Here is a 55,487-nt window from a genome sequence, read left to right on the forward strand (position 1 = left end):
AGACCCCGCTGGCCGGCGCAGTGTTCAAGGGCTACCCGGACGTCGTCCGGGCGCTGGTTGACGCGGGAGCAGATCCCGACGCCGGTTCGCCCTCCGCGCGTGACGCTGCCCGGATGTTCGCCCGGGACGACATCCTGGAAATGCTGGGCTAAGCCTTTGGAGAACGTCAGCAGGCCCTGGCCCGCACTTTGGTCCCTCGTCATCGGGTTCTTCATGATCCTGATCGACACGACGATCGTTTCGGTGGCCAACCCGCGGATCATGGAGGGGCTGGACACGGACATCAACGCCGTCATCTGGGTCACCAGCGCCTATCTGCTGGCCTACGCGGTGCCGCTGCTGATCACCGGCAGGCTGGGCGACAGGTTCGGCCCGAAGCGGCTGTACCTCTCCGGCCTGGTGGTGTTTACCCTGGCATCCCTGGGCTGCGGACTCTCCGGCACTGTGGGAATGCTCATCGCCGCCCGCGTCCTGCAGGGGCTCGGGGCAGCACTGATGGCGCCGCAGACCATGGCCGTGATCACCCGGATCTTCCCGCCGGACGGGCGCGGCGCCGCCATGGGACTGTGGGGCGCCACAGCCGGAGTGGCCACGCTCGTGGGACCCATCCTGGGCGGCGTGCTCGTGGACGGCCTGGGCTGGGAATGGATCTTCTTCATCAACGTACCTGTCGGGATCGTGGGCTTCATCCTTGCCTGGCGCTTCGTTCCGTCCCTGACCACCCACCCGCACAGGTTCGACATCCCTGGCGTGGTGCTCAGCGCCGTCGGGCTTTTCCTTCTGGTGTTTGGCATCCAGGAAGGCGAGACGTACAACTGGGGAACCATCACCGGGCCGGTCACCGTGTGGGGCCTGATCATCAGCGGCGTCGTGGTGCTGGCGCTTTTTGTCGGCTGGCAGGCGGCCAACAAGGGCGAGCCTCTGCTGCCGCTGGATCTCTTCAGGGACCGCAACTTCTCGCTGGCGAACGTCGGGATCACCACCGTGGGATTCACCGTCACCGCCTTTGGCCTGCCGCTCATTTTCTATTACCAGATCGTGCGCGACATGACCCCGACGCAGTCTGCGCTGATGATGGCGCCGATGGCACTGATCTCCGGCGGGCTGGCACCCCTGGTGGGCAAGATCATCGACCGGGTGAATCCGAAATACATCACGTCCACCGGCCTGCTGCTCATGGCGGTGGCGCTGTTCTGGAATTCCGCGCTCATGCACCCGGACACCCCGGTGTGGCTTTTCCTGCTGCCCAGCGCAGTGCTCGGTTTCGCGAACGCCGGCATCTGGGCGCCGCTGAGCTCCACCGCCACCCGCAACCTGCCGATGCGGCAGGCGGGAGCCGGCGCGGGCGTCTACAACACCACCCGGCAGATCGGCGCCGTCCTCGGCAGCGCCGCCATCGCCGTCCTCATGCAGGCCCGGCTCGCCGCGGAGCTTCCGGCGGCGCCCTCCGGAACGCCCGGCGGCGCCGGCGAGGCAGGCGGCTTCGGCGGCCAGTTGCCCCCGGCCCTCCATGACGGCTTTTCGACGGCGATGGGCCAGTCGATCCTGCTGCCTGCGGCGGTGATTGTGCTCGGCGCCGCGGTGGCGGTGTTCTTCGCCAAGCCCAAGCCGGTCCAGGGGTGGGGCGGCCAGCAGCCTGCTGCCGGCCAGGACGCGGAGGCGACGACGCGCTGACGCGTCCGGCTCTGTGCTGCTCGGCGCCTAGCCGAGCAGCACGCTGGTGTGGATGCCGCCGGTGGAAAAGCCCAGGCTGCGGGCCGTGGCCAGGGAGCCCTTGTTGCTGACATCGGTGCGCCACTGCAGCGTCAGCCCCGAAGCCAGTGCCTCGTGGGCCGCCACTGAGGCCGCGAGCGATCCCAGCCCGCGGCGCCGCCACTCCGGGGCGACAAGAACGCCCATGTGGGCCAGGATGCCCTCCCACTCGGAGTAGGCGCCGCAGGCCACCGGCACCCGCTGGCCCTCGTCGTCGTGAATGATGGTGTAGCGGTTTTCGAGGTCGGACAGGCCAACCTCGTTCACGTCGTCGGGTGGGCACAGCCCCTCAAGCTCGATGGCCTCCGGGTTGCCGTGTGACACCGTCAGTTCCTCCGCCGGCTGCAGCAGCGGCAGGTCGTCCGCGAAGAACAGCGCGGCGGAGCCCTGCCCGTGTCCGCCGTGCCGGCGGGTGATGGTCAGCAGCGTAACGTGCTGGGCCATCTCCTCATCGGAAATGCCGGCCGCGGCGTCCAGAGCCCACTGCGGACCCACCAGGGCGGAGCTGCCGAACAGGCGCACGAACTCCACCGAGTGCGCGGCGTCCTCAACCCTGGTGATCCGTTCGCCGGTTTCCAGCGCGCGGGCGAAAGCGCCGTCGTCGAGCCCCAGGCGGCGCGCCCAGGCGAGCTGGATGATGGCGGCGGATCCGGGGTCAAGACTCATGATCCCAGCCTACCGATCCCGGCCGTCCGCGAGCCGCGCTCCATACCCGTTCAGCGCGAACGTACAGTTGTGGCCCCAAATCCGGGCGGAAATGGGGCCACAACTGTACGCTCGCGCTTTGCGGAGGCGGGAGCGGGGTTAGCCGAAGAGGACCGCGGCCTCGTCGTAGCGGTGCTGCGGGACGGTCTTCAGCTTGCCCAGGGCGGCTTCGAAGGCAACGTGGTCAATGTCGGTGCCGTTCAACGACACCATGGTGCCCCAGCGGCCCTCCACCACGGAGTCGATGGCGGCCATGCCGAGGCGGGTGGCCAGAACGCGGTCGAAGGCGGACGGGACGCCGCCGCGCTGGATGTGGCCCAGGATAGTGGCGCGGGTTTCGATGCCGGTGCGGGCCTCAATTTCCGGGGCCAGCTGGTCGGCGATGCCGCCGAGGCGGGGCCGGCCGAAGGTGTCGAGGCCGCGCTCGGAGTGCGGGGTCTCCATGTGCTCCGGGACGAAGCCTTCGGCTACCACCACCAGCGGTGCGCGGCCACGGTCATGGGCCTCGGTCACCCATTTGGTGATCTGCTCGATGCTGACCTTCTGCTCCGGGATGAGGATGGCGTGGGCGCCTGCAGCCATGCCGGCGTGCAGCGCGATCCAGCCGACGTGCCGGCCCATCACTTCGGCGATCATGCAGCGGTGGTGGGACTCGCCGGTGGTGCGCAGCCGGTCGATGGCTTCGGTGGCGATCTGCACGGCGGTGTCGAAGCCGAAGGTGTAGTCGGTGGCGTCGAGGTCGTTGTCAACGGTCTTGGGAACGCCGACGATCTTCAGGCCGGCGTCGGTGAGGCGCTTGGCGGCCGCGAGCGTTCCTTCGCCGCCGATGGCGATGATCGCGTCGATGCCGAGCCGGTCCATGTGGGCCTTGATGACGTCCGGGCCGCCGCCGTTCTCGAACGGGTTGGTGCGTGAGGTGCCCAGGATGGTGCCGCCCTGCTTGGCAATACCGCGGACCAGCGTACGCGGGATGGGGATGATGTCACCCTCAACCACTCCGCGCCAACCGTCGAGGAACCCCACGAATTCGTGGCCGTGGATGGCAATGCCTTTGAGGACAGCGCCGCGGATAACGGCGTTCAGTCCGGGGCAGTCGCCGCCGCTGGTGAGGATTCCGATTTTCATTTTCTTGGCTCAAATCCTGGTTCGAAGGGTTTACGGGCAGAGCGCCACGCTGAGCTCAATTAGAGATTCTAGTGGGGAATGTGGGGTAGGACACAAACGGTTACAGCCCTGGGGCAACTCCGGACACCGGGCCGGGCAGCAGCCGGGACAGCAGAATGCCCCCGTTCCGGCGGGAACGGGGGCACCCTTTCAATGGCCGCCGGCGGTTGGCCGCCGAGGACGGTTGCTACCGGCCGATGCCGCGCTTTCCGAGGAAGGATTCGAGGGGGATCGAGTTGTTCTGGTCCGGCAGGATCAGCCACGCCGCGAGGTAGAGCACGATGGCCGGGCCCGGAAGCAGGCAGAAGATGAGGAAACCGATCCGGACGAATGCCACGTCCACGTTCAGCTTCTCGGCGATTCCGCCGCACACGCCGCCCAGCCAGCGCTGCGGTCCGCGCTTCAGGCCAAAGCCCCTGACAATGCTGAAAAACTTTTCCATGGTTCAAGACTTCCCGTTTGTTGTGCTGTTGTCACGTTTTCGTGCCGAGAGGAGTCCGCCGATCACCAGCGCGGCCCCGGCGCCGATCATCAGGCCGATCAGCACATACGTCCCGTTCAGGACCACGATCCCCAGTTGGGAGATGACGATCAGGACGGCCAGGGCGAGGACTACCAGGCCCCACACGATGGTGCCTACCCGGGCCGGCGCTTCGGCGGGTCCCTCCTTGCCTTCGGTGGACGGTTTGGGTGCGGGGCTTTTGGGTGCAGGGTTTCGTTCCGGTGACTGATCAAAACTGCTCATGTCAGTTTCCTTCCTGGATGGTGACGTTGCTCACGGTGCCGTCGATCTGCAGGATCAGCCGGGCTCCTGGCCTGTCCGAGTTGTAGCTGCTCTGCCGGGAGGTGATGCCGCCGCGGCTGTCCGTGCCCTCGTTCAGGTTGCCCAGGGTCATGTCGGCCCGGACATCCACCGGCACGGTGCGCGGAATGATGACTGTCACGTTGCTGGCGGTGGCGTCGAGCGGGATCACGACGTCGGTGCCCAGGGGCGGGTTCAGGTTCAGGCCGGTCAGGTCAACGGTTCCGCGGCCTCCGGTGATCTGGAAGCCCTGCCGGGCCTGTTCGATGCTGACGGGGTTCCAGTCCGCGTTCTGGAAGCGGAACCGGTCGCCGTTGGGTACCGCGCTGAAGATGCCGCCGACGATGAGCGCCACCACGGCGAAGAACCCGAGGACACCCGAGCGCCTGCCGCGCAGGCCGGCCAGCAGGATGCCCAGGCCAAGCACTGCCGCGCCGGCTGCCCAGACCACAGCGTTGGCCGACTCGCCCAGATCAATCAGGTTGCCGGCGTCGAGCGCCTTCAGTGCGCCGCCGGTCAGCAGCGCCAGTCCGGCGGTGATGGCTACGGCCGGTGCACCGGGGCCGCCCGGCCTCAACTTGGACGTCGGAACCGGGGCCGGAACGGGGGCGGGCCGGCGCGGAGGGAGACCGCCGCCATACGGGGCCGTGGGGGCTGCGGAGCCGTACCGTCCTTTGGAACCGTACGGTTCACTGGCGCCGTAGGACGGGATGGCGTCCGGCGTCGGCGGTACCGTGTAGGGCTGGGTTGGCGTGGGGCTGCCGGCAGCAAAGGAGGACGCGGGGAAAGGTGCGGCGGAGGACCCGGCTGCTGCCGCCGTCGGGCCGCCGGGGGATGCGTGGCCGTAGGCCGCCCGTCCCATGGTGGCGCTGTCCATCGGTGTGCCGCCACGGTTCTTGTTGCGCTGGGTCAGGAAGTAAATGAGGTAGATCACCCCGCCGATCCAGAACAGCGCCCAGAAGAAGCCGAAGCCGTCGTGGCCCCATCCCCAGAAGCCGCCGCCCAAGCCGGTGAGGCCGACGATCGAGGTGATGAGGGCGCCGGTCATGCCGGTGGTCCAGCGGCCGGCGACTGCCTCCTGGGTGTGGATCCGGCCGTCGGGCTCAGGCAGCAGGGCCCAGCCGAGGCCGTACAGGAGGACGCCGATGCCTGCGAACAGCGTCAGCACGATGAAGATGCCGCGCACGATCAGCGGATCGATGCCCATCCGTTCCGCGACGCCGCTTGAGACGCCGCCGATCCAGCGGTCCCGGCCCCGGTGGATGCCGTGGCTGCGGATCCAGTCAAAGAAGTTCAGGGGCTGGGCGGTCCCGCCGTGACCGGAAGCAGCGTACGGGGGAGCGCCGTAGGCGGGGGCGCCGTTCGCGGGCCCGGCGTGGGTTCCGGAGGGCGGCGGGAACAGCGGTTCTGTAGGGTTTTCCTGTTCCCCGGAACTTTGGGGCGTGGAATCTTCCGCGGCTGCTGCCTGGTTTTCCGGCTCAGTGGGGTTTTCGGTCTCTGGATTCTCCGGCTGCGCCGGACGCTCCGGTTCCTGGCCGGCGTTGCCTTCGGACGGGCTCGCTGGCTGGGGGCCTTCATTGGGGTTGGGGTTCTGCGAGTTCATGCCTCGATACTGCCGTTTGCGCTGGTCAGTCCTCTATTGGGGAAGACCCTGAGCCGTCCCTGACTTACCCCGGGTTCACCCTCACATCGGGCCGCGGAAAGCCTGAAACGTGCTTGGATTGATGCATGACCACAGCCCCTGTCCGCCCTCCACTGGTCCGCAGCAGCGACCGCGTGATCGCCGGTGTCTGCTCCGGCCTGGCGGTCCATCTCGGCTGGCCGGTGCGGATGGTCCGGATCGGTATGGTGGTGGCCGCCTTCGCCGGCGGCGCGGGGCTCGCGTTCTACGCGTGGCTGTGGATCATGGTTCCCACCGCGGACGAGAATGCCAAGCGCAACGCCCGCCGCCCGGCGTCGCCCATTGCCCCCGCGGTGAGCCAGGCGCCCGTGGGCTTACAGCCCGGCCCGGCACCCGCCGTCGTTCCTTCCCCGGCCTCCCTCCCGCCGTCGGTATCAGTTCCGCTGCCTGCATCAGTTCCGCTGTCAGCGGGGGAGTACGACGCCGGCGCCGCCTCCCAGCCCACGGCAACGCCCGCCGTTGCCGGCACATGGTTCCGGATCCGGAGCATGCGTTACGGCAAGGAGATCCTCTTGGGCGCCGGGCTCCTGCTCGTCGCCGCCATCCTGATCGCCAGGCTGCTGGGCGTGGAGGTGCCGCTTGGAACACTCATCCCGGCAGCAGCGATACTCGGTGGCGCGGCGATCGCCTGGATGCAGCTGGATGAAACCCGCCGGGCCGGGCTGGTGGACAAAACCAAAGCGGACCAGGCCGGCGGATGGGCGCGCCTTGCTGCCGGTCTCGCGCTCGTGGTGGCCGGGGTGCTGGTGATGGTGTCTGGCTCGGGTTCCTGGCAGCAGACGTGGCTCGCCCTGCTCGCATCCGTGGCAGTGCTGGGCGGCGTGGCGCTGGTGCTGCTGCCCTGGGGCCTGAAATTCTGGCGCGACCTGGAAACCGAGCGGGCAGGCCGGGTACGCGAGACCGAGCGGGCCGAGATCGCCGCCCACCTCCACGACTCCGTACTCCAGACGCTTGCCCTGATCCAGCGCCGGGCCGGGAACGAGCACGACGTCGTCCGCCTGGCCAGGGCGCAGGAGCGCGAGCTGCGGGGCTGGCTCTTCAGGGACCCCGCGCGCGATGCAGGCCAGCTCTCGGACAGGATCAAAGCCGCGGCCGCGGAGGTTGAAGACGGCCTCGGCCACGCGGTCGACGTCGTGAACGTAGGCGACACCGAGATGAGCGAACGCCACGAGGCGCTGGTCCAGGCCAGCCGCGAGGCCATGCTGAACGCTGCCCGCCACGGCGGCGGTCCCGTCTCTGTCTACCTGGAGGTGTCCGACGGCGGCGCGGAGGTTTTCGTCAAGGACCGCGGCCCGGGTTTCGAGCTGCACAGTGTCCCGCACGACAGGCTGGGCGTGCGCGAATCGATTATTGGCCGGATGAAACGGCACGGCGGAAACGCCACAATCAGCAGCGGACCCGAGGGCACGGAGGTGCGGCTCAGGCTGCCTGCTGACGTCGCGGGGAACGGGGAAGGGAAGTCATGAGTACACCGGCAGGAGCAGGTTCGGCAGGCAGAACCGTACGGGTGGTGATCGTGGATGACCATGCGATTTTCCGGTCCGGCCTCAAGGCTGACCTGGACCCGAGCGTGGTGGTGGTCGGGGAGGCCGGCACCGTGGAACAGGCCATCGACGTCATCGCCGCAGCACGGCCCGACGTCGTCCTGCTGGACGTTCACCTGCCGGGAGGCCGCGGCGGGGGAGGGCGGGAAGTGATCACCGGTTCCGCTGCGCTCCTGGCAAATACGCGGTTCCTCGCCCTGAGCGTGTCCGATGCCGCCGAAGACGTGGTGGCGGTCATCCGCGCCGGGGCCCGCGGGTATGTCACCAAGACCATCTCCGGGGCGGAGATCACCGACGCCGTGTTCAGGGTTGCCGGCGGGGACGCGGTGTTTTCCCCGCGCCTGGCAGGCTTTGTCCTGGACGCCTTCGGCACCGCACCGGCGGACATCGCCGACGACGAACTGGACAAGCTCTCGGCCCGGGAACTCGAGGTAATGCGGCTGATCGCCCGCGGCTACAGCTACAAGGAGGTGGCCAAGGAGCTCTTCATCTCGATCAAGACCGTCGAAACCCATGTCTCGGCCGTGCTCCGGAAGCTGCAGCTTTCGAGCCGCCACGAACTGACCAAGTGGGCCGCCGAACGCCGTCTCCTCTAGGCCAAACGCCCTCTCACATCCTGCCGCTTTTCCCCAAACGCTGCTGCAGATCCTGCCGCCCTTTTCCCAACGCGTCCTCATTTCCTGCCGCCGAAACGCAAACGCTCCCGCACCAAAAAATTTGGTGCGGGAGCGTTTGAAGATTTCCTGCAGGAACTGAGAGAGGATCTGTGATTTTCCTGCAGGAACTGATGGAGCGTTTGGGTTACTGCCCCGTGCCTGGTTACTGGGCCTTGCCGAGGAAGTCCTGCAGGCGGCCGACGCCGGTGGCGAGGTCCTCGTCGCCCAGGGCGTAGGAGAGGCGCAGGTAGCCGGACGGACCAAAGGCCTCACCGGGAACCACAGCGACCTCCACTTCATCCAGGATCAGCGCGGCCAGCGCGGCGGAAGTTTCGGGCCGGACCGGACCGTTCGCCGTCGGGAATTCCTTACCCAGCAGCGCGCGGACGTCCGCGTACACGTAAAAGGCACCCTTCGGCGTCGGGCATTCAACGCCTTCAATCGCGTTGAGCCCGTCCACGATGGCCTTCCGGCGGCGGTCAAAGGCGACCTTCATCTCGTCCACCGCGGTGAGCGGACCGGAGACGGCGGCCAGGGCGGCAATCTGCGGGATGTTGGACACATTCGAGGTGGCGTGCGACTGCAGGTTGGTGGCGGCCTTGATGACGTCGGCCGGGCCGATCATCCAGCCCACGCGCCAGCCGGTCATCGCGTAAGTCTTGGCTACACCGTTGAGGATCACAACCTTGTCGCCCAGTTCCGGGGCGGCGGTGGCGATGGAGGTGAAGGGAACGCCGTCGTACGTGAGGTGCTCGTAGATCTCGTCCGTGACCACCCACAGGCCCTTGGCCGCGGCCCACCTGCCGATTTCGGCAACCTGCTCGGGGGAGTAGACAGAACCGGTGGGGTTCGACGGCGAGACGAACAGCAGGATCTTCGTGCGGCCCGTGACGGCTGCTTCAAGCTGCTCCACGGTCACGAGGTAGTCCTGCTCCGGGCCCGCGAAGACCTCCACCGGGACACCGCCGGCGAGGCGGATGGCCTCCGGGTAGGTGGTCCAGAACGGCGTGGGCACGATCACTTCGTCGCCCGGATCCACGAGGGTGGCGAAGGTGTTGTAGACGGCCTGCTTGCCGCCGTTGGTGACCAGCACCTGCGAGGGGTCGGCCTTGTAGCCGGAGTCGCGGAACGTCTTCTCGGCAATGGCCTTCTTCAGTTCGGGCAGGCCGCCGGCGGGGGAGTAGCGGTGGTACTTCGGCTGGCTGGCGGCGTCGATGGCGGCCTGCACGATGTAGTCCGGGGTGGGGAAGTCGGGCTCGCCTGCGCCGAAGCCAATCACCGGCCGGCCGGCCGCCTTCAGCGCCTTGGCCTTGGCATCAACAGCCAGGGTGGCGGATTCGGCAATGGCGGAAATGCGTTGGGAAACGCGGGCGGCAGACATGGCAGGTCCGTTCTTCGCTTGCAGCTGGAGAGCTGAATGGTGGAATTCGACGGAATCTACTCTATGCTGTTCACCGGATCGTTCGAGGTGGAACACGGATTTGTGACTGCGGTGCAGTGCGGATCCGGACGCTGAAAACGGTCCGGTATGAGTCCGGTTCGACGTAAGCGCAGTTGTTGCGTAGACTGGTTCTCCGGTGTTGAAAACACAGATGATGACCTGCGCCCCAGATGACCTTGGGGAAAGCGCGGCCTGAATCGGTTTTTGATCCATAGGGTAGTGGCGCAATTGGTAGCGCAGCGGTCTCCAAAACCGCAGGTTGCAGGTTCGAGTCCTGTCTGCCCTGCGCAGGCTGTTCCGGCGAAAAGCCGGAGCAAGCGCAGCAAACAAAGGTTCAGTTCAGAGCCGGGTAATCCGACTTGCGAGGATGAGTGAGGAACAGGTGACCGAAACAGCTGCAAGCAGCTCCAAGGGCCGCCCTGCAAAGAAGGCCGCCGAGGCCGGTTTCTTCGCTCGCATCGCACTCTTCATCCGCCAGGTCATTGGCGAACTGAAGAAGGTCGTCGCCCCCACCCGCAAGGAACTGATCAACTACACGCTCGTGGTGCTCGTATTCGTAGTCATCATGATGGTGGTCGTCACTCTGCTGGACCTGGCGTTCGGCACCGCGGTGAGCTGGGTCTTCAGCGGTACAGGCGCCACGGACCGCTAAGGCGATCGGTCCGCAGACCGCGTGGACTCCCGGCCGGAATCGGCAAGGAGCTGCGGGGTGTGCGGAATTGAGCCATTTAAATAGGCAATTAGCAATGAGGAAGCAGGAGACCAAGTGTCTGAGCAGGAGCTCGAGGTAACTGAGACTGAGCTGGATGAAACCCAGATCCCCGCGGCTGAGTCCGCTGAGGGCTCCGAGGTTGAGTCTGCTGCGCCCGATTCCGAAGGCGACGCTAATTACGACGACGCAGCCGACGCTGACGCCGAGACCGATGCCGACGACGCTGAGGACGACGCTGACGCCGACGACGTGACCGGAGAGGACGCCGAGGAAGGCGCCGAAGGGACCGACGTCCTGGCCGCTGCTGCCGCCCAGGCCACCGACCCCGCCGAAGAGTTCAAGTCCAAGCTGCGCCGTCAGGAGGGTGACTGGTACGTCATCCACTCCTACGCCGGCTACGAAAACCGCGTCAAGGCCAACCTTGAGACCCGCATCCAGACCCTGGACATGGAAGATTACATCTTCGAGATCCAGGTTCCGATGGAAGAAGTCGTTGAGATCAAGAACGCCCAGCGCAAGATCATCAACCGCGTCCGCATCCCCGGCTACGTTCTGGTCCGCATGGACCTGACGGACGCCTCCTGGGGCGCCGTCCGCCACACCCCGGGTGTCACCGGCTTCGTGGGCAACGCCCACAACCCTGTGCCGCTGCGCCTGGATGAGGTCTTCTCCATGCTCGCCCCGGTCTTCGAGGAAGAGCAGGCAGAGAAGGGCAAGCCGACCAAGCAGCCTTCTGCCCCGGTGAACGTCGACTTCGAGGTCGGCGAATCGGTCATCGTGAAGGAAGGCCCGTTCGAGACCCTTCCCGCCACGATCTCCGAGATCAAGGTGGACTCCCAGACCCTCGTGGTGCTCGTGTCCATCTTCGAACGCGAGACCCCGGTAACGCTGGCCTTCAACCAGGTCACCAAGATCTAGCTGATCACCACAGATTTCGTTCCGGAGCGGCCAGCTTTAGCAGTTCCGGAACGGCCGGCCGCCTCGCCATGGCGGTCAACCACCTGAGGCACGCTCCTGTGCCCCAGGACGCATTTGAGAGAAGGACCCTACATTGGCTCCCAAGAAGAAGGTCACCGGCCTCATCAAGCTGCAGATCCAGGCAGGTGCCGCTAACCCGGCCCCGCCGATCGGTCCCGCGCTTGGCCAGCACGGTGTCAACATCATGGAATTCTGCAAGGCGTACAACGCTGCGACGGAAGCCCAGCGCGGCAACGTTATTCCTGTTGAAATCACCGTTTACGAAGACCGTTCGTTCACGTTCATCACCAAGACCCCGCCGGCTGCAGAGCTCATCAAGAAGGCTGCAGGCGTTGCCAAGGGTTCCTCGACCCCGCACACCGTCAAGGTTGCAAAGCTGACCCAGGCCCAGGTCAACGAGATCGCCACCACCAAGATGGAAGACCTCAACGCCACCAGCCTCGAAGGCGCAGCGAAGATCATCGCCGGCACCGCCCGCTCCATGGGTATCACCGTCGAGGGTTAATTCCCCGCTGATGCGGCGCCGCTCCGGGTAACCGGGGACGACGCCGGGCAGCACCGCCGGGAAACCGGCACCACTGAAACATTGAAATGTTGGAGATCCACGCCGGAACTTCCAACTGTGGCAGGGCCCAGCGCGGTCCGCAGACCACAACTGCACAAGGAGAAATAAGCAGCATGGCAAAGCGCAGCAAAGCATACGAGGCAGCCGCAGCCAAGATCGACGCGGAGAAGTTCTACGCGCCGTTCGAGGCCGTGACGCTCGCCAAGGACACCAACCCGTCCAAGTTCGACGCCACCGTTGAGGTTGCCTTCCGCCTGGGCGTTGACCCCCGCAAGGCCGACCAGATGGTCCGCGGCACCGTCAACCTGCCCCACGGCACCGGTAAGACCGCCCGCGTCCTCGTGTTCGCGACGGGCGAGAAGGCCGAAGCAGCAATCGCTGCCGGCGCCGACTTCGTTGGTTCCGACGACCTGATCGAAAAGATCGCCGGCGGCTGGACCGACTTCGACGCAGCCGTTGCCACCCCTGACCTCATGGGCAAGGTTGGCCGCCTCGGTAAGGTCCTGGGTCCGCGTAACCTGATGCCGAACCCGAAGACCGGCACCGTGACCCCCGATGTCACCAAGGCTGTCAACGACATCAAGGGCGGCAAGATCGACTTCCGCGTCGACAAGCACTCCAACCTGCACTTCATCATCGGCAAGGTTTCCTTCGACGCCGTCAAGCTGGCCGAGAACTACGCCGCCGCCCTCGAAGAGGTGCTCCGCCTGAAGCCGTCCGCTTCCAAGGGCCGCTACATCCAGAAGGCTACGGTTGCCACCACGTTCGGTCCCGGCATCTCCGTTGACCCCAACGTCACCAAGGTTCTCATCGAGGCATAACCCTCGCGAACCTGGGCCGCATCAAAGGACCGTCCGGCATCTGCCGGGCGGTCCTTTTGCGTTTGCGGCGTCCCTTGCGCGCCCGGGCCGCCTCGTGGGACGTGAAGCTCGTGGGACGTGAAGTACGACGCCGGGACTCCAGCCCGGCGCGCTGCTCCCGTCGGCGGGGGGTCAACGCGGACTCTGTTGGAGTCAGGACGTTACGGTTAGGCTGATCCGGTGACGACGCCCTCCTACCGGATCGAGCCGCTGTTCCTGCCTGCGTCACTTGATGCTGCCGATGCCACAGAGTTCCTGGAGTTCAGCCGCCTCAGCGACGATCTGGTCCTGGAGACCTGGGGCAACCTGGACCGGGCTGCGCCCCGGAAGGCCCGGCTGGAGGCGTGGCGCGACGACGACTACGAGAAACTCCGGCTCTTCTTCGTGCGGCTGGACGGCCGCATGGTGGCAAGGTCATGGGTCAGGTTTACGCAAAAGGAGAACCTCCAGGACGCGTTCCTCAGGGTCGATGTCCTCCAGGAATTCAGCGGCCGCGGCATCGGACAGGCCCTCCTGCGGCACGCGGAGGCACTGGCGGCGGAGGAGGGACGCAGCACCCTGCAGTCGTACACAGAGCACGCGCCATTGTTTGACCCGGACGGTCCCGGGATCCTGAAACCCGGAACTGGCACTGGCGGGGTCCCGGCCACGGCCCGCGGCGTGCGGTTCGCCGTTGCGGCCGGCTACACGCTCGAGCAGGTGACGCGTTTCAGCGCACTGGGCATGCCGCCGTCGGACGCGCTTTTGGACGCGCTGGAACGCGAGGCAGCCGGCATCGCCGGGGAGCAGTACGAGGTCCTTGGCTGGACCGACCGCTGCCCCGATGAGTACGTGGAGCAGATGGCCGTCCTCATGTCCAGGATGAGCACCGACACCCCGGCCGGGGCGCTGCACTACGATCCCGAGATCTGGGACGCCAAGCGCGTCCGGCACGTAGAGGACGAGTGGAAGCGGACGGGCCTGGAGTCGCTGGTGGCAGTGGTTCGGCACAGGGCGAGCGGCGAGCTGGCAGCCTACTCGGTGCTGCAGCACTCGGACGAAAAACCGTGGCTGGCCGAACAGGACGACACGCTGGTGGCCAAGGCACACCGCGGGCACCGGCTGGGGATGCTGGTCAAGGTGCTCAACCTCCGGCGCCTGCAGAAGGAGCATCCCGAAGTGGAGCGGGTGCTGACATTCAACGCGGCGGAGAACGGCCATATGCTCGCCATCAACGTGGCCCTGGGGTTCCGTCCGGCGGGGTACGACGGTGAGTGGCAGCGCCGGCGGTAACCGGCATATGCTGGCGGCGGATACACCGCGTGGACTCAAGCCCGAGGCCTTCATGGCAAGCGGCGGAAACGGCTGGGGAAGATGGCAATAAAGGTGCGGATCGAGCGGCTGCTGATTCCGGACTCCGTGGACTCTCCTGATGCGGCGGACTTCCTCGCCGCGGTGGAGGTGGGGCGCAAGGTCCGGATGGATACCTGGGGCAGTGACGACCTCGCCTACACGCCGCTGGAAAAGCTCCTCGAACTGGACGACCCGTACGAGCGCCAGGTCATTCTGGTGGCCAAGGTCGACGGCGACATCGTGGGCGCCGTGGACATCGCGCTTCCGCTCGCCGACAACCTTGACCTTGCCGAATTCACCCTGGACATCCTCCCGGAATACCAGCGGCAGGGAGTCGGCCGGCAGTTACTGGAGGCCGCGGAGCACTTCGCCCGGGAGGAGGGCCGGACCATGATCCTCGTGGACACCAACCACCCGGGCGCCTCCCTGCACGAATTCGAGCCTGAGCAACTGGTGCCCGGGTCCGGCCAGGGCTACGTGCCGTTGGGCAGCCGCGAGGTGGACTTCGCCCAGCGCACCGGCTACACGCTCCAGCACATTGAACAGTTCAGCTCATGCGCACTGCCGCTGGACACCAAGCTCGTGGCGGAACTCGAGGCGGAGGCCCAGGAAGCCAACAACGGCCGCTACCGCCTGCACCACTGGACCGACCGCTGCCCGGAACGCTGGCTGGAGTCGGTGGCGGCCCTCGAAAACCAGGCAGGCGGTGACGCCGGGCCGGTTGAGGGGACCGATGACATCGTCTTCGACGCCGGGATCCTGCGGGAAGCCGAAGAGGTCACCATCGCCCAGGGGCGGCGCACGGTGGTGACCGCCGTCGAGCATATCGCCACGGAAACGCTGGTGGGGCTGACCACCATCAGTGTCCTGGCGCAGCGGCAGGACGTCGTCTTCCAGGACGACACCGTGGTCCTGCAGGCGCACCGCGGCAACAAACTCGGCCTGCTCATCAAGGTGGCCAACATGGAGCGGCTCACCGAGCAGTTCCCCGCTGCACGGGTCATCTACACCTGGAACGCACCCGAAAACCGGTATCTGCTCACGGTCAACCTGCAGCTCGGGTTCACGACGGCGGGAGTCACCGGGATCTGGCAGAAGGAACTGCCGGACCTGGGACCCAGCAGGAGCTAGCGGGCCCGATTTGGAGCTCGGGCGGGCCGTCCCGTAAGCTTGGACTACCAAAGACCGTCGGTTGTTGGATTCCCACTCTTTCGAGCTCAGCTCAACTCTGCAGTTGTGTGCGGAAGGGCCAGTGGGTTTCCGGACGAAGGACCCTGAACGTAGGGCGGCCGGCGCAGGTGAACGAAGCAAAGTTCCGCTGTTTTGAACAGCGTTGAGCCAAGCCCCGTGCATCTGCGCGGGGCGTTTTTAGTTTTAGCTCACCTGAGCGGGGACCCGGAATACCGGCACTATCCCCGGAAGGAGGGTTATGGCAACGCCTACCAAGGTTTCAGCAGTAGCTGAGATCACTAACGATTTCAAGGAATCGAACGCCGCTGTCCTGACCGAATACCGTGGGCTCACCGTTGCACAGCTCAAGCAGCTGCGTGTTTCTCTCGGCCAGGACACCAAGTTCGCGGTCGTCAAGAACACCCTGACCGCCATTGCAGCCAAGGAAGCTGGTGTCGAAGCATTCGACGGCCAGCTCGCCGGCCCCACTGCAATCGCGTTCATCAAGGGTGACGCAGTTGCAGCTGCCAAGAGCCTGACGGATTTTGCCAAGGCTAACAAGCAGCTGGTCATCAAGACCGGTTACTTCGAGGGTAAGGCACTGAACGCCAGCGAAGTTGCTGCCCTGGCAGCACTCGAGTCCCGCGAGCTGCAGCTCGCCAAGGTTGCAGGCATCCTCAAGGCCCCTGCCGCCGCTGCTGCACGCATCATCGACGCACTGCGCCTCAAGCTTGAAGAAGAGAACGGTGCTCCGGCTGAAGCCGAAGCTCCCGCCGCTGAAGAAGCTCCCGCCGCAGAAGCAGCAGAGGCTCCGGCCGAAGCCGCTGCCGAAGAGAACTAACTCTCTCCCAAAAAGACTCCGGTGGTACGGAAGGCATTCAGCCCCCGGCCACCTTTATAGGAAGGACGCCAACCATGGCGAAGCTCAGCAACGAAGAGCTCATTGAAGCTTTCAAGGAACTGACCATCATCGAGCTCTCCGAGTTCGTCAAGCTCTTCGAAGAGACCTTCGAAGTTACCGCAGCTGCTGTTGCTGTTGCCGGCCCCGCCGGTGGCGCTGCCGCTGAGGAAGCCGAAGAGAAGACCGACTTCGACGTCATCCTCGAATCTGCTGGCGACAAGAAGATCGCAGTGATCAAGGAAGTTCGCGCCATCACCTCCCTGGGCCTCAAGGAAGCCAAGGACCTGGTTGACAGCGCTCCCAAGGCTGTTCTCGAAGGCGCCACCAAGGAAGCTGCCGAGAAGGCAAAGGCTCAGCTCGAAGAAGCTGGCGCCACCGTTACCCTCAAGTAACACTGCTTGTCCGGGAATCCCTGTCCACTCCGGTGGGCGGGGATTCCTGCGTTTAACAGCAACGCGGGGTCACATACAGCCCAATGTGGCCGGTTAATTGGGCTGTAAGTGACCCTCCCCACCCGCCCCCTAACCTCGCAAGCTCGGCCAGGGAACCCTGCAGGTGTGGGCCCGCGTTGCTTTTCGGTGCGGGTCAGTTGGGTTCGCTGATGTCCGCGAGCACGGCGCCGAGGGCGGAGACCAGGGCGTCGGCGTCCACGAAGGCGCTGTAGCCGTGCTGGCCAGCGCCCATGGAGATCCGCTTGCCGGCAATGGTCCGGTCCGCATAGACCGGCCAGGCCGTGGTGCTGCCGAGCGGCGTGATGGTTCCCCGCTCATAGCCAGTGGCCTCCAGGGCCACGTGGGCCGCCGGGAGTGAGAGTTTGTTGACGCCCACCAGGCTGCGCAGCTTGGGCCAGGAGATCTGCCGGTCGCCGGGGATGAGGGCGAAGAGGAAGCTGCCGTCCTTGTGCTTGACCACGAGGGACTTCACGATGTCCGCCGGGCTGATGCCGAGGATCCCGGCAGCTTCCTCGAGGCTGTGGGCAGCCAGCCGCTCCACGAGCTCGACGTCCAGCCCGCGGGCGGCGGCGTCGGCAAGGAAGCGCTCCCTGCCGCTGCCGCCGCCGGCAGTGTTAATGCCCGACGCCGGATGGCCGTTCATCAGTCGCGGTACAGCAGGAGGGCCTCACCCTGGCCGCCGCCCCCGCAGAGCGAGACTGCCGCCTTGCCCTGGCCGCGCCGCTTCAGCTCATGCGCCGCGTGGAGCGCCAGCCGCGCGCCGGAGGCGCCGATCGGGTGGCCCAGCGCGATGGCGCCGCCGTGGATGTTGGTCTGCTCCAGCGGGTAGTCCAGATCCTTCAGGGACTGCACGGCCACTGAACCGAACGCCTCGTTGATCTCGATGAAGTCCAGGTCCCCGGTGCTCCAGCCGGCCCGGTCCAGTGCGTTCCGGATGGCGTTGGAGGGCTGCGAGTGCAGGGAATTGTCCGGCCCGGCAACCTGGCCCGGCTTGCCCACGACGGCCAGGTACTCCAGGCCGTTCTCCTCGGCGAACTTGCGGGAGGTCAGCACCAGGGCGGAGGCGCCGTCGGACAGGGGAGAGGAGTTGCCGGCCGTGATGGTGCCGTCGGTGACGAACGCTGCGCGCAGGCCGGCCAGGGACTCGACGGTGGTGTCCGGCCGGACGCCCTCGTCGGTGGAGACCACCAGTGGGTCACCCTTGCGCTGCTTGACGCTGATCGGTGAGATCTCGTCGTCGAAAACGCCGTTCTTCGAGGCGATCGCGGCGCGCTGGTGCGAGCGAGCGGCCACGTTGTCCTGCGAGGCCCGGTCGATGCCGAGCGTCAGGTTCTTGGACTCCGTGGAAAGGCCCATGGACTGGCCGTCGAAGGCGTCGGTGAGGCCGTCGTGCGCCGCCACATCCAGTGCCTGGACGGTGCCATAGTTCCAGCCCTGGCGGGAACCGGGGAGCACGTGGGGTGCCCGCGTCATGGATTCCTGGCCACCGGCGACGACGACGGTGGCGTCGCCGGCGCGGATGACCCGCGCTGCGTCGATCACGGCGGTCAGCCCGGAAAGGCAGACCTTGTTGATGGTCACCGTGGGGACGTTCCAGCCGATGCCGGCGCCGATGGCGCTCTGGCGGGCGGGGTTCTGGCCGGCCCCGGCCTGCAGGACCTGGCCCATGATGACGGCGTCCACCCGATCGGCTTCCAGTCCGCTCGCCGCAATGGCCGCCTTGATGGCGTGCGCCCCGAGCTCGACGGCGGTGAAGCTCGCCAGTTGCCCGTTCAGCCGGCCCTGCGGGGTGCGCGCACCGGACAGAATGACAACATCGCCGTTGTCCACGGAATTGGTCATGGTTGTTTTCTTCCGATCTTTGTTCAATGGTTGGCCTAAGGGTATCGTGAGCCCGGTCACCTATCCATTCAACGCTGGGAAGGCGGAGTGCATTCCGGTTAGGTGCCCGCAGCAACGGTGCTTGCATTCTGCTGACAAGTGGGGTAGACACGCGTATGGTTTTGCCGTATCGTAGATATTTGCGTCTTCCCTGTTTACCTTCAGCCTTCATATAGCGGTGGGCTTAGCCTGTAGCCGTTCCATCAATGTGCCGTGAACAACGTCACCAGCATGGGCGGAACCAGGTCCCGGGTCATATAGCGGAACCGGATGGTAGCACTGCGGAGTCATTTCGCAGGGTGAAAAGCGGGGGAGATCTGAAAACGCCTGAAGGTCTGTGGAAGGATCCCTCTTGGTCGCCTCGAGCACCTCTAATAACGAAACCGCTAACACGGCAAGCACCGACGGTGCGACTCGCCGGCTCTCATTCGCAAAGATTCACGAACCTCTTGACGTTCCGAATCTGCTTGCCCTGCAGACGGACAGCTTCGACTGGCTGGTCGGAAACGAACGCTGGCAGGCCCGCGTTGCGAAGGCCGTCGAAGAAGGCGACCTGAGCGTCGCCACCACCTCCGGTCTTTCCGACATCTTCGAAGAGATCTCCCCGATCGAGGACTTCCAGGGCACCATGTCCCTGAGCTTCTCCGATCCGGAGTTCGCTGATCCGAAGTACACCATGGCTGAATGCAAGGACCGGGACGCTACGTACTCGGCACCGCTGTACGTCAAGGCCGAATTCATGAACAACAACACGGGCGAAATCAAGCAGCAGACCGTGTTCATGGGTGACTTCCCGCTGATGACCGAGAAGGGCACCTTCGTTGTCAACGGCACCGAGCGTGTCGTCGTTTCCCAGCTGGTCCGTTCCCCGGGCGCCTACTTCGAGCGCGCCGCCGATAAGACCAGCGACAAGGACATCTTTACCGCAAAGATCATTCCGTCCCGCGGCGCCTGGTTCGAACTTGAGATCGACAAGCGCGACCAGGTCGGCGTCCGCCTCGACCGCAAGCGCAAGCAGTCGGTCACGGTGCTGCTGAAGGCCCTCGGCTGGACCGAAGGCCAGATCCTCGAGGAGTTCGGCCAGTACGACTCCATGCGTGCCACGCTGGAGAAGGACGCCACCGAAACCCGCGAAGACGCCCTGCTGGACATCTACCGCAAGCTGCGTCCGGGCGAGCCGCCCACAGTCGAGGCTGCCCAGTCCCTGCTGGACAACCTGTACTTCAACTCCAAGCGCTACGATCTGGCCAAGGTTGGCCGCTACAAGATCAACCGCAAGCTTGGCATCGACCGCTCCCTTGGCGACAAGGAAGCGTCGGTCCTGCACGTTGAAGACATCGTGGCCATGATCAAGTTCCTCGTCGCGCTGCACGCCGGCGAGAAGACCCTCATGGGCAAGCGCGACGGCGAAGACCACGAGCTGCGCGTCGAGATCGATGACATCGACCACTTCGGCAACCGCCGCATCCGCGCCGTGGGCGAGCTCATCGAGAACCAGGTCCGCACCGGCCTGTCCCGCATGGAGCGCGTCGTCCGCGAACGCATGACCACGCAGGACGTCGAGGCCATCACGCCGCAGACCCTGATCAACATCCGTCCCGTGGTGGCAGCCATCAAGGAGTTCTTCGGAACCTCCCAGCTGTCCCAGTTCATGGACCAGAACAACCCGCTCTCGGGCCTGACCCACAAGCGCCGCCTGTCCGCGCTGGGCCCCGGCGGTCTGTCCCGTGACCGCGCCGGCATGGAAGTCCGAGACGTCCACCCGTCCCACTACGGACGTATGTGCCCCATCGAAACCCCTGAGGGCCCGAACATTGGTCTGATCGGTTCGCTGGCGTCCTACGGCCGCATCAACCCGTTCGGCTTCATCGAGACGCCATACCGCCTGGTCAAGGACGGCGTCGTTTCCGACGACGTCCAGTACCTGACGGCCGACGACGAGGCAGAGGTCCTGATCGCACAGGCCAACGCCCCGCTCGACGAGAACAAGCGCTTCGCTGAAGAGACCGTCCTGGTCCGTGCCCGCGGTGGTGGAGGCGAGCCCGTGCTCGTTCCCGCCGAGGACGTCCAGTTCATGGACGTTTCCCCGCGCCAGATGGTGTCCGTGGCAACCGCCCTGATCCCGTTCCTCGAGCACGACGACGCCAACCGTGCACTCATGGGTGCCAACATGCAGCGCCAGGCTGTGCCGCTGGTCCGTTCCGAGGCCCCGTTCGTGGGTACCGGCATGGAACGTGCAGCAGCCGTCGACGCCGGTGACGTCACCATCGCCAAGAAGGCCGGTGTGGTTACCGAGGTTTCCGCCGAGCTCGTCATCATGCTCAACGACGACGGCACGGAAACCAACTACCGCATCAACAAGTTCGCCCGCTCCAACCAGGGCAACTGCTACAACAACCGTGTCCTGGTGAACGAAGGCCAGCGCTTGGAAGTTGGCGGCATCATCGCCGACGGCCCGGCAACGGACCAGGGCGAGCTCGCCCTCGGTAAGAACCTCCTCGTGGCATTCATGTCATGGGAAGGCCACAACTTCGAGGACGCCATCATCCTCTCGCAGCGCATCGTTGCCGAGGACGTCCTTTCCTCCATCCACATCGAGGAGCACGAGATCGATGCCCGCGACACCAAGCTTGGTGCCGAGGAAATCACCCGTGACATCCCCAACGTGTCCGAGGAAGTGCTGGCGGGCCTGGACGAGCGCGGCATCATCCACATCGGTGCCGAGGTTGAAGCCGGCGACATCCTGGTCGGAAAGGTCACCCCGAAGGGTGAAACCGAACTGACCCCGGAAGAGCGTCTGCTCCGCGCCATCTTCGGTGAGAAGTCCCGCGAAGTCCGCGACACCTCCCTGAAGGTTCCGCACGGCGAGTCCGGCACCGTCATCGGCGTGCGCGTCTTCGACCGCGACAACGACGACGAACTGCCCCCGGGCGTCAACCAGCTGGTCCGCGTCTACGTGGCTGCCAAGCGCAAGATCACCGACGGCGACAAGCTCGCCGGCCGCCACGGCAACAAGGGTGTTATCTCCAAGATCCTGCCGATCGAGGACATGCCCTTCCTTGCCGACGGTACGCCCGTTGACATCGTCCTGAACCCGCTGGGTGTTCCGGGCCGTATGAACGTCGGCCAGGTGCTGGAAACGCACCTCGGCTGGGTTGCCAAGACGGGCTGGAAGATCGAAGGCGAGCCGGAGTGGGCCAAGCAGCTGCCGAACCTGCCGCGCGAGAGTGGCCAGACCACTGTTGCAACGCCGGTCTTCGACGGCGCCCGCGAAGAGGAAATCACGGGCCTGCTCGATTCCACCAACGTGACCCGCGACGGCGAACGCCTGATCAACTCCTCGGGCAAGACGCGCCTGTTCGACGGACGCTCCGGCGAGCCGTTCCCGGATCCGATCTCGGTCGGCTACATGTACATCCTGAAGCTCCACCACCTGGTGGACGACAAGATCCACGCCCGCTCCACCGGCCCGTACTCCATGATCACGCAGCAGCCGCTGGGTGGTAAGGCACAGTTCGGTGGCCAGCGCTTCGGTGAAATGGAAGTGTGGGCGCTCGAAGCTTACGGCGCCGCCTACACGCTCCAGGAACTGCTCACGATCAAGTCCGATGACATTCACGGCCGCGTGAAGGTCTACGAGGCGATCGTTAAGGGCGAGAACATCCCCGAGCCGGGTGTTCCCGAATCCTTCAAGGTGTTGATCAAGGAAATGCAGTCGCTGTGCCTGAACGTGGAAGTTCTTTCCACCGACGGAACCACGATTGAAATGCGTGACTCTGATGACGCAGTCTTCACGGCTGCGGAAGAACTGGGCATCGATCTGTCTCGTGCAGAGCCCAGCTCCGTAGAAGAGGTCTAGGGATTACGACGGCGGGCGACCGCCCGCCGTCGTACCTCACCTCCTCACCGCACCCAAGACTTCAGAATTTAGAGAACAAGAGAGAACAGGGACCATATGTCCAGCGAATCCTCCTTCGGCCTCATGCAGATCGGCCTCGCCACCGCGGAAGACATCCGCGGCTGGTCGTACGGCGAGGTTAAGAAGCCGGAAACCATCAACTACCGCACGCTCAAGCCCGAGAAGGACGGCCTCTTCTGCGAGAAGATCTTCGGCCCGTCCCGTGACTGGGAATGCTACTGCGGCAAGTACAAGCGCGTGCGCTTCAAGGGCATCATCTGTGAGCGCTGTGGCGTTGAGGTCACCCGCGCCAAGGTGCGCCGTGAGCGCATGGGCCACATCGAACTGGCTGCTCCCGTAACCCACATCTGGTACTTCAAGGGTGTTCCGTCCCGCCTGGGCTACCTCCTTGACCTGGCTCCGAAGGACCTCGAAAAGGTCATCTACTTCGCTGCCTACATGATCACCAGCGTCGACGAAGAAAACCGCCACGCGGAACTGCCCAACCTGCAGGTTGAGCACGACGTCGAGAAGAAGCAGCTGATCGACAACCGCGACTCCGACATCGCCGCGATCGCCCGCGACCTCGAGAACGAGCTTGCCCGTCTCGAGGGTGAGGGTGCCAAGGCTGCCGACAAGAAGAAGGCACGCGACTCCGCTGACCGCCAGATGGCGAACGTCCGCAAGCGCGCCGACGCCGAGATCGAGCGCCTCGAGCAGGTCTGGGACCGCTTCAAGAACCTCAAGGTCGCCGACCTCGAAGGTGACGAGGGCCTGTACCGCGAACTGCGCGACCGCTACGGCATGTACTTCGAAGGCTCCATGGGTGCCGAGGCCATCAAGAAGCGCCTTGAGAACTTCGACATGCAGGCCGAGTCCGACAACCTGCGCGACATCATCGCCAACGGCAAGGGCCAGCGCAAGACCCGTGCCCTGAAGCGCCTGAAGGTGGTCAACGCATTCCTGACCACCAACAACAGCCCGCTCGGCATGGTGCTGGACGCCGTCCCGGTGATCCCGCCGGAACTGCGCCCGATGGTCCAGCTGGACGGTGGCCGCTTCGCGACCTCCGACCTCAACGACCTCTACCGCCGCGTGATCAACCGCAACAACCGACTCAAGCGACTGCTTGACCTGGGTGCCCCGGAGATCATCGTCAACAACGAGAAGCGCATGCTTCAGGAAGCTGTTGACAGCCTCTTCGACAACGGCCGCCGCGGCCGTCCGGTCACCGGACCGGGCAACCGTCCGCTGAAGTCCCTGAGCGACATGCTCAAGGGCAAGCAGGGCCGTTTCCGCCAGAACCTGCTCGGCAAGCGCGTCGACTACTCCGGCCGTTCGGTCATCGTCGTCGGCCCGCAGCTGAAGCTGCACCAGTGCGGCCTGCCCAAGCAGATGGCACTGGAGCTCTTCAAGCCGTTCGTGATGAAGCGACTGGTTGACCTCAACCACGCGCAGAACATCAAGTCGGCCAAGCGCATGGTGGAGCGTTACCGCCCGCAGGTCTGGGACGTGCTGGAAGAGATCATCACCGAACACCCGGTGCTGCTCAACCGTGCACCCACCCTGCACCGCCTCGGTATCCAGGCATTCGAGCCGCAGCTTGTTGAAGGCAAGGCCATCCAGCTCCACCCGCTGGTTTGTGGCGCGTTCAACGCTGACTTCGACGGCGACCAGATGGCAGTCCACCTGCCGCTGAGCCCCGAAGCCCAGGCTGAGGCACGCATCCTGATGCTGTCGTCCAACAACATCCTGAAGCCGTCCGACGGCCGCCCGGTGACCCTGCCTTCGCAGGATATGATCATCGGCCTCTACCACCTGACCACCAAGCGTGTCGGTTCAGCTGGTGAAGGCCGGGTCTTCGGCTCCGTGTCCGAGGCCATCATGGCGTTCGACGCACACGAGCTGCACCTGAACTCCCAGGTCAAGATCCGTCTTGAGGGCTTTGTTCCTTACGCCGGCTGGGAAGCTCCGGAAGACTGGGAGCAGGGTCAGCCGGCACTGGTGGACACCTCCCTGGGCCAGGTCCTCTTCAACGAGACCCTGCCCGAGGACTACCCGTGGGTTGAGGCTGTTGCCGACAAGGGCGAGCTGTCCCGCATCGTCAACGACCTCGCGGAGCGCTACCCGAAGGTTGTCACGGCTGCAACGCTGGACAACCTGAAGGATGCCGGTTTCTACTGGGCCACCCGCTCGGGCGTCACCGTCGCCATCTCCGACATCGAGGTTCCGGAAGAGAAGCCGGCCATCCTTGCCGGTTACGAGGAGCGCGCCGCCAAGATCCAGGGCCAGTACGACAAGGGCCTGATCGACGACGACGAGCGTCGCCAGGAACTGATCGAGATCTGGAACAAGGCGACCAACGAGATCGCCCAGGTCATGCGCGACAGCCTGTCGCCGATGAACACCATCAACCGCATGGTGTCCTCCGGTGCACGTGGTAACTGGATGCAGGTCCGCCAGATCGCGGGTATCCGTGGCCTGGTGGCCAACCCGAAGGGTGAAATCATCCCGCGTCCGATCAAGTCCTCCTACCGTGAGGGCCTGTCGGTGCTGGAGTACTTCATCGCGACGCACGGTGCACGTAAGGGTCTGGCCGATACCGCCCTGCGTACCGCCAACTCGGGTTACCTGACCCGTCGTCTGGTGGACGTTTCGCAGGACGTCATCGTCCGTGAAGAGGACTGCGGCACCGAGCGCGGTCTCGTCACGCCGATCGCCGTGGCTGACGCCAACGGTGAGCTGACCCTGGACGAGAACGTCGAGAACAGCGCCTACGCCCGTACGCTGGCCGTGGACGTCGTCGACTCCAAGGGCAACGTCCTGGCTCCGGCCGGCACCGACTGCGGCGACGTCGTGATCGCTGAGCTGTTCGCAGCCGGCATCACCGAGGTCAAGGTCCGCTCCGTGCTCACCTGTGAGTCCAGCGTCGGAACCTGTGCCCTGTGCTACGGCCGTTCGCTGGCCACCGGCAAGACCGTGGACATCGGAGAGGCTGTCGGCATCATCGCCGCCCAGTCGATCGGTGAGCCGGGTACCCAGCTGACCATGCGTACGTTCCACACCGGTGGTGCTGTTTCCGCCAGCGGTGGCGACGACATCACGCAGGGTCTGCCCCGTATCCAGGAGCTCTTCGAAGCCCGTACCCCGAAGGGTGTGGCGCCGATTGCGGAAGCGGCCGGCCGCATCACCATCGAGGAATCCGAGCGCCAGATGCGCCTGGTGATCACTCCGGACGACGGTTCCGAAGAGATCGCCTACCCGGTCCTGCGCCGGTCGCGACTCCTGATCGAAGACGGCCAGCACGTCACGGTGGGCCAGAAGCTCATCAACGGTCCGGTCGACCCGAAGCAGGTCCTGCGCATCATGGGTCCGCGTGCCGCACAGAAGTTCCTCGTGGACGAAGTGCAGGGCGTGTACCGCAGCCAGGGCATTGGCATCCACGACAAGCACGTGGAAGTCATCGTCCGCCAGATGCTGCGCCGCGTCACGGTCATCGAATCCGGCGACTCCGACCTGCTCCCCGGTGAGCTGGCCGAGCGTTCCCGGTTCGAGGACGCCAACCGCCGCGTTGTATCCGAGGGCAAGACTCCGGCTTCCGGACGTCCCGAGCTCATGGGTATCACCAAGGCGTCGCTGGCCACCGAGTCCTGGCTGTCGGCAGCTTCCTTCCAGGAGACCACCCGCGTCCTGACGCAGGCGGCCATGGAAGGCAAGAGCGACCCGCTCCTCGGCCTTAAGGAGAACGTCATCATCGGTAAGCTAATCCCGGCCGGCACGGGCCTCCCGCGCTACACCGAGATCACGGTGGAACCGACTGAAGAAGCAAAGGCCAACCTGTTCACCGGCCCGAGCGCATTCAGCGATTTCTCCTACGACACGCTGGGCGGTGACGGAGCTCCTGAGTTCCACGCCATCCCGCTGGATGACTACGACCTGGGCAACGACTTCCGCTAAAGGTAGTCGCTAGGCAAAGGAAGGACCCCGCACTCACTGAGTGCGGGGTCCTTCCCCGTTTGCGCCTTACACCCGATTAAGGGTCCAGATCAAGCCATGCTAGACTTTGTGTAATTGTTCTGTGTGGCAGTGGATGAAGGCCGCCGCAGCATCATTTTGGTTTTGTTCTCATGATGTTGGGTGGAGCCTGTTTCCGGGTTGCGGGCTACGTGCGCAACGAATGCCGCACTTTTGCACGCCCATCGGGTCTTTGGACCCAGGCCGCATGGACAACGCCAAAGCTCTCGCGCGAACACAGGCTGACGCCTGGGTGCGGGGGCAGAGATCAAACCAACGGAGAACACGAAAGTGCCTACGATTAACCAGCTGGTCCGCAAGGGCCGCACGCCGAAGGTCTCAAAGACCAAGGCTCCCGCGCTTAAGGGCAGCCCGATGCGCCGCGGTGTTTGCACCCGCGTCTACACCACCACCCCGAAGAAGCCGAACTCGGCTCTGCGTAAGGTTGCACGTGTGCGCCTCAACGGTGGCATTGAAGTTACCGCCTACATCCCCGGTGTTGGCCACAACCTGCAGGAGCACTCCATCGTGCTCGTCCGTGGTGGTCGTGTGAAGGACCTCCCGGGTGTCCGTTACAAGATCGTCCGCGGTGCCCTCGATACCCAGGGTGTCAAGAACCGCAAGCAGGCCCGCAGCCGCTACGGCGCAAAGATGGAGAAGAAGTAATATGCCTCGCAAGGGTCCGGCCCCCAAGCGGCCGCTCGTATCAGATCCCGTCTACGGCTCCCCGCTGGTTACCCAGCTGATCAACAAGGTGCTGGTTGACGGCAAGAAGTCCACCGCCGAGCGCATCGTTTACGGTGCCCTCGAAGGTGCACGCGCCAAGTCCGGCGGCGACCCCGTTGCAGCCCTCAAGAAGGCCATGGACAACGTCAAGCCGTCCCTCGAGGTCCGCTCCCGCCGTGTCGGTGGCGCCACCTACCAGGTTCCGGTTGAGGTCAAGCCGGGCCGCTCCACCGCCCTCGCCCTGCGCTGGCTGGTCGGCTACTCCAAGGCCCGCCGCGAAAAGACGATGACCGAGCGCCTCCAGAACGAAATCCTGGATGCCTCGAACGGTCTCGGTGCCGCTGTGAAGCGTCGCGAAGACACCCACAAGATGGCCGAGTCCAACAAGGCCTTCGCCCACTACCGCTGGTAAAACTTCCCGTACGCCGCCGGCTCCACCGAGCCGGCGGCGAACGCGTAGTCCATCCGAAAGGGAGACACCGTGGCACAGGACGTGCTTACAGACCTTAGTAAGGTCCGCAACATCGGCATCATGGCCCACATCGATGCCGGCAAGACCACCACCACCGAGCGCATCCTGTTCTACACAGGTGTGAACCACAAGATTGGCGAAACGCACGACGGCGCTTCGACCACCGACTGGATGGAACAGGAAAAGGAACGCGGCATCACCATCACGTCTGCCGCCGTGACCTGCTTCTGGGAAAACAACCAGATCAACATCATCGACACCCCGGGCCACGTGGACTTCACCGTTGAGGTTGAGCGCTCCCTGCGCGTCCTCGACGGTGCAGTTGCCGTCTTCGATGGCAAGGAAGGCGTTGAGCCGCAGTCTGAGACCGTTTGGCGCCAGGCTGACAAGTACAACGTTCCGCGTATCTGCTTCGTCAACAAGATGGACAAGCTCGGCGCTGACTTCTACTTCACCGTAGACACCATCATCAGCCGCCTCGGTGCCAAGCCGCTGGTCATGCAGCTGCCCATCGGTGCCGAGAACGACTTCATCGGCGTCGTGGACCTGCTCTACATGCGCGCTCTGGTGTGGCCCGGCGATGCCAAGGGTGACGTCACCATGGGTGCCAAGTACGAAATCCGCGAGATCCCGGAAGACCTCAAGGCCAAGGCCGAGGAATACCGTTCAACCCTCGTGGAGACCGTTGCTGAGGCCTCCGAAGAACTCATGGAGAAGTACCTCGAAGGTGAAGAACTCACCATCGACGAACTCAAGGCCGGCATCCGCAAGATGACGATCAACTCCGAGCTCTACCCGGTGTTCTGTGGCTCCGCGTTCAAGAACCGTGGCGTTCAGCCGATGCTCGATGCAGTTGTCGACTACCTGCCGAACCCGCTCGACGTCCCGCCAATGATCGGTCACGATCCCCGCGACGAAGAGAAGGAACTGACCCGCAAGCCGTCCGCCGAGGAGCCGTTCTCGGCTCTCGCGTTCAAGATTGCTGCGCACCCGTTCTTCGGCCAGCTCACCTTCATCCGCGTGTACTCCGGTCATGTGGAAGCAGGCGCGCAGGTGGTCAACTCCACCAAGGGCAAGAAGGAGCGCATCGGCAAGCTGTTCCAGATGCACGCCAACAAGGAAATGCCTGTTGAGGGCGCTACCGCCGGGCACATCTACGCAGCGATCGGCCTGAAGGACACCACCACGGGCGACACCCTGTGTGACTCCAGCAACCAGATCGTGCTCGAGTCCATGAGCTTCCCGGAGCCCGTGATCTCGGTTGCCATCGAACCCAACACCAAGGGTGACCAGGAGAAGCTCTCCACGGCCATCCAGAAGCTCTCCGCTGAGGACCCGACCTTCCAGGTCTCCCTCAACGAAGACACCGGCCAGACCATCATCGCCGGCATGGGCGAGCTCCACCTGGACATCCTGGTGGACCGCATGCGCCGCGAATTCAAGGTTGAAGCCAACGTTGGCAAGCCGCAGGTTGCTTACCGCGAAACCATCAAGCGTGCTGTTGAGCGTCACGACTACACGCACAAGAAGCAGACCGGTGGTTCCGGCCAGTTCGCAAAGATCCAGATCGCGATCGAGCCGCTGGACACCGCGGAAGGCGAGCTGTACGAGTTCGAGAACAAGGTCACCGGTGGCCGCGTTCCGCGCGAGTACATCCCGTCGGTCGACGCCGGTATCCAGGACGCACTGAACGACGGTGTCCTGGCCGGTTACCCGGTTGTTGGCATCAAGGCGACGCTGGTTGACGGCGCGTACCACGATGTTGACTCCTCGGAAATGGCGTTCAAGATCGCCGGCCGTATGGCTTTCAAGGAAGCTGCACGCAAGGCGAACCCTGTTCTGCTCGAACCGCTGATGGATGTCGAGGTCCGCACCCCTGAGGAATACATGGGTGAAGTTATCGGTGACCTCAACTCCCGCCGTGGCCAGATGCAGTCCATGGAGGATGCCCAGGGCGTCAAGGTCGTCCGCGCACACGTACCGCTGTCCGGCATGTTCGGCTACATCGGTGACCTGCGCTCGAAGACCCAGGGCCGCGCTGTGTACTCCATGACGTTCAACAGCTACGCCGAGGTCCCGAAGGCAGTTGCCGACGAGATCATCCAGAAGTCCCGCGGCGAATAGTCCCCAGGGCTGTCCACGCGACAAGCTGCGAAAAACCGGGTGCGTTTCCCCTGCGGAACACACCTAGTGCTGATGGCCGGGACGTTGGTTCCGGCCGGGTTCGGGCCATCAGCACGAACAGGCTCTAGGCACTAGTATTAGTTCCTGAATCTGCAATTTCACCAATCCAAAGCCCCCAAGTAGACTTACTGGAGTTTCTGCCGCGATAAGCGCGGTCGAAGGTAAGCCATTTGAAAAACGTTCTAGGAGGAACCTGTGGCAAAGGCAAAGTTCGAGCGGACTAAGCCGCACGTTAACATCGGTACCATCGGTCACGTTGACCACGGTAAGACGACGTTGACGGCCGCCATTTCCAAGGTGCTGTACGACAAGTACCCGACTCTCAACGAGAAGCGTGACTTCGCGTCGATCGACTCTGCTCCGGAAGAGCGTCAGCGCGGCATTACCATCAACATCTCCCACGTTGAGTACCAGACCGAGAAGCGCCACTACGCACACGTAGACGCTCCGGGTCACGCTGACTACATCAAGAACATGATCACCGGTGCTGCTCAGATGGACGGCGCAATCCTCGTGGTTGCCGCTACTGACGGCCCGATGGCTCAGACCCGCGAGCACGTTCTGCTCGCCCGCCAGGTTGGTGTTCCCTACCTGTTGGTCGCGCTGAACAAGGCAGACATGGTTGACGACGAGGAACTCCTCGACCTCGTCGAAATGGAAGTTCGTGAGCTCCTGAGCTCGCAGGGCTTCGATGGCGACGAAGCACCGGTTGTCCGCGTTTCCGGCCTGAAGGCCCTGGAAGGCGACCCGGAGTGGGTCAAGTCCGTTGAGGACCTGATGGCTGCTGTCGACGAGTCCGTTCCGGACCCCGTACGTGACCGCGACAAGCCGTTCCTGATGCCGATCGAAGACGTCTTCACCATCACCGGTCGTGGCACCGTTGTGACGGGTCGCGCCGAGCGCGGTACCCTCGCCATCAACTCTGAGGTCGAGATCGTCGGTATCCGCCCGGTCCAGAAGACCACGGTTACCGGTATCGAGATGTTCCACAAGCAGCTCGACGAAGCATGGGCCGGCGAGAACTGTGGCCTCCTGCTCCGCGGTCTGAAGCGCGACGACGTCGAGCGTGGCCAGGTTGTCGTCAAGCCGGGTTCCATCACCCCGCACACCGACTTCGAGGCCAACGTCTACATCCTCTCCAAGGACGAAGGCGGACGTCACAACCCGTTCTACTCGAACTACCGCCCGCAGTTCTACTTCCGTACCACGGACGTAACCGGCGTTATCACCCTGCCGGAAGGCACGGAAATGGTTATGCCCGGCGACAACACTGAGATGACCGTTGCGCTCATCCAGCCGATCGCTATGGAAGAGGGCCTCGGCTTCGCTATCCGTGAAGGCGGCCGCACCGTTGGTTCGGGACGCGTCACCAAGATCAACAAGTAACTCTTGTTGATTGCAGGCCTAACAGCCTGATCTTCGAAAACAGCCCCGCTGCTTCTGGCAGCGGGGCTGTTTTTGTTATGGCCGTTACTCGCTGCCGGAGGGGGCACCCCTGATAGGGTTAGTGCTCGCGACAGATTCGCCACAAAGAGGGAGCATCATGGGTTGGCTAATTTTCCTGCTGGTGGTTGCCGCCGTGGTGGTGGGCGTTGTTTGGGTGAAGAAGCACTTCCGCCACGAGATCGAACGTGCCAAGCGCATCAACCGGGCCAACAAGAACCAGTAGACAAGCACGGAACAGTAGCCGGGCTTGGTCGTTGGGCAGGTTGTCCGCTGTCAGGCCGCGCGTGTCCGCGCCCGGCTGAGTGCCTGCAGCCAATAGAACGACTTCTTGGGCGTCCGTTTCAGGGTCTCAAAGTCCACATGCACCAGGCCGAAGCGCTGTGAATACCCGGCGGCCCATTCGAAGTTGTCCATGAACGTCCAAACGAAGTAACCGAGCAGTTCCACGTCGTGGGCTATGCCGCCGGGCGCCGTCGAGTTGACCGCCTGGTCCAGATGGTCCGCCAGGTATTCGATCCGCCTCGAGTCCGCGATGGGGCCGGTCACGTGTTCGGGCTCAGGAAAGCTTGCGCCGCTCTCGGTGATGTATACCGGCGGCAGGGCTGCCCCGTATCTGTCCTTGAGCTCCCGCAGCAGGATGCCCAGATGGTCCGGCGCCACAGGCCAGCCGAAGCCGGTGGTGGAATATTCAGGGAAGGCCGCCAGGTGGAACGGCACGCGGGCCATCGCGCGGGCGTTGCCGGCTGGCGTGTCCGGCGGGCCCTGCCCTGCAGCCACCCGGACAGGGTAGTAGTAGTTAACCCCGTAGAAGTCGATCGGCTGGCTGATCAGGCGGAGGTCGTCGTCGGACGTCCGGGACAAGAACCTGAACCATGGCCGGGCAGCAAGCGGCGGGGCGGGGTAGCGTCCCAGGAGGATGGGGTCTGCGTAGACCCGGTTGAGGACAAGGTCGAAGACCTTTGCCAGCAGCCTGTCCGCCAATCGCCGGGTGGCAGGGCGGACGGGGGAGTGGAGGTTGGTGACGCCGATGGACCCGGTTACCCCGGCGGCCCGGAGCGCCTGGACGGCGAGCCCGTGGCCGAGGAGCTGGTGATGGACTGAGGGCAGCGCGTTGAACAGCAGGTCACGGCCGGGCGCATGGACGCCGAGCGCGTAGCCGTTCAGCGTGACGGAGACGGGCTCGTTGAGGGTTACCCACTGCGCCACCCGGTCGCCGAGCCGTTCGCCGGCGGCGGCCGCGTACTCCGCGAAGCGCGCCGCAGTAGCCCGGTTCATCCAGCCGCCGCTGTGCTCCAGGGGCAGGGGAGTGTCCCAGTGGTACAGCGTGGCCATGGGGGAGATGCCGGAGGCCAGCAGCAGATCCACCAGCCGGTCGTAGAAGTCCAGGCCCCGGGAGTTGGCTGTGCCGCGGCCCTCCGGCTGGATCCTGGGCCAAGCGATGGAGAACCGGTATGAGTCGATGCCGAGTTCGCGCATCAGGGCAACGTCCTCCGGCACGCGGTGATAGTGGTCACAGGCCACCGCCGGTGAATTCCCGTTGAGGATGCTGCCCGGTTTGGCCGCAAAGGCGTCCCAGCCCGAAGGCCCGCGGCCGTCCGCCGTGAGGGCGCCCTCGATCTGGAAGGCAGCGGCAGCAACGCCCAGGGTGAAATCGGGGCGCAGGCGCCCGGCGAGATTTCGCGCTGTATCTTCATTGACAGCGTGGTTTCCCGCGGCATTCTGCACGGCCATCCACCCATCATCCAACCGGAGAAGGCGGGCGGCAATGACCGGGGGAACGGCTGGGCGGGGATCTGCCGGGCCGGATTCGCATCCTCGGATAATTTCCGGCATACTAGATGAGTTGTTCAAGCGCTTCTTCGCGTCCCGATCCGGATAATGCCGGGTGCCAGGGTCCAGGTCGAAGCCCAAACATAACCCAATTCCCAAAGGAACTGCGGGCTCGCGCGTTTTACACAGCGCGACACGCCCGACCGCGGGGGTCGGGTGCGCCGGCAGGTTGAGGAACCCGGATTTATCCGGATTCAGCTTGTGCGGCGGGTGGTAGTTACGACTTCAAATGCTTCGGCAGCCATACAACACGCAAGTAAACAGAGCAGCACTTACTGAAAGAGAGTCAGGCGACATGGCGGGACAAAAAATCCGCATCCGGCTGAAGTCATACGACCACGAGGTCATTGACGTTTCAGCACGGAAGATCGTTGAGACGGTCACGCGCGCAGGCGCAACGGTAGTCGGCCCGGTGCCGCTGCCCACGGAGAAGAACGTGTACTGCGTTATCCGCTCTCCCCACAAGTACAAGGACAGCCGCGAGCACTTTGAAATGCGCACGCACAAGCGTCTGATCGACATCATCGACCCCACGCCCAAGGCTGTTGACTCGCTCATGCGTCTCGACCTGCCGGCCGACGTGAACATCGAAATCAAGCTGTAGGGAGGTGCTGAGAGACTATGACCGCAACCCGTAACGTAAAGGGCCTGCTGGGCACGAAGCTCGGCATGACCCAGGTCTGGGACGAGAACAACAAGCTCATCCCCGTCACTGTTGTCCAGGCTGACTCGAACGTCATCACCCAGCTGCGTAACGCAGAGACCGATGGCTATGTCGCCGTTCAGATCGGCTACGGCCAGATCGATCCCCGCAAGGTCACCAAGCCGCTGGCTGGTCACTTTGAAAAGGCAGGCGTCACGCCTCGCCGTCACGTCGTCGAACTCCGTACCGCAGATGCTGCCGAGTACGAGCTGGGCCAGGAGCTCTCGGTTGAGCTCTTCGAAGCCGGCCAGAAGATCGACGTCGTTGGCACCACCAAGGGTAAGGGCTTCGCCGGTGTTATGAAGCGTCACGGCTTCCACGGCGTTGGAGCTTCCCACGGTGCCCACAAGAACCACCGTAAGCCCGGTTCTATCGGTGGAGCATCCACCCCGAGCCGCGTCTTCAAGGGCATGAAAATGGCCGGCCGCATGGGCGCCGTTCGTCACACCACGCTGAACCTCACGGTCCACGCGGTTGACGTCGAGAAGTCGCTGCTCCTGATCAAGGGCGCCGTTCCCGGTGCCCGCGGCCAGGTCGTACTCGTACGCACCGCCGTGAAGGGAGCCTAGTTCAATGGCTAACACTGTCAAGGTTGACCTGCCTGCAGAGATCTTCGACGTTCAGACCAACGTGCCGCTGCTGCACCAGGTCGTCGTTGCACAGCTCGCTGCTGCTCGCCAGGGTACCCACAAGACCAAGACCCGCGCCGAAGTTTCCGGTGCAGGCCGCAAGCCGTTCAAGCAGAAGGGCACCGGCCGCGCCCGTCAGGGTTCAATCCGTGCTCCGCACATGACCGGCGGTGGCGTTGTCCACGGGCCCACCCCGCGTGACTACAGCCAGCGGACCCCCAAGAAGATGATTGCTGCTGCACTGCGCGGCGCTCTCTCTGACCGCGCCCGCAACGGCCGCGTCCACGTCGTTTCTGAACTGGTTGCCGGCGACAAGCCGTCCTCCAAGGCAGCACTGGCAGCCCTGCGCGGAGTTTCCGAGCGCAAGAACCTGCTGGTCGTCATCGAGCGCGCGAACGACGTTGCTGCACTGTCCGTGCGCAACCTCGCCGAAGTTCACGTCCTGTACGTGGACCAGCTGAACACCTACGACGTGCTCGTTTCCGACGACGTAGTCTTCACTCAGGCTGCCTACGAAGCATTCGTTGCTGACAAGGCTGCAAAGAACCAGGAGGATGCCAAGTGAGCGCAGCCACCATCAAGGACCCGCGCGACGTCGTGCTTGCACCCGTCGTTTCGGAAAAGAGCTACGGCCTGATCGACGAGGGCAAGTACACCTTCCTGGTGGACCCCCGGTCGAACAAGACCGAGATCAAGCTGGCCGTGGAGAAGATCTTCTCCGTCAAGGTCGAATCGATCAACACCATCAACCGTGCCGGTAAGCGCAAGCGCACCAAATTCGGATGGGGTACCCGCAAGAACACCAAGCGTGCCATTGTGACCCTCAAAGAAGGCACTATCGACATCTTCGGCGGTCCGCTCGCGTAGCGGAGACCACTTTAACGAGGAAATGAATTATGGGAATCCGTAAATACAAGCCGACTACGCCGGGCCGCCGCGGCTCGAGCGTAGCTGACTTCACCGAAATCACGCGGTCGACGCCGGAAAAGTCGTTGGTACGTCCGCTGCCCAAGAAGGGCGGCCGTAACAACACCGGTAAGATCACCACCCGTCACAAGGGTGGCGGACACAAGCGCCAGTACCGTCTGATCGACTTCCGTCGCCACGACAAGGACGGCGTCAACGCCCGCGTTGCCGAAATCGAGTACGATCCGAACCGCACGGCTCGCATCGCCCTCCTGCACTACGTTGATGGCACCAAGCGCTACATCATCGCCCCGAACAAGCTCTCCCAGGGCGACTTCGTGGAAGCCGGCGCCAACGCTGACATCAAGCCTGGCAACAACCTGCCCCTGCGCAACATCCCCGTGGGTACCGTTATCCACGCGGTTGAGCTGCGCCCGGGCGGCGGTGCCAAGATGGCCCGTTCCGCCGGTGCATCTGTTCAGCTCGTCGCCAAGGAAGGCCGTTTCGCCCAGCTGCGTCTGCCCTCCGGCGAAATCCGCAACGTTGACGTGCGCTGCCGCGCCACGATCGGCGAGGTCGGCAACGCCGAGCAGTCGAACATCAACTGGGGCAAGGCCGGCCGTATGCGGTGGAAGGGCGTTCGCCCGACCGTCCGTGGTGTCGCCATGAACCCGGTTGACCACCCGCACGGTGGTGGTGAAGGTAAGACCTCCGGTGGTCGTCACCCGGTCAACCCGAACGGTAAGCCTGAAGGCCGTACCCGCCGCCCCAACAAAGAGAGCGACAAGCTTATTGTTCGTCGCCGTCGTACTGGCAAGAACAAGCGATAGGAGCCTGGACACATGCCACGCAGCCTGAAAAAAGGTCCTTTCGTTGACCAGCACCTCTTTGTGAAGGTCGCAAGGGAAAACGAAAAGGGCACCAAGAACGTCATCAAGACCTGGTCCCGCCGCTCGATGATCATCCCCGACATGCTCGGGCACACGATCGCCGTGCACGACGGACGCAAGCACATCCCGGTGTTTGTCACCGAGTCGATGGTCGGGCACAAGCTCGGCGAATTCGCTCCCACGCGGACATTCCGCGGCCATGTCAAGGACGACCGTAAGGGCAAGCGCCGCTAGGCGCCTGCACTTACGTCAAAGACGAGAGAAGGAAAGCAATGGAAGCCAAGGCAATTGCGCGCCACATCCGCGTAACGCCTATGAAGGCCCGGCGCGTCGTCAACCTTGTTCGTGGTAAGCAAGCGAACGAGGCTCTGGCAATTCTGAAGTTTGCCCCCCAGGCAGCTTCGGAGCCGGTATTCAAGGTAGTTCAGTCGGCAATCTCCAACGCCCGTGTCCTCGCGGACCGCGACGGCGTTGCGTTCGACGAAGGTGACCTCATCATCAGCGAAGCGTTTGTTGATGAAGGCCCGACCATGAAGCGGTTCCAGCCGCGTGCTCAGGGTCGTGCATTTCAGATCAAGAAGCGCACCAGCCACATCACCGTGGTAGTCGCTACCCCGGAGAAAGAGGAGGCTCGCTAAGTGGGACAGAAAGTAAACCCGCACGGGTTCCGACTCGGCATCACCACCGATCACGTATCGCACTGGTTCGCTGACAGCACCAAGTCCGGCCAGCGGTACAAGGACTTCGTTCGCGAAGACATCCGTATCCGCCAGCTCATGTCCACGGGCATGGAGCGCGCCGGCATCGCCAAGGTCGAGATCGAGCGCACCCGCGACCGTGTCCGCGTGGACATCCACACGGCACGTCCGGGCATCGTCATCGGCCGCCGCGGCGCCGAGGCCGACCGCATCCGCGGCGAGCTCGAAAAGCTCACCGGCAAGCAGGTCCAGCTGAACATCCTCGAGGTCAAGAACCCCGAGATGGAAGCCCAGCTTGTTGCCCAGGGTGTTGCCGAGCAGCTGACTTCCCGCGTGGCATTCCGCCGTGCGATGAAGAAGGCCATGCAGTCCGCGCAGCGTGCCGGTGCCAAGGGTATCCGTATCGCTTGCTCGGGCCGCCTCGGTGGCGCTGAAATGTCCCGCTCGGAGTTCTACCGCGAAGGCCGTGTGCCCCTGCACACCCTCCGCGCGAACATCGACTACGGCTTCTACGAAGCCAAGACCACCTTCGGCCGCATCGGCGTGAAGGTCTGGATCTACAAGGGCGACGTCACCTCCAAGGAACTGGCTCAGCAGGCAGCTGCTGCCCCGTCCCGCGGCCGCTCCGGCGACCGTCCGGGCCGCCCGGGTGGCGCTGACCGTGGTGACCGCCGCCGTCGCACCGAACGTCCGGCAGCCGAAGCTCCGGCAGCCGAGGCAGCCGCTCCGGCACAGGCAGCAGAAGGAGGACAGGCTTAAATGCTTATCCCACGTCGAGTCAAGCACCGTAAGCAGCACCACCCGGGTCGTTCCGGCGCTGCCACGGGCGGCACCAAGGTCTCCTTCGGTGAGTACGGCATCCAGGCTCTGAGCCCGGCCTACGTCACGAACCGTCAGATCGAGTCTGCCCGTATCGCGATGACCCGCCACATCAAGCGTGGCGGTAAGGTCTGGATCAACATCTACCCGGACCGTCCGCTGACCAAGAAGCCTGCCGAAACCCGCATGGGTTCCGGTAAGGGTTCGCCGGAGTGGTGGGTCGCAAACGTCAAGCCGGGCCGGGTTCTCTTTGAACTCTCCGGTGTCAGTGATGAGGTAGCTCGCGAGGCCCTGCGCCTGGCGATCCACAAGCTGCCGTTGAAGGCACGCATTGTGCGTCGCGAAGGTGGTGAGTAGAAATGGCAGTTGGGTCGAAGGATCTCGCACCCGCACAGCTGGACGGTTTCGACAACGAGCGTCTCGTTGAAGAACTCCGCAAGTCCAAGGAAGAGCTGTTCAACCTGCGTTTCCAGTCCGCTACCGGACAGCTGGAGAACCACGGTCGTCTGCGCGCGGTAAAGAAGGACATCGCACGCATCTACACCGTTCTCCGTGAGCGCGAGCTGGGCATTCGTGCCGAGGTTGCCGCACCGGTTGTGGAAGCCAAGGAAGAAAAGAAGTCCAAGAAGTCTGCAGCTAAGAAGGCTGAAAAGCCGGCCGAGGCTGAGACCGAGGAGGACGCCAAGTGAGTGAAAAGGACGAGAACGTGACGGAAACTGCTACGGCAGCTACGGCTGAGCAGCGCGGTTACCGTAAGACGCGTCGCGGCTACGTGGTCTCTGACAAGATGGACAAGACCATCGTTGTTCAGGTTGAAGACCGCGTGAAGCACGCCCTGTACGGCAAGGTCATCCGCCGCACCTCCAAGGTCAAGGCACACGACGAGCAGAACACCGCCGGCATCGGCGACCTGGTTGTCATCGCCGAGACCCGGCCGCTGTCCGCCACCAAGAACTGGCGGCTCGTGGAAATCCTCGAAAAGGCCAAGTAACACCCCGCAGCCTGGCTGCACCGGCAAACCCCCGTTCCCTTTGGGAGCGGGGGTTTCCCCGTTAAGTCGGGGGAGCGGCTAAGCGGGGGAGCGGCCGACGGCGGGACGAACGCCGGCGGTACATGCCGCCGTCGTACGTTGCGGGGGAGCTTGGCCTGTTGCGGGGGACCGGTGGCAAGTGATATGGAGCCTGGCCCAAACTGTGCTAAGATTTTGAGTTTGTATGGCGCCTTTTGTGTGCCGACAGCAAACCTCGTAAACAATCGTGCCACGGCATAGTGCCCCCTTGCGCCTTCACGGGCCTGGGAAGCAACTGTTTGTGGCACGGGCGTTTAGGCCTGGTCTGGCAAAATCCAGTCAGGTCAAGAGACACCCCGATCAACCGTTCCGCAAGGCTCATTCCGTAGCAAGTTATTCGGTCTGAGAACCGGCGCGACGCAAGGAGTAAATAGTGATTCAGCAGGAGTCGCGACTCAAGGTCGCCGACAACACGGGTGCTAAGGAAATCCTTACCATTCGCGTTCTCGGTGGATCTGGCCGTCGCTACGCAGGCATTGGCGACGTCATCGTCGCAACCGTCAAGGATGCAATCCCGGGCGGCAACGTAAAGAAGGGCGACGTCGTCAAGGCTGTCATCGTCCGTACCAAGAAGGAACGCCGCCGTGCGGATGGTTCCTACATCAAGTTTGACGAGAACGCAGCCGTCATCCTGAAGAACGACGGTGACCCCCGCGGTACCCGTATCTTCGGACCGGTTGGTCGTGAACTCCGTGACAAGAAGTTCATGAAGATCGTTTCTCTGGCTCCGGAGGTGCTCTAGTCCATGGCTAAGATCAAGAAGGGTGACCTGGTACAGGTCATCACTGGCGCCAAGGCTGAGCGCGGCGGCGACCGTGGCAAGCAGGGCAAGGTCCTGCGCGTGTTCCCGGAAACCAACCGCGTGCTGGTTGAGGGTATCAACCGCGTAACCAAGCACACCAAGGTCGGACAGTCGCAGCGCGGCACCAAGACCGGCGGCATCGAGGTTGTCGAGGCTTCCATCCACGTTTCCAACGTGGCTCTGGTTGACCCGTCCACCAAGAAGCCGACCCGCGTTGGTTTCCGCCTCGACACCGTAGAGAAGGACGGCGTCAAGAAGACCGTCCGCATCCGCGTGGCCAAGAGCTCCGGGAAGGACATCTAATGACTGAGACTCTCGAGACTCCGGCAACGAAGATCGTTCCTCGTCTGAAGACCAAGTACGCCGATTCCATCAAGAGCGCGCTTCTTGAGGAATTCAAGTACGAGAACGTGAACCAGGTTCCCCGTCTGGTCAAGGTTGTTGTGAACATGGGTGTTGGAGATGCCGCCAAGGACTCCAAGCTGATCGACGGCGCTGTCCGCGACCTCACCCTGATCACCGGCCAGAAGCCGCAGGTCACCAAGGCCCGCAAGTCGATCGCCCAGTTCAAGCTGCGCGAAGGCATGCCGATTGGTGCACACGCAACCCTGCGTGGCGACCGCATGTGGGAATTCGTGGACCGTCTGGTCACGCTGGCCCTGCCCCGTATCCGCGACTTCCGCGGCCTCAGCGGCAAGCAGTTTGACGGCAACGGCAACTACACCTTCGGTCTGACCGAGCAGGTTATGTTCCACGAGATCGACCAGGACTCCATCGACCGCACCCGCGGTATGGACATCACGGTTGTGACCACCGCCAAGACCGACGACGAAGGCCGCGCGCTGCTCAAGGCGCTTGGTTTCCCGTTCAAGACCGAAGCTTAATTAACTACGTAAAAGGTCCGGCCGCTCTGATCCCCCAGGGACAGAACGGTGGAAACCGTTACGAGGAAGGGCAAGTGCCCAAATGACAATGACAGATCCTGTCGCAGATATGCTTACGCGCCTGCGTAACGCAAACTCGGCATACCACGACTCCGTGTCTATGCCTTACAGCAAGCTGAAGGCTCGCGTTGCTGACATCCTCAAGGCCGAAGGTTTCATCGCCGGCTGGAAGGAAGAGGACGCTGAAGTCGGCAAGAAGCTGACCATCGACCTCAAGTTCGGTCCCAACCGCGAGCGTTCAATCGCGGGTGTCCGTCGTATTTCCAAGCCGGGTCTCCGCGTTTACGCGAAGTCCACCAACCTGCCGCACGTGCTGGGTGGCCTGGGTATCGCAATCCTGTCCACCTCTTCCGGCCTCCTGACTGACAAGCAGGCCGGCAAGAAGGGCGTGGGCGGCGAAGTCCTCGCTTACGTCTGGTAACGGGAAAGGAAGAGAATAATGTCACGTATTGGACGTCTCCCCATCACCGTTCCTGCCGGCGTTGAGGTCAAGGTTGACGGCTCTGTCGTCAGCGTCAAGGGTTCCAAGGGCGAGCTGAGCCACACTGTGGCCAGCCCGATCGAGGTTGCGCTGGAAGACAGCACCCTGACCGTCACCCGCCCGAACGACGAGCGGGCCTCCCGTTCGCTCCACGGCCTGACCCGCACCCTGATCTCCAACATGATCCAGGGCGTTACCGCAGGCTACGAGAAGAAGCTCGAAATCGTTGGTACCGGTTACCGCGTTCAGGCCAAGGGATCTGACCTTGAGTTCGCTCTCGGCTACAGCCACCCGGTCAGCGTTTCGGCTCCGGCCGGCATCACCTTTGCAGTAGAGGGTCCGACCAAGCTCTCTGTCTCAGGCATCAACAAGCAGCAGGTCGGCGAGGTTGCTGCCAACATTCGCAAGCTGCGCAAGCCTGACCCGTACAAGGGCAAGGGCATCCGCTACGCGGGCGAAGTCATCCGCCGCAAGGTCGGAAAGGCTGGTAAGTAACCATGGCCATCGCCATTAACAAGAAGCGTACGAACAAGAGCAAGTCTGCTTCGCGCAGCCGCCGCCAGCTTCGTATCCGCAAGCGCATCTCCGGAACGGCTGTACGTCCTCGCCTGGTCGTCAACCGCTCCGCACGCCACGTATTTGTCCAGGTTGTCGACGACACCATTGGCCAGACCGTAGCGAGCGCGTCCACTCTGGAAGCTGACCTTCGTGCATTCGACGGTGACAAGACCGCCAAGGCCAAGCGCGTCGGCGAGCTCGTCGCCGAGCGTGCCAAGGCTGCCGGCGTCGAAGCTGTCGTTTTCGACCGTGGTGGTAACAAGTACCACGGCCGGATCGCCGCCGTCGCTGACGGTGCACGCGAAGGTGGGCTGTCACTGTGACCGAAGCAAACAAGGAAAAGGACACTGTGCCTGCAGAAGAGAAGGCGACCGAAGCCGCAGCTGCTGAGACCACTGCCCCCGCTACCGAGGACCGCCGTGGTGGCGCCCGTCGCGGCGAGCGTGGCGACCGTGGCCAGGGCCGCGGCGACCGCGGTGGCCGTGGCGGCCGCGATGGCGGACGTGAAGCCGAGAAGAACCAGTTCATCGAGCGCGTTGTCACCATCAACCGCGTTTCCAAGGTCGTCAAGGGTGGTCGTCGCTTCAGCTTCACCGCTCTCGTCGTCGTCGGTGACGGTAACGGCCTGGTCGGCGTCGGTTACGGCAAGGCCAAGGAAGTTCCCGCTGCTATCGCCAAGGGCGTTGAAGAGGCTAAGAAGTCCTTCTTCCGCGTTCCCCGCGTTGGCAACTCCATCCCTCACCGTGTTCAGGGTGAAGCCGCTGCAGGCGTCGTAATGCTGCGTCCGGCTTCCGCCGGTACCGGTGTTATCGCCGGTGGTCCGGTCCGTGCAGTACTGGAGTGCGTGGGCATCCACGACATCCTCTCCAAGTCGCTCGGTTCCTCCAACGCCATCAACATCGTTCACGCGACCGTTGATGCCCTGAAGCGCCTCGAAGAGCCGGCAGCCGTGGCAGCACGCCGTGGCCTGCCGCTTGACGAGGTCGCTCCGGCGGCACTGGTGAAGGCTCTGATGAACCAGAAGGCAGGTGTCTAAGTCATGGCTAAGAACCTGATTCCCTCCGACGCCAAGTTGGAGATCACCCAGATTAAGGGCGTCATTGGCGCCAAGCAGAACCAGCGCGACACCCTGCGGTCCCTCGGCCTGAAGCGGATCGGACACACCGTTGTCCGCACCGCCGACGCCGTCACCGTGGGAATGCTCAACACGGTTCCGCACCTCGTGAATGTTGAGGAGGCGAAGTAATGGCAGAGAAGAACACGGCCGAGACCGCAGCTGCTGAAAAGCAGAGCGCTCTGAAGGTTCACCACCTGCGTCCCGCCCCCGGTGCCAAGACCGCCAAGACCCGTGTTGGTCGTGGTGAAGGCTCCAAGGGTAAGACCGCCGGTCGCGGTACCAAGGGTACGAAGGCCCGCTACCAGGTGAAGGCTGGCTTTGCCGGCGGCCAGCTGCCGCTGCACATGCGCCTGCCGAAGCTGCGCGGCTTCAAGAACCCGTTCCGGGTTGAGTTCCAGGTTGTGAACCTGGACAAGCTCAACGAGCTGTTCCCGGAAGGTGGCGCTGTCACCGTGGAGGACCTGGTTGCAAAGGGTGCCGTTCGCAAGAACCAGCCCGTGAAGGTGCTTGGCACCGGCGACATCACCGTCAAGGTTGACGTCACCGTCCACGCCTTCTCAGCCAGCGCTGCTGAAAAGATCGCTGCAGCCGGCGGAAGCACCACCGCGCTCTAGGGGATTTACTCCCGGAGCCGGCGGGCATCAGCCTGCTGCGAAAACTCCCGGCACGGGGGCCGAGGCCCCTGTGCCGGGAGTTTTTCCATACCTATTGGGTCTTCCGGATTGTTCGCATGCCGCAAACACCGGTTAGACTCGGTTGTTGGGTTTATAGACCTGCATCACCAGACTTAATAACTACTGAGGAGGACGCTTGCTAAGCGCATTCGGCCGGGCGTTTCGGACGCCTGATCTGCGACGCAAGTTGTTGTTCACGCTGGGAATCATCACAATCTTCCGCTTGGGAGCTTTTATCCCCTCGCCCGGTGTGAGCTACCAGAATGTCCAGCAATGCTTGTCGAACGGGCAGACCCAGGGCGGGATCTACCAGCTCGTCAATCTTTTCAGCGGTGGTGCACTGCTGCAGGTCTCCATCTTCGCCCTGGGAATCATGCCGTACATCACGGCCAGCATCATTGTGCAGCTCCTGCGCGTGGTCATCCCGCGTTTCCAGCAGCTGTATGAAGAGGGTGCCTCCGGGCAGTCCAAGCTGACGCAGTACACGCGGTACCTGACCATCGCGCTGGGCCTGCTGAATGCCACGACGCTGGTGTCGCTGGCGCGCTCGGGCCAGCTGCTGCCCGGCTGCAACCTGCCGATCATCCCGGACCAGAGCGTCATCACCACGATCCTCATCGTCATCACGCTGACGGCCGGCACCGGCCTCATCATGTGGATGGGTGAACTGGTGACCGAGAAGGGCGTCGGCAACGGCATGTCGCTGCTGATCTTCACGGCGATTGCTGCGGGCTTCCCCACCTCACTGGGCGCCATCTGGACCGCGCAGGGCCCGGGGACGTTCTTCATCGTCATCATCATCGGCCTGCTGACCGTTGCCCTGGTGGTGTTCGTGGAGCAGTCCCAGCGCCGCATCCCGGTGCAGTATGCCAAGCGGATGATCGGACGCCGGACTGTGGGCGGCACCAGCACCTACATTCCGATCAAGGTGAACATGGCGGGCGTCATTCCCGTCATCTTCGCCTCCTCGATGCTCTACCTGCCGGCGTTGATCTCCCAGTTCAACCAGCCGAAGGCGGGGGAGTCCATCCAGCCGTGGGTTGAGTGGATCAACAACAACCTGACCCGCGGGGACCACCCCATCTACATGGCGCTGTACTTCGCCATGATTGTGTTCTTTACCTACTTCTACGTCGCGATCACCTTCAACCCTGAAGAGGTCAGCGACAACATGAAGAAATACGGCGGCTTCATTCCGGGTATCCGTGCCGGCAAGCCGACCGCGGATTACCTGCAGTACGTCCTGTCGCGCATCACGCTGCCCGGAGCCTTCTACCTTGGCTTCGTGGCACTGATCCCGCTGGTGGCGCTCGTGCTGATCAACGCCAACCAGAACTTCCCGTTCGGTGGCACCTCGATCCTGATCATGGTGGGCGTTGGCCTGGAAACCGTCAAGCAAATTGACGCGCAGCTACAGCAGCGTCACTACGAAGGGCTATTGCGATGACCAGAATGTTGATTATCGGACCTCCGGGTTCGGGCAAGGGCACGCAGGCGGAACGCATCTCGGAACGCCTCGGCGTCGTTGCGATCTCCACCGGCGACATCTTCCGCGCCAACGTCAAGGGCGAGACTCCGCTCGGCGTTGAGGCCAAGAAGTACATGGACAACGGGGATTTCGTTCCGGACAGCGTCACCAACAAGATGGTCCGCGACCGTCTCAGCGAGGCCGACGTCGAGGACGGCTTCCTGCTGGATGGCTACCCCCGCACCACCGCCCAGGTTGACTACCTGGACCAGATCCTGGCCGACGGCGACCAGAAGCTGGACGTCGTCCTGCAGCTCACCGCCGATGACGAGGAACTCGTGTCCCGCCTGCTGGGCCGCGCGAAGGAAACCGGCCGCAGTGACGACAACGAAGCCGTCATCCGTCACCGCCTGGACCTCTACCACGAGCAGACCGAAGCTGTTGTGGCCAAGTATGCCGAACGCGGCATCCTGACCCAGGTTGACGGCATCGGCCAGATCGATGAAGTCACCGACCGCGTCATGCAGGCCATCAAGGAAGCTCAGGCCGCCTGATATTAGTTCCAACGCTGCGAGGCTCCTCCCGGACCACTGGGAGGGGCCTCCGGCTTTTAGCCCCGCGCTTTTAGCCCCGCGCTTTTGATCCCGGATCCGGTGACCAGCCGGGCAGGGGCACACTGAGAGGAAACACCGCTGATGGCATTCGGCCAGCCACGGATTGAATACAAGACCAACGCCCAGATGCGCACCATGCACGAGGCAGGGCTCGTGCTGAGCCGCGCCCTCGATGCGGCAGTGGCCGCAGCTGTCCCGGGCGTCACCACCCGGCAGCTCGACGAGGTCTTCGCGGCAGTGCTGCTGGAGGCCGGCGCCAAGTCCAACTTCCTGGGCTATCACGGGTTCCCCGCGAGCATCTGCACTTCCGTGAACGAGGAAGTGGTCCACGGCATCCCGGGGGACAAGGTCCTGCAGGACGGGGACATCATCTCCATCGACGGCGGGGCGATCGTCAACGGCTGGCACTCGGACTCCGCCCGGACGGTCATTGTGGGAACGCCGGACCCGGAGGACCAGCGCCTCTCCGACGTCACCGAGGCCGCCATGTGGCACGGAATTGCCGGCCTGGCCAAGGGCAAGTTCGTAGGGGACATTGGCGCGGCCATCGACGACTATGTCTCGTCGGTGCCGGGCAAGCCCCTGGGCATCCTCGAGGACTATGTGGGCCACGGCATCGGTTCCGAGATGCACATGGCCCCCGATGTGCTGAACTACCGCACCAGCCACCGCGGACCGAAGATCCGTCCCGGCCTGTGCCTGGCGATCGAGCCGATGCTGGTGCGCGGCGGCATCGAGACGGCGGTCCTCGAGGACGACTGGACCGTGGTCACCACCGACGGCAAGCGCTCCTGCCAGTGGGAGCACTCCGTGGCTGTCCACGAGAAGGGCATCTGGGTGCTCTCGGCGCCCGACGGCGGCGCCGCGAAGCTGGCACCCCTCGGCGTGGTGCCGGTCCCGATCCCCTGAGCTTTTAGCTGGGCGACACGCAAAATCCCTGGCGACACCGGAATTCCGGTGTCGCCAGGGATTTTGCGCGTCATGGGGAAGTATCTGCGTCGCCGTGTCAGCTCGCGGGGCAGAATGGGAGCCATGGAAGCGAGCGACGGAGCCAACGAAGCAGCCGGGGCGCAGGGACAGATCACCGATGTGCCCGGTATCCGGGTGGGTCACCAGCAGAAGTACGACGGCGGGTGGCTGAGCGGGGTGACTGTGGTCCTGCCCCCTGCGGGGACAGTAGGTTCGGTGGACGTCCGCGGGGGAGGGCCCGGCACCCATGAGACCGATGCCCTCGACCCCACGACCCTCGTGTCCACAGTGGACGCCGTGGTACTCACCGGCGGCAGCGCGTACGGACTGGTGACAGCGCACGGTGCCCAGCGCTGGTGCGAGGAGCAGGGCAGGGGCTTCGCCGTGCTCGGCGGGGTCGTGCCCATCGTTCCGGCCGCCGCGATCTTCGACCTCGGCCGCGGGGGCGATTTCGGCGCCCGCCCGGATGAGGCCATGGGCTACGCCGCAGCAGAGGCGGCAGGCGCGCAGACGGAAGGGCACGACGTCGAACGCGGCAACGTGGGTGCCGGCACCGGTGCGGTCATAGGACGCGGCAAATACAAGGGCGGAGTGGGCACGGCGTCGGCCACCCTGGATAACGGCATTGTCGTCGGGGCGCTGGCAGTGGTGAATGCCCTGGGCCTGCCGCTGCTTGGGCCTGCCGGAACCGGGCCTTTCGGTGCAGGCGATTTCGACGGGCTCAATCCGCCGCCCCTGAACACCTCGCTTGTGGTCGTCGCCACGAATGCGGTGCTGGACACCGCCGAGTGCAATCGGACCGCCTCCGCCGCCCATGCAGGGCTGGCCCGGGCGCTGAATCCGAGCCACACCCTGGCCGACGGCGACACCGTGTTCTGCCTCGCCACCGGAGCCCAAGAACTGGACAGGAGTACGGAAGCCGCCCGGCAGATAAGTCTCATTACCCTGCAGAGTGCGGCAGCCGACGTCGTACGTTTGGCCATCCTGGATGGGGTCAGCAGCGCCCGGGCGGTGACAACACCTGCGGGGGAATTTGGTGCATACCCGGGCAATGTGCGCTAACATGGCTGGATTTAACTTTCCGGGCGTAATGCCGTAGAGTTGCATGTTGGTTGTCTGCCCTGCCACGCCCATTTGCGGGCCGGAGGGCGACGGTCAATCAAATCAAAAACGTCCGCAGTCATGCCCGGCGCCCGCCGGAGGTCTGCGGCAAACAACAGTTAGCGGAGGATATGGCCAAGAAGGACGGGGTCATTGAGATCGAGGGCGTAGTGACTGAGGCGCTGCCCAACGCGATGTTTCGTGTTGAGCTCACCAACAAGCACGTGGTCCTCGCACACATCTCTGGGAAGATGCGCCAGCACTACATCAGGATTCTTCCTGAGGACCGCGTAGTGGTGGAGCTGAGCCCTTATGACCTGACACGTGGTCGTATCGTCTACCGCTACAAGTAAACGTTGGGCGGCCAAGGCATCAGCCTAAGGCCGGTTCATCGGACCAACTGCTATCACGCAAAGGAACGCCATGAAGGTCAAGCCGAGCGTCAAGCAGATCTGCGAAAAGTGCAAAGTGATCCGCCGTAACGGCCGGGTCATGGTGATCTGCGAGAACCCGCGCCACAAGCAGCGCCAGGGCTAATTCCCTCCGGGGAATCCCTGGGTTGCTAACCCACGCAAGTAAATAAAGGCAGCACAAGCTGAACTGGGACGTATGGGCCCGGACAGCTAACCCCCGGTCGGAGGCTGGGGCCGCACTGAAAGTGCGGGTGTACTGCCTACGACCTCCGGTTTATTCAAGGAGTACCGCCACTATGGCTCGTCTCGCTGGCGTAGACATTCCCCGCGAAAAGCGGCTGGAAATTGCGCTTACTTACATCTACGGCGTGGGCAAGACCCGTGCACACGAAACCCTGGCTGCCACCGGCATCAGCGCTGACGTTCGGGTCAAGGACCTGACGGACGCGCAGCTGGTAGAGCTGCGTGACTACATTGAAGGCAACTACAAGGTTGAGGGTGACCTTCGCCGCGAAGTAGCAGCAGATATCCGCCGCAAGGTTGAAATCGGCAGCTACGAAGGCCTGCGTCACCGCAAGGGCCTGCCCGTACGCGGTCAGCGTACGAAGACCAACGCTCGTACCCGCAAGGGCCCGAAGCGTACCGTCGCCGGCAAGAAGAAGGCCCGCTAAACCGCATTTGCCTAACGGCAACTGTGGGATCAGCACGGCCTTCCCCCAAATAACTTTCTGTAGGAGAAGAAATGCCCCCGAAGACTCGTGGCGCGGTTCGCAAGCCGCGTAAGAAGGACAAGAAGAATATCGCGCTTGGCCAGGCGCACATCAAGAGCACGTTCAACAACACCATCGTGTCCATCACGGACCCGACCGGTGCTGTGATCTCTTGGGCTTCCGCCGGTGAGGTTGGATTCAAGGGCTCGCGTAAGTCCACCCCGTTCGCTGCGCAGATGGCTGCCGAAGCCGCCGCCAAGCGTGCACAGGAGCACGGCCTGAAGAAGGTTGACGTGTTCGTCAAGGGACCGGGTTCCGGACGCGAAACCGCCATCCGTTCGCTGCAGGCTGCCGGCCTCGAGGTTGGCTCCATCCAGGACGTCACCCCCGCCGCGCACAACGGCTGCCGTCCGCCGAAGCGCCGCCGCGTCTAAGTACTTTTCGCCGCTTGGAGCTTGCCCGGACCCGTTTCGGGTCCGGGCAAGCCCAGCGCGTTAAGTCTTCAGACCGATTTTCCACCACCTGTGTTGCGTCATATAGCGGATGCTCGCCGAAAGGAAACCTAAGTGCTCATTGCACAGCGCCCCACCCTCTCCGAAGAGGTAGTCTCCGAAAACCGCTCCCGTTTCATCATTGAACCGCTGGAGCCGGGCTTCGGTTACACCCTCGGAAACTCCCTCCGCCGTACCCTGCTCTCCTCCATCCCCGGTGCCGCTGTAACCAGCATCCGGATCGATGGCGTGCTGCACGAGTTCACGACGGTTCCGGGTGTCAAGGAAGATGTCACCGAGATCATCCTCAACATCAAGAACCTGTCCGTGTCCTCCGAGCACGACGAGCCGGTTGTTGCTTACCTGCGCAAGCAGGGCCCCGGAGTCGTCACCGCCGCGGACATCGCTCCGCCGGCCGGAGTCGAGTTCCACAACCCGGATCTGCACATTGCCACGCTGAACTCGAAGGGCAAGTTCGAACTCGAACTGACCATCGAGCGCGGCCGCGGCTACGTTTCGGCAGCTCAGAACAAGTCCGGCGATGCAGAGATCGGCCGTATTCCGGTTGACTCCATCTACTCGCCGGTGCTGAAGGTTACTTTCCGCGTGGAAGCCACCCGTGTTGAGCAGCGCACCGACTTCGACAAGCTCATTGTCGACGTCGAGACCAAGCAGGCCATCGCCCCGCGCGATGCCGTTGCTTCCGCTGGCACCACCCTGGTGGAACTGTTCGGTCTGGCCCGCGAGCTGAACACCGCAGCTGAGGGTATCGAAATCGGCCCGTCGCCGACGGATGCTGCCCTGGCAGCAGACATGGCTCTGCCGATCGAGGATCTGGACCTCACCGTCCGTTCCTACAACTGCCTCAAGCGTGAGGGCATCCACACCGTGGGTGAACTCGTTGCCCGCTCCGAGGCTGACCTGATGGACATCCGCAACTTCGGTGCGAAGTCCATCGATGAGGTCAAGGCAAAGCTGGTTGAACTGGGTCTGTCCCTGAAGGACTCGCCTCCCGGTTTCGACCTCGCCGCCCGCGCCGCAGCCATCGAAGAGGACGACGCCGCGTTCAGCGACGACGAGCTCTAACAAGCAGATCTTGGCCGAGGGGCTGGCCCGCACCGCGTTGTGCGCAGCCCCCGGCTTCCATATGAGGAGAAACAATTATGCCTACCCCCACTAAGGGTCCGCGCCTCGGAGGCGGCCCGGCTCACGAGCGTCTGATGCTCGCGAACCTGGCTTCCGCACTGTTCGAGCACAAGCGGATCACCACCACGGTCACCAAGGCCAAGCGCCTGAAGCCGTACGCAGAGCGCCTGGTCACCTTCGCCAAGCGTGGCGACCTCGCTTCCCGCCGCCGCGTTCTCGGCCTGATCAGCAACAAGGGCGTCGTCCACGAGCTGTTCACCGACATCGCCCAGGCTGTGGAGAACCGCAACGGCGGCTACACCCGCATCACCAAGATCGGCAACCGTAAGGGCGACAACGCTCCCATGGCTGTCATCGAACTGGTTCTCGATCCGGTTTCCGCCAAGCAGGCTGTTGTAGCCGAGGCCACTCAGGCCGCCGCCGCTGCTGCTCCGGCCGCCGAGGAAGCTCCCGAGGCAGAGGTCGTTGAAACCGAAGCTGCAACCGAAGAGGCTCCCGCCGCTGAGGAAGCTGCTGCTGAGGAAGCTCCGGCCGAAGAGGCTGCTGCTGAAGAGGCTCCGGCCGAGGAAGCCGCCGCTGACGAGGCTGCTGCCGACGAGGCCAAGGACGCGAAGTAATTCGCTAAATCCTTCGCATAGACTTAAGTCTATGAACCACCAAAAACCCGTTGCCCCCGTTTTGGGGGGCGGCGGGTTTTTGCGTATCCGGCTGGATTTGGCGTACGACGGCGGCCCGTTCAGCGGCTGGGCAGTGCAGCCAGGATTGCGTACCGTTCAGGGAGTCCTGGAGGGCGCGCTGGAGCTGCTGCTCCGCCGCCAGGTGCGCGTGACGGTCGCCGGGCGCACCGACGCCGGCGTGCACGCCCGCGGCCAGGTGGTCCACCTCGACCTCATGGAGGCCGAGTGGCTGGGACTGAGCCGTGGCGCGGCAGTCGATCCCGCCGTCGCCCTTCTCCGCCGCCTGCGGGGGACGCTGAGCCGTGGGCTGGGGGACCAGACCGGCGCCATTGTGGTGCACCGCGCTGCCGTCGCCCCTGAGGGCTTCGACGCGCGGTTCTCCGCCCTGTGGCGCCGCTACAGCTACCGCATCGCGGACGGGCTGGAGATGTGGGATCCGCTCAGCCGCAATGACACGCTGTGGCACAAGGCCCCGCTGGACGTGGATCTGCTGAACGAGGGCGCGTCACAGTTGCTGGGCCTGCACAACTTCCTGTCCTTCTGCAAGCCGCGGGAAGGCTCCACCACCGTCCGGGAGCTGCAGCGGTTCGAGTTTGCCCGCGGGCAGGACGGTGTCATCGTTGCCACCGTCCAGGCCGACGCGTTCTGCCACAACATGGTGCGTGCCCTGGTGGGGTCGGCTCTGTATGTGGGCGAGGGACAGGAGCGCCCGGAGTGGCTGCACCAGCGCCTGCTGGCGAGGAAGCGCGACGCCCGTTCTGTCCTGGCCGCGCCGCACCCCCTGGTGTTCGAGGAAGTGGCCTATCCGTCCGACGACGAATTGCTGGCCCGGGCGGAGCTCACGCGGGCGCTGCGCGAGTAATTTCCTTCCTGGTGACGCCGTGTTGCAGGACATGAGGGTGGTCCCTCGTTTAGGCGCACGCGGCCAGTAGGCTGGGACGCAGTCTTAAATCATGCGGTCCTTACAGGGGGTAAGGGATGAATGATCGTCGCGTCGTTGTGGTCATCGAGCGGGATGAGGAAGTCCGGTCGCTTTTGCGTGCCACGCTCGGGGAAGCAGGCTTCGACGTGCACTGTGCTGCCACCGGGGAATCCGGGGTTGCGCTGGTGCGTGCCAAGCAGCCCGACACTGTCACGCTGGACCTGGTGCTTCCCGACATGGGCGGCTTCGAGGTGCTTAGGCGCATCCGCGAGTTCAGCCACACCTACGTCCTGGTTGTCACAGGGCGGAATGACCTTGGGACGACGCTCCGGGCCTTTGACTCGGGGGCTGACGACTACATGGTCAAGCCCATCCGACCACGGGAGCTCCGCGTCCGCGTTGATGGCATGCTGCGCCGGCCCCGCGAGCTGACCGTTCCGCCAATCGTGACGCCCCGGGAACCGCCGCTGGTTTCCCCGCGGCTCCGGGCGCGGCGGCCGGCACGCCAGGTCCCGCCACACGTCCCGTCCCAGATCCCGGGCGCGGCGGCGTTACTGGCCGGAGCCAAGGGCCCCGCGGCAGCCCAGGGCCATGCGGCAGCCCAGCACGCGTTGGCACCCAAGGGCTACGAGCACAAGGGGCTGGCGATCGACTGTGCAACGCGGGCCGCAACCCTCGGCGGCCGTGCCCTGCAGCTGACCCGGACCGAGTTCGACCTCCTGCACATCCTGCTCCAGCACGGCAGCGGCGTGGTCACCAAGTCGGAACTCGTGGGGCTTCTGGGCCTCGTGAAGCGGGACGCAGGCGACCCGGGAGCCGGGATCACCGGGACTCGGGACCCCGGCCGGATCATCGAGACCCACATCGGCAACCTGCGCCGAAAGCTCGGGGACGACGCCAGGCGGCCACGCTGGCTGAAGACGGTCCGCGGGGTCGGCTACACCTTGGCGTAGAGCTATCTGGCGCGCCCGGATGCGCCCCTTCAAACGGGGGACACGCCGCTCAGGTTACAAGAAAATAACAAGGCTGCGGGAGCACCGTTAAAGCATGAAATCACTAACAAGCGACGACGTTGTCGCAGTCCGTGGCGTTCTTACCGATACGCATCCGGTTGATTTCTATGCGCTTGGCGTCGCGGGGGCGATTGACCGTTTGGCCAGCCCGCTGCGCGAACGCGGGATCACCGTGCACCTCGAGGCGCCCCATCATGGAATGGAAGTGGACAGGAAGTCCGCCACGCTGCTCTACCGGGCGGCGCAGGAGCTCCTGAGCAACATCCATAAATACGCCGAGGCGTCCTCCGTGACCATTCGGCTTTGGTGTGTCTGCCGCTCCGGGGACTACCACGCTATTCAGCTCCGCGTGACCGACGACGGCGGCGGCTTCGACGTTGAGGCCGCCACCCATGGCAGGCACTCGGGCATGGGGCTGCGGCTTATGCGCCTGGCCGTGACGTCCGCGGGCGGACAGCTGAGAATCGAGTCGTCCCCGGCCACGGGTACGTCCGCAACGATGACCTTGCCGCTGGACTAAGCTCCGGGGGTTCGGGACTCGGGCGGTCGCCCTTTCGGCTTCTTCTTTCACGCTGCTGTGAATGATGACCGATATGGCCCTGAATCCACCGGCAATCGTGGCGCGAGATGGTCGCGGGCCACTTGGTGCTCCTCACCATCAAGGGCTTCGGGATCCTCCGATGATCCGGGCCCTTGGCAACGGGCAACGTCTGAGTGGCCGTCGAATCCGATGAGGTCGTCGGGATCGTCTGGCTGATCCGGAGGTTCGGGCCAGTCGGGCGGCTCTGGGAAGTCTTGGTCGGGCAGCAGGTCGGGCCAGCCGGACGGCTCGGGCAGGTTTTGGCCGGTTGGCGTCTCCGACCGATCCTGGTCGGGTGGCACGTCGAACCAGTCCGGCGGTTCCGGACAGTCTTGGCCCGGTAGCTCTGGCAAATCTTGTTCCGGTGGCAGTTCCGGGCAGTTTTGGCCGAGTTGCGACTCTGGCCAGATCGGTGGTTCCCAGTCCTGCTGTTCGGCGGGGTAGTGGCGTCCCGCCGGGGAGATCCAGCCGGGTGGCGTATCACGGGTGGCGCCGACCGGTTTCCACGCCGTGGTGTGCTTGAGGCGATGGTGCTTGGGACAGGGCTGGCCGAGGTTGGCGACGCCGGTGCCGCCGCCGTCGGCCCAAGCGAGGATGTGGTCGGCGTCGTTGTCGAGGGAGTGGTTGTTGCAGCCGGGGAAGGTGCATTTGGCGTCCCGCAGCCGGAGCCATTGGCGCATGGGTTTGGTGACCCGGTAGCTGGTGCGTCCGATCTCCAACGGTGCCCCGTCCCGCGGGTCGGTCAGTACCCGCAGGAACGATGTTGCGCCGTTGGCGACGAGCCGGCGGGCCATGGAGGCCGGGATCGGCCCGTACCCGTCGAGCACGGCCGGTTCGTCGGTGTGGCCGAGCAGCGAGAACACCGGAACCGTGACCAGGACCTGCGCTGCCGGGGACGGAACATGACCGGCAGACACAGAACCACCTGGGGCGTCGCCGGCTGAAACAGAACCGGCTGAAACAGAGCCGGCCAACACAGGGCCTGGGTGCGTGCCGCCAGCGCCCTTGCCAGGCGTGAGCATCCATGCAGAGGCGACGTCGGCCCGCAGCTGCGTCAGGGTCCGGGTTTCGGTAGGCCCCTGAAGCCCACGCGCCGCGGCGGTGGCGCGGTTCCAGATTCCGGCGGCCTGGTCCGCGGGCAGATACGCCGATATCCAGGCCATACTGTCACGGTCTGGGGTGTACTCCAGCCGCCGGTCCTTGGCACTGTTCCGGTGGCGGGTTTCGATGCTGTCCTGGTGGTGCCGTTCCCGCCAATACCGTGCCCTGGCCCGGAACCTCGCCGGTGTCAGTTCTCCGGCCGGGCAGCCGCGTGCCGGGTTGGGGGCGTCCGGGTCCAGGAAGTGCGCTTCCAATGCCCCGGCGGCTTCGGGTGACAGGCCGTCGGTTTCGTCGCACATGATGCGCCCGTGCTGCCAGGACAGTGTCCCTGACCCTATCCCGGTCAGGGTCAACGGCAGATCTGTACTCAGCCTGGCGGACTCGGTCAGGAACCGTGCCGCCGCGCCGTCGCTGACGGTCAGTGCACAGGCTACCGACGCGGTCACCGACATCTCCCGGGCGGCACGGGCTGACGGGCGCTCATCCGGTGGCGCCATCGCCTCCTCCGCGGCAGCGATTCCGGCCGCGCAGTGCACCTTCACGGACGCCAGCCGGGCTTGCATCCCGGCCACATTGGTCAGGCCGTCCAGGAATGCATCCGCCTGCCCCTGGAGTGGATCCGCCTGCCCGGGCACCGGGTCCGTGCCCGCCGGCCCCGGGTCAGCAACCCTGCGGAGCTCGGCGGCCAGCGCTAAGGCAGAGGCACCGATGGCCTCCAATGCCTCCGCAGCAGCCGCACTGTGTTCCATACCGAGAGCATGCCACCGGCCTGCTACAAAAACGACGCTGCCCTCCGCCTATGTGGAAAAACAGGGCCTATGTGGAA

At 64.2% G+C, this 55,487-nt stretch carries 62 protein-coding genes and 1 tRNA gene (1 of these 63 cut by a window edge); 53 read left to right on the forward strand and 10 right to left on the reverse strand.

Annotated features, from left to right (window positions below; translation table 11 throughout):
• On the forward strand, positions 1 to 152 hold the 3' end of the coding sequence (locus ACFRAH_RS14220) for an ankyrin repeat domain-containing protein (protein WP_377991545.1). It extends 280 nt beyond the left edge of the window; the window shows 152 of its 432 coding nt (coding positions 281–432); its start codon lies beyond the left edge, outside the window; the stop codon is at positions 150 to 152.
• Between the two features lie 4 nt (positions 153 to 156).
• Positions 157 to 1,674 (forward strand): DHA2 family efflux MFS transporter permease subunit, encoded by a 1,518-nt coding sequence (locus tag ACFRAH_RS14225; RefSeq protein ID WP_377991546.1) that lies wholly within the window; start codon positions 157 to 159, stop codon positions 1,672 to 1,674.
• 27 nt (positions 1,675 to 1,701) lie between these two features.
• Here the strand turns inward: ACFRAH_RS14225 and ACFRAH_RS14230 are convergent, their stop codons facing one another.
• From ACFRAH_RS14230 to ACFRAH_RS14250, 5 genes are all read right to left on the reverse strand, one after another.
• Entirely contained in the window at positions 1,702 to 2,418 is a 717-nt protein-coding gene (locus ACFRAH_RS14230; protein ID WP_377991547.1) for a GNAT family N-acetyltransferase, read from the reverse strand.
• A gap of 138 nt (positions 2,419 to 2,556) precedes the next feature.
• Positions 2,557 to 3,582 carry an ATP-dependent 6-phosphofructokinase gene (locus tag ACFRAH_RS14235; protein WP_377991548.1) on the reverse strand — a complete coding sequence of 342 codons (1,026 nt, stop codon included), beginning with the start codon at positions 3,580 to 3,582 and terminating at the stop codon, positions 2,557 to 2,559.
• Positions 3,583 to 3,808: 226 nt separating this feature from the next.
• Positions 3,809 to 4,063: a PspC domain-containing protein gene (locus ACFRAH_RS14240; protein ID WP_377991549.1), complete on the reverse strand. Its 255-nt coding sequence runs from the start codon at positions 4,061 to 4,063 to the stop codon at positions 3,809 to 3,811.
• Between the two features lie 3 nt (positions 4,064 to 4,066).
• Positions 4,067 to 4,366: a hypothetical protein gene (locus tag ACFRAH_RS14245; RefSeq protein ID WP_377991550.1), complete on the reverse strand. Its 300-nt coding sequence runs from the start codon at positions 4,364 to 4,366 to the stop codon at positions 4,067 to 4,069.
• A 1-nt stretch (position 4,367) separates the two neighbouring features.
• On the reverse strand, positions 4,368 to 6,026 hold the full coding sequence (locus ACFRAH_RS14250; RefSeq protein ID WP_377991551.1) for a PspC domain-containing protein: 1,659 nt from the start codon (positions 6,024 to 6,026) through the stop codon (positions 4,368 to 4,370).
• A gap of 125 nt (positions 6,027 to 6,151) precedes the next feature.
• Between ACFRAH_RS14250 and ACFRAH_RS14255 the strand changes: the two genes are divergently transcribed.
• Both ACFRAH_RS14255 and ACFRAH_RS14260 read left to right on the forward strand, forming a co-directional pair.
• Positions 6,152 to 7,570: a PspC domain-containing protein gene (locus ACFRAH_RS14255; RefSeq protein WP_377991552.1), complete on the forward strand. Its 1,419-nt coding sequence runs from the start codon at positions 6,152 to 6,154 to the stop codon at positions 7,568 to 7,570.
• Positions 7,567 to 8,244 (forward strand): LuxR C-terminal-related transcriptional regulator, encoded by a 678-nt coding sequence (locus tag ACFRAH_RS14260; protein ID WP_377991553.1) that lies wholly within the window; start codon positions 7,567 to 7,569, stop codon positions 8,242 to 8,244. Before ACFRAH_RS14255 ends, ACFRAH_RS14260 begins: the two co-directional genes overlap by 4 nt.
• A gap of 223 nt (positions 8,245 to 8,467) precedes the next feature.
• Here ACFRAH_RS14260 and ACFRAH_RS14265 read toward each other — a convergent pair whose 3' ends face one another.
• Complete coding sequence (locus ACFRAH_RS14265) at positions 8,468 to 9,685, reverse strand: pyridoxal phosphate-dependent aminotransferase (protein WP_377991554.1); 1,218 nt, start codon at positions 9,683 to 9,685, stop codon at positions 8,468 to 8,470.
• A 273-nt stretch (positions 9,686 to 9,958) separates the two neighbouring features.
• Between ACFRAH_RS14265 and ACFRAH_RS14270 the strand changes: the two genes are divergently transcribed.
• From ACFRAH_RS14270 to rplL, 9 genes are all read left to right on the forward strand, one after another.
• A tRNA-Trp gene (locus ACFRAH_RS14270) sits at positions 9,959 to 10,031 on the forward strand.
• Between the two features lie 81 nt (positions 10,032 to 10,112).
• A complete protein-coding gene (gene secE / locus ACFRAH_RS14275; protein WP_377991555.1) occupies positions 10,113 to 10,397 on the forward strand; it encodes a preprotein translocase subunit SecE in 285 nt (94 codons plus the stop codon).
• A 114-nt stretch (positions 10,398 to 10,511) separates the two neighbouring features.
• Entirely contained in the window at positions 10,512 to 11,375 is an 864-nt protein-coding gene (gene nusG / locus ACFRAH_RS14280; protein WP_377991556.1) for a transcription termination/antitermination protein NusG, read from the forward strand.
• Between the two features lie 133 nt (positions 11,376 to 11,508).
• Entirely contained in the window at positions 11,509 to 11,940 is a 432-nt protein-coding gene (gene rplK, locus ACFRAH_RS14285; RefSeq protein WP_255768063.1) for a 50S ribosomal protein L11, read from the forward strand.
• Positions 11,941 to 12,113: 173 nt separating this feature from the next.
• On the forward strand, positions 12,114 to 12,821 hold the full coding sequence (rplA, locus tag ACFRAH_RS14290; RefSeq protein ID WP_331572376.1) for a 50S ribosomal protein L1: 708 nt from the start codon (positions 12,114 to 12,116) through the stop codon (positions 12,819 to 12,821).
• Positions 12,822 to 13,040: 219 nt separating this feature from the next.
• A complete protein-coding gene (locus tag ACFRAH_RS14295; protein WP_377991557.1) occupies positions 13,041 to 14,132 on the forward strand; it encodes a GNAT family N-acetyltransferase in 1,092 nt (363 codons plus the stop codon).
• 81 nt (positions 14,133 to 14,213) lie between these two features.
• Positions 14,214 to 15,323, forward strand: a complete 1,110-nt coding sequence (locus ACFRAH_RS14300; protein WP_377991558.1) for a GNAT family N-acetyltransferase — start codon at positions 14,214 to 14,216, stop codon at positions 15,321 to 15,323.
• Between the two features lie 298 nt (positions 15,324 to 15,621).
• Positions 15,622 to 16,203: a 50S ribosomal protein L10 gene (gene rplJ / locus ACFRAH_RS14305; protein ID WP_377991559.1), complete on the forward strand. Its 582-nt coding sequence runs from the start codon at positions 15,622 to 15,624 to the stop codon at positions 16,201 to 16,203.
• Positions 16,204 to 16,277: 74 nt separating this feature from the next.
• The gene (gene rplL / locus ACFRAH_RS14310) at positions 16,278 to 16,655 is read left to right on the forward strand and encodes a 50S ribosomal protein L7/L12 (protein ID WP_377991560.1); all 378 of its coding nucleotides are present in this window, start codon (positions 16,278 to 16,280) and stop codon (positions 16,653 to 16,655) included.
• Positions 16,656 to 16,848: 193 nt separating this feature from the next.
• Here rplL and ACFRAH_RS14315 read toward each other — a convergent pair whose 3' ends face one another.
• On the reverse strand, positions 16,849 to 17,358 hold the full coding sequence (locus tag ACFRAH_RS14315) for an aminoacyl-tRNA deacylase (RefSeq protein ID WP_377991561.1): 510 nt from the start codon (positions 17,356 to 17,358) through the stop codon (positions 16,849 to 16,851).
• Positions 17,358 to 18,557 carry an acetyl-CoA C-acetyltransferase gene (locus ACFRAH_RS14320; protein ID WP_377991562.1) on the reverse strand — a complete coding sequence of 400 codons (1,200 nt, stop codon included), beginning with the start codon at positions 18,555 to 18,557 and terminating at the stop codon, positions 17,358 to 17,360. Before ACFRAH_RS14320 ends, ACFRAH_RS14315 begins: the two co-directional genes overlap by 1 nt.
• 391 nt (positions 18,558 to 18,948) lie before the next feature.
• Between ACFRAH_RS14320 and rpoB the strand changes: the two genes are divergently transcribed.
• The 7 genes from rpoB (at position 18,949) to ACFRAH_RS14355 (ending at position 31,559) form a co-directional block, all read left to right on the forward strand.
• Positions 18,949 to 22,455, forward strand: coding sequence for a DNA-directed RNA polymerase subunit beta (gene rpoB / locus ACFRAH_RS14325; RefSeq protein ID WP_377991564.1), 3,507 nt, complete (start codon positions 18,949 to 18,951; stop codon positions 22,453 to 22,455).
• 96 nt (positions 22,456 to 22,551) lie between these two features.
• Complete coding sequence (locus ACFRAH_RS14330) at positions 22,552 to 26,451, forward strand: DNA-directed RNA polymerase subunit beta' (RefSeq protein WP_377991566.1); 3,900 nt, start codon at positions 22,552 to 22,554, stop codon at positions 26,449 to 26,451.
• 348 nt (positions 26,452 to 26,799) lie between these two features.
• A complete protein-coding gene (gene rpsL / locus ACFRAH_RS14335) occupies positions 26,800 to 27,174 on the forward strand; it encodes a 30S ribosomal protein S12 (protein WP_003803830.1) in 375 nt (124 codons plus the stop codon).
• Position 27,175: 1 nt separating this feature from the next.
• On the forward strand, positions 27,176 to 27,646 hold the full coding sequence (gene rpsG, locus ACFRAH_RS14340; protein WP_003803829.1) for a 30S ribosomal protein S7: 471 nt from the start codon (positions 27,176 to 27,178) through the stop codon (positions 27,644 to 27,646).
• A 69-nt stretch (positions 27,647 to 27,715) separates the two neighbouring features.
• Complete coding sequence (fusA, locus tag ACFRAH_RS14345) at positions 27,716 to 29,830, forward strand: elongation factor G (protein ID WP_003803828.1); 2,115 nt, start codon at positions 27,716 to 27,718, stop codon at positions 29,828 to 29,830.
• Positions 29,831 to 30,085: 255 nt separating this feature from the next.
• Positions 30,086 to 31,276 (forward strand): elongation factor Tu, encoded by a 1,191-nt coding sequence (gene tuf / locus ACFRAH_RS14350; protein ID WP_102973690.1) that lies wholly within the window; start codon positions 30,086 to 30,088, stop codon positions 31,274 to 31,276.
• A gap of 157 nt (positions 31,277 to 31,433) precedes the next feature.
• Positions 31,434 to 31,559 carry a hypothetical protein gene (locus ACFRAH_RS14355; RefSeq protein WP_377991569.1) on the forward strand — a complete coding sequence of 42 codons (126 nt, stop codon included), beginning with the start codon at positions 31,434 to 31,436 and terminating at the stop codon, positions 31,557 to 31,559.
• A gap of 50 nt (positions 31,560 to 31,609) precedes the next feature.
• Here the strand turns inward: ACFRAH_RS14355 and ACFRAH_RS14360 are convergent, their stop codons facing one another.
• Entirely contained in the window at positions 31,610 to 33,067 is a 1,458-nt protein-coding gene (locus ACFRAH_RS14360) for a GH1 family beta-glucosidase (protein ID WP_377991571.1), read from the reverse strand.
• 394 nt (positions 33,068 to 33,461) lie between these two features.
• Between ACFRAH_RS14360 and rpsJ the strand changes: the two genes are divergently transcribed.
• The 33 genes from rpsJ (at position 33,462) to ACFRAH_RS14525 (ending at position 53,500) form a co-directional block, all read left to right on the forward strand.
• Positions 33,462 to 33,770, forward strand: coding sequence for a 30S ribosomal protein S10 (rpsJ, locus tag ACFRAH_RS14365; protein ID WP_003803825.1), 309 nt, complete (start codon positions 33,462 to 33,464; stop codon positions 33,768 to 33,770).
• Between the two features lie 17 nt (positions 33,771 to 33,787).
• The gene (gene rplC, locus ACFRAH_RS14370) at positions 33,788 to 34,438 is read left to right on the forward strand and encodes a 50S ribosomal protein L3 (RefSeq protein WP_377991573.1); all 651 of its coding nucleotides are present in this window, start codon (positions 33,788 to 33,790) and stop codon (positions 34,436 to 34,438) included.
• A gap of 4 nt (positions 34,439 to 34,442) precedes the next feature.
• Positions 34,443 to 35,063 carry a 50S ribosomal protein L4 gene (gene rplD, locus ACFRAH_RS14375; protein ID WP_377991575.1) on the forward strand — a complete coding sequence of 207 codons (621 nt, stop codon included), beginning with the start codon at positions 34,443 to 34,445 and terminating at the stop codon, positions 35,061 to 35,063.
• A complete protein-coding gene (rplW, locus tag ACFRAH_RS14380; protein ID WP_011692807.1) occupies positions 35,060 to 35,365 on the forward strand; it encodes a 50S ribosomal protein L23 in 306 nt (101 codons plus the stop codon). The genes rplD and rplW overlap by 4 nt, the downstream gene beginning before the upstream one ends.
• A 29-nt stretch (positions 35,366 to 35,394) precedes the next feature.
• Entirely contained in the window at positions 35,395 to 36,234 is an 840-nt protein-coding gene (rplB, locus tag ACFRAH_RS14385) for a 50S ribosomal protein L2 (RefSeq protein ID WP_003803804.1), read from the forward strand.
• A gap of 12 nt (positions 36,235 to 36,246) precedes the next feature.
• Positions 36,247 to 36,528, forward strand: a complete 282-nt coding sequence (gene rpsS, locus ACFRAH_RS14390; RefSeq protein WP_003803803.1) for a 30S ribosomal protein S19 — start codon at positions 36,247 to 36,249, stop codon at positions 36,526 to 36,528.
• A 38-nt stretch (positions 36,529 to 36,566) separates the two neighbouring features.
• Positions 36,567 to 36,932 (forward strand): 50S ribosomal protein L22, encoded by a 366-nt coding sequence (gene rplV, locus ACFRAH_RS14395; RefSeq protein ID WP_003803798.1) that lies wholly within the window; start codon positions 36,567 to 36,569, stop codon positions 36,930 to 36,932.
• Positions 36,933 to 37,751, forward strand: coding sequence for a 30S ribosomal protein S3 (rpsC, locus tag ACFRAH_RS14400; RefSeq protein ID WP_377991577.1), 819 nt, complete (start codon positions 36,933 to 36,935; stop codon positions 37,749 to 37,751).
• Entirely contained in the window at positions 37,752 to 38,168 is a 417-nt protein-coding gene (rplP, locus tag ACFRAH_RS14405) for a 50S ribosomal protein L16 (protein WP_102973688.1), read from the forward strand.
• 2 nt (positions 38,169 to 38,170) lie between these two features.
• Positions 38,171 to 38,500: a 50S ribosomal protein L29 gene (rpmC, locus tag ACFRAH_RS14410; RefSeq protein ID WP_003803792.1), complete on the forward strand. Its 330-nt coding sequence runs from the start codon at positions 38,171 to 38,173 to the stop codon at positions 38,498 to 38,500.
• A complete protein-coding gene (rpsQ, locus tag ACFRAH_RS14415; RefSeq protein ID WP_076801234.1) occupies positions 38,497 to 38,802 on the forward strand; it encodes a 30S ribosomal protein S17 in 306 nt (101 codons plus the stop codon). Before rpmC ends, rpsQ begins: the two co-directional genes overlap by 4 nt.
• Positions 38,803 to 39,253: 451 nt before the next feature.
• A complete protein-coding gene (rplN, locus tag ACFRAH_RS14420; protein ID WP_003803789.1) occupies positions 39,254 to 39,622 on the forward strand; it encodes a 50S ribosomal protein L14 in 369 nt (122 codons plus the stop codon).
• A gap of 3 nt (positions 39,623 to 39,625) precedes the next feature.
• Positions 39,626 to 39,985, forward strand: coding sequence for a 50S ribosomal protein L24 (gene rplX, locus ACFRAH_RS14425; protein ID WP_102973687.1), 360 nt, complete (start codon positions 39,626 to 39,628; stop codon positions 39,983 to 39,985).
• Complete coding sequence (gene rplE, locus ACFRAH_RS14430; protein ID WP_003803769.1) at positions 39,985 to 40,566, forward strand: 50S ribosomal protein L5; 582 nt, start codon at positions 39,985 to 39,987, stop codon at positions 40,564 to 40,566. Before rplX ends, rplE begins: the two co-directional genes overlap by 1 nt.
• An 82-nt stretch (positions 40,567 to 40,648) precedes the next feature.
• Positions 40,649 to 41,047, forward strand: a complete 399-nt coding sequence (gene rpsH / locus ACFRAH_RS14435) for a 30S ribosomal protein S8 (RefSeq protein ID WP_003803767.1) — start codon at positions 40,649 to 40,651, stop codon at positions 41,045 to 41,047.
• An 18-nt stretch (positions 41,048 to 41,065) separates the two neighbouring features.
• The gene (rplF, locus tag ACFRAH_RS14440; RefSeq protein WP_377991581.1) at positions 41,066 to 41,602 is read left to right on the forward strand and encodes a 50S ribosomal protein L6; all 537 of its coding nucleotides are present in this window, start codon (positions 41,066 to 41,068) and stop codon (positions 41,600 to 41,602) included.
• A 2-nt stretch (positions 41,603 to 41,604) separates the two neighbouring features.
• Positions 41,605 to 41,988 (forward strand): 50S ribosomal protein L18, encoded by a 384-nt coding sequence (gene rplR, locus ACFRAH_RS14445; RefSeq protein ID WP_003803763.1) that lies wholly within the window; start codon positions 41,605 to 41,607, stop codon positions 41,986 to 41,988.
• Positions 41,985 to 42,701, forward strand: coding sequence for a 30S ribosomal protein S5 (rpsE, locus tag ACFRAH_RS14450; protein WP_377991583.1), 717 nt, complete (start codon positions 41,985 to 41,987; stop codon positions 42,699 to 42,701). The genes rplR and rpsE overlap by 4 nt, the downstream gene beginning before the upstream one ends.
• A gap of 3 nt (positions 42,702 to 42,704) precedes the next feature.
• Positions 42,705 to 42,911, forward strand: a complete 207-nt coding sequence (gene rpmD / locus ACFRAH_RS14455; RefSeq protein WP_377949446.1) for a 50S ribosomal protein L30 — start codon at positions 42,705 to 42,707, stop codon at positions 42,909 to 42,911.
• A complete protein-coding gene (gene rplO / locus ACFRAH_RS14460) occupies positions 42,911 to 43,396 on the forward strand; it encodes a 50S ribosomal protein L15 (protein ID WP_377991585.1) in 486 nt (161 codons plus the stop codon). Before rpmD ends, rplO begins: the two co-directional genes overlap by 1 nt.
• A 196-nt stretch (positions 43,397 to 43,592) precedes the next feature.
• Entirely contained in the window at positions 43,593 to 44,903 is a 1,311-nt protein-coding gene (secY, locus tag ACFRAH_RS14465; RefSeq protein ID WP_377991587.1) for a preprotein translocase subunit SecY, read from the forward strand.
• A 5-nt stretch (positions 44,904 to 44,908) separates the two neighbouring features.
• Positions 44,909 to 45,478: an adenylate kinase gene (locus ACFRAH_RS14470; protein ID WP_331572399.1), complete on the forward strand. Its 570-nt coding sequence runs from the start codon at positions 44,909 to 44,911 to the stop codon at positions 45,476 to 45,478.
• A gap of 141 nt (positions 45,479 to 45,619) precedes the next feature.
• Positions 45,620 to 46,447: a type I methionyl aminopeptidase gene (gene map, locus ACFRAH_RS14475; RefSeq protein WP_377991589.1), complete on the forward strand. Its 828-nt coding sequence runs from the start codon at positions 45,620 to 45,622 to the stop codon at positions 46,445 to 46,447.
• A gap of 123 nt (positions 46,448 to 46,570) precedes the next feature.
• On the forward strand, positions 46,571 to 47,569 hold the full coding sequence (locus ACFRAH_RS14480) for a P1 family peptidase (protein ID WP_377991591.1): 999 nt from the start codon (positions 46,571 to 46,573) through the stop codon (positions 47,567 to 47,569).
• Positions 47,570 to 47,739: 170 nt separating this feature from the next.
• A complete protein-coding gene (infA, locus tag ACFRAH_RS14485; protein WP_011775571.1) occupies positions 47,740 to 47,961 on the forward strand; it encodes a translation initiation factor IF-1 in 222 nt (73 codons plus the stop codon).
• A gap of 70 nt (positions 47,962 to 48,031) precedes the next feature.
• Positions 48,032 to 48,145 carry a 50S ribosomal protein L36 gene (gene rpmJ, locus ACFRAH_RS14490; protein ID WP_009358722.1) on the forward strand — a complete coding sequence of 38 codons (114 nt, stop codon included), beginning with the start codon at positions 48,032 to 48,034 and terminating at the stop codon, positions 48,143 to 48,145.
• Between the two features lie 172 nt (positions 48,146 to 48,317).
• Positions 48,318 to 48,692, forward strand: a complete 375-nt coding sequence (gene rpsM / locus ACFRAH_RS14495; RefSeq protein WP_003803743.1) for a 30S ribosomal protein S13 — start codon at positions 48,318 to 48,320, stop codon at positions 48,690 to 48,692.
• 71 nt (positions 48,693 to 48,763) lie between these two features.
• On the forward strand, positions 48,764 to 49,165 hold the full coding sequence (gene rpsK / locus ACFRAH_RS14500; RefSeq protein ID WP_003803734.1) for a 30S ribosomal protein S11: 402 nt from the start codon (positions 48,764 to 48,766) through the stop codon (positions 49,163 to 49,165).
• A 132-nt stretch (positions 49,166 to 49,297) separates the two neighbouring features.
• Positions 49,298 to 50,308 (forward strand): DNA-directed RNA polymerase subunit alpha, encoded by a 1,011-nt coding sequence (locus tag ACFRAH_RS14505; protein WP_003803733.1) that lies wholly within the window; start codon positions 49,298 to 49,300, stop codon positions 50,306 to 50,308.
• Between the two features lie 77 nt (positions 50,309 to 50,385).
• Positions 50,386 to 50,985 (forward strand): 50S ribosomal protein L17, encoded by a 600-nt coding sequence (gene rplQ, locus ACFRAH_RS14510; protein ID WP_377949459.1) that lies wholly within the window; start codon positions 50,386 to 50,388, stop codon positions 50,983 to 50,985.
• 31 nt (positions 50,986 to 51,016) lie between these two features.
• The gene (truA, locus tag ACFRAH_RS14515) at positions 51,017 to 51,907 is read left to right on the forward strand and encodes a tRNA pseudouridine(38-40) synthase TruA (RefSeq protein WP_377991593.1); all 891 of its coding nucleotides are present in this window, start codon (positions 51,017 to 51,019) and stop codon (positions 51,905 to 51,907) included.
• 116 nt (positions 51,908 to 52,023) lie between these two features.
• The gene (locus ACFRAH_RS14520; protein WP_377991595.1) at positions 52,024 to 52,920 is read left to right on the forward strand and encodes a response regulator transcription factor; all 897 of its coding nucleotides are present in this window, start codon (positions 52,024 to 52,026) and stop codon (positions 52,918 to 52,920) included.
• A gap of 94 nt (positions 52,921 to 53,014) precedes the next feature.
• Complete coding sequence (locus tag ACFRAH_RS14525) at positions 53,015 to 53,500, forward strand: sensor histidine kinase (RefSeq protein WP_377991597.1); 486 nt, start codon at positions 53,015 to 53,017, stop codon at positions 53,498 to 53,500.
• Positions 53,501 to 53,547: 47 nt separating this feature from the next.
• Here the strand turns inward: ACFRAH_RS14525 and ACFRAH_RS14530 are convergent, their stop codons facing one another.
• On the reverse strand, positions 53,548 to 55,410 hold the full coding sequence (locus ACFRAH_RS14530) for a DUF222 domain-containing protein (RefSeq protein ID WP_377991599.1): 1,863 nt from the start codon (positions 55,408 to 55,410) through the stop codon (positions 53,548 to 53,550).
• Positions 55,411 to 55,487: the final 77 nt, after the last annotated feature.

Source organism: Arthrobacter sp. NPDC056727 (assembly GCF_042790555.1).
GTDB lineage: Bacteria > Actinomycetota > Actinomycetes > Actinomycetales > Micrococcaceae > Arthrobacter.

Bases quoted from the DNA above. Each gene is read 5' to 3' on its own strand.
- ACFRAH_RS14230 (WP_377991547.1), bottom strand. From the start codon at position 2,418: ATGAGTCTTGACCCCGGATCCGCCGCCATCATCCAGCTCGCCTGGGCG.
- ACFRAH_RS14235 (WP_377991548.1), bottom strand. From the start codon at position 3,582: ATGAAAATCGGAATCCTCACCAGCGGCGGCGACTGCCCCGGACTGAAC.
- ACFRAH_RS14240 (WP_377991549.1), bottom strand. From the start codon at position 4,063: ATGGAAAAGTTTTTCAGCATTGTCAGGGGCTTTGGCCTGAAGCGCGGA.
- ACFRAH_RS14245 (WP_377991550.1), bottom strand. From the start codon at position 4,366: ATGAGCAGTTTTGATCAGTCACCGGAACGAAACCCTGCACCCAAAAGC.
- ACFRAH_RS14250 (WP_377991551.1), bottom strand. From the start codon at position 6,026: ATGAACTCGCAGAACCCCAACCCCAATGAAGGCCCCCAGCCAGCGAGC.
- ACFRAH_RS14255 (WP_377991552.1), top strand. From the start codon at position 6,152: ATGACCACAGCCCCTGTCCGCCCTCCACTGGTCCGCAGCAGCGACCGC.
- ACFRAH_RS14260 (WP_377991553.1), top strand. From the start codon at position 7,567: ATGAGTACACCGGCAGGAGCAGGTTCGGCAGGCAGAACCGTACGGGTG.
- ACFRAH_RS14265 (WP_377991554.1), bottom strand. From the start codon at position 9,685: ATGTCTGCCGCCCGCGTTTCCCAACGCATTTCCGCCATTGCCGAATCC.
- secE (WP_377991555.1), top strand. From the start codon at position 10,113: ATGAGTGAGGAACAGGTGACCGAAACAGCTGCAAGCAGCTCCAAGGGC.
- rplA (WP_331572376.1), top strand. From the start codon at position 12,114: ATGGCAAAGCGCAGCAAAGCATACGAGGCAGCCGCAGCCAAGATCGAC.
- ACFRAH_RS14300 (WP_377991558.1), top strand. From the start codon at position 14,214: ATGGCAATAAAGGTGCGGATCGAGCGGCTGCTGATTCCGGACTCCGTG.
- rplJ (WP_377991559.1), top strand. From the start codon at position 15,622: ATGGCAACGCCTACCAAGGTTTCAGCAGTAGCTGAGATCACTAACGAT.
- rplL (WP_377991560.1), top strand. From the start codon at position 16,278: ATGGCGAAGCTCAGCAACGAAGAGCTCATTGAAGCTTTCAAGGAACTG.
- ACFRAH_RS14315 (WP_377991561.1), bottom strand. From the start codon at position 17,358: ATGAACGGCCATCCGGCGTCGGGCATTAACACTGCCGGCGGCGGCAGC.
- ACFRAH_RS14320 (WP_377991562.1), bottom strand. From the start codon at position 18,557: ATGACCAATTCCGTGGACAACGGCGATGTTGTCATTCTGTCCGGTGCG.
- ACFRAH_RS14330 (WP_377991566.1), top strand. From the start codon at position 22,552: ATGTCCAGCGAATCCTCCTTCGGCCTCATGCAGATCGGCCTCGCCACC.
- rpsG (WP_003803829.1), top strand. From the start codon at position 27,176: ATGCCTCGCAAGGGTCCGGCCCCCAAGCGGCCGCTCGTATCAGATCCC.
- ACFRAH_RS14355 (WP_377991569.1), top strand. From the start codon at position 31,434: ATGGGTTGGCTAATTTTCCTGCTGGTGGTTGCCGCCGTGGTGGTGGGC.
- ACFRAH_RS14360 (WP_377991571.1), bottom strand. From the start codon at position 33,067: ATGGCCGTGCAGAATGCCGCGGGAAACCACGCTGTCAATGAAGATACA.
- rpsJ (WP_003803825.1), top strand. From the start codon at position 33,462: ATGGCGGGACAAAAAATCCGCATCCGGCTGAAGTCATACGACCACGAG.
- rplC (WP_377991573.1), top strand. From the start codon at position 33,788: ATGACCGCAACCCGTAACGTAAAGGGCCTGCTGGGCACGAAGCTCGGC.
- rplD (WP_377991575.1), top strand. From the start codon at position 34,443: ATGGCTAACACTGTCAAGGTTGACCTGCCTGCAGAGATCTTCGACGTT.
- rplB (WP_003803804.1), top strand. From the start codon at position 35,395: ATGGGAATCCGTAAATACAAGCCGACTACGCCGGGCCGCCGCGGCTCG.
- rpsS (WP_003803803.1), top strand. From the start codon at position 36,247: ATGCCACGCAGCCTGAAAAAAGGTCCTTTCGTTGACCAGCACCTCTTT.
- rplV (WP_003803798.1), top strand. From the start codon at position 36,567: ATGGAAGCCAAGGCAATTGCGCGCCACATCCGCGTAACGCCTATGAAG.
- rplP (WP_102973688.1), top strand. From the start codon at position 37,752: ATGCTTATCCCACGTCGAGTCAAGCACCGTAAGCAGCACCACCCGGGT.
- rpmC (WP_003803792.1), top strand. From the start codon at position 38,171: ATGGCAGTTGGGTCGAAGGATCTCGCACCCGCACAGCTGGACGGTTTC.
- rplX (WP_102973687.1), top strand. From the start codon at position 39,626: ATGGCTAAGATCAAGAAGGGTGACCTGGTACAGGTCATCACTGGCGCC.
- rplE (WP_003803769.1), top strand. From the start codon at position 39,985: ATGACTGAGACTCTCGAGACTCCGGCAACGAAGATCGTTCCTCGTCTG.
- rpsH (WP_003803767.1), top strand. From the start codon at position 40,649: ATGACAATGACAGATCCTGTCGCAGATATGCTTACGCGCCTGCGTAAC.
- rplF (WP_377991581.1), top strand. From the start codon at position 41,066: ATGTCACGTATTGGACGTCTCCCCATCACCGTTCCTGCCGGCGTTGAG.
- rplR (WP_003803763.1), top strand. From the start codon at position 41,605: ATGGCCATCGCCATTAACAAGAAGCGTACGAACAAGAGCAAGTCTGCT.
- rpmD (WP_377949446.1), top strand. From the start codon at position 42,705: ATGGCTAAGAACCTGATTCCCTCCGACGCCAAGTTGGAGATCACCCAG.
- rplO (WP_377991585.1), top strand. From the start codon at position 42,911: ATGGCAGAGAAGAACACGGCCGAGACCGCAGCTGCTGAAAAGCAGAGC.
- ACFRAH_RS14470 (WP_331572399.1), top strand. From the start codon at position 44,909: ATGTTGATTATCGGACCTCCGGGTTCGGGCAAGGGCACGCAGGCGGAA.
- map (WP_377991589.1), top strand. From the start codon at position 45,620: ATGGCATTCGGCCAGCCACGGATTGAATACAAGACCAACGCCCAGATG.
- ACFRAH_RS14480 (WP_377991591.1), top strand. From the start codon at position 46,571: ATGGAAGCGAGCGACGGAGCCAACGAAGCAGCCGGGGCGCAGGGACAG.
- infA (WP_011775571.1), top strand. From the start codon at position 47,740: ATGGCCAAGAAGGACGGGGTCATTGAGATCGAGGGCGTAGTGACTGAG.
- rpmJ (WP_009358722.1), top strand. From the start codon at position 48,032: ATGAAGGTCAAGCCGAGCGTCAAGCAGATCTGCGAAAAGTGCAAAGTG.
- rpsM (WP_003803743.1), top strand. From the start codon at position 48,318: ATGGCTCGTCTCGCTGGCGTAGACATTCCCCGCGAAAAGCGGCTGGAA.
- rpsK (WP_003803734.1), top strand. From the start codon at position 48,764: ATGCCCCCGAAGACTCGTGGCGCGGTTCGCAAGCCGCGTAAGAAGGAC.
- rplQ (WP_377949459.1), top strand. From the start codon at position 50,386: ATGCCTACCCCCACTAAGGGTCCGCGCCTCGGAGGCGGCCCGGCTCAC.
- truA (WP_377991593.1), top strand. From the start codon at position 51,017: ATGAACCACCAAAAACCCGTTGCCCCCGTTTTGGGGGGCGGCGGGTTT.
- ACFRAH_RS14520 (WP_377991595.1), top strand. From the start codon at position 52,024: ATGAATGATCGTCGCGTCGTTGTGGTCATCGAGCGGGATGAGGAAGTC.
- ACFRAH_RS14525 (WP_377991597.1), top strand. From the start codon at position 53,015: ATGAAATCACTAACAAGCGACGACGTTGTCGCAGTCCGTGGCGTTCTT.
- ACFRAH_RS14530 (WP_377991599.1), bottom strand. From the start codon at position 55,410: ATGGAACACAGTGCGGCTGCTGCGGAGGCATTGGAGGCCATCGGTGCC.